General features: G+C 43.1%; 46 protein-coding genes, 1 tRNA gene, 2 pseudogenes and 1 CRISPR repeat array (1 of these 50 cut by a window edge). Of the genes and pseudogenes, 28 read left to right on the top strand and 21 right to left on the bottom strand.

Annotation, left to right across the window (positions count from 1 at the left end; translation table 11 throughout):
* The 3 genes from JOC37_RS04875 to JOC37_RS04865 all read right to left on the bottom strand — a co-directional run.
* A partial coding sequence (locus JOC37_RS04875) for a hypothetical protein (RefSeq protein ID WP_204616710.1) occupies nt 1–392 on the bottom strand: 392 nt, incomplete at its 3' end.
* Nucleotides 393–602: 210 nt separating this feature from the next.
* Nucleotides 603–2,000, bottom strand: a complete 1,398-nt coding sequence (locus JOC37_RS04870) for a sensor histidine kinase (protein ID WP_338017339.1) — start codon at nt 1,998–2,000, stop codon at nt 603–605.
* 26 nt (nt 2,001–2,026) lie between these two features.
* Nucleotides 2,027–2,725: a response regulator transcription factor gene (locus JOC37_RS04865; RefSeq protein ID WP_238480758.1), complete on the bottom strand. Its 699-nt coding sequence runs from the start codon at nt 2,723–2,725 to the stop codon at nt 2,027–2,029.
* A gap of 275 nt (nt 2,726–3,000) precedes the next feature.
* On the opposite strand from JOC37_RS04865, the gene JOC37_RS04860 reads away from it, so the two are divergent.
* From JOC37_RS04860 to JOC37_RS04840, 5 genes are all read left to right on the top strand, one after another.
* A complete protein-coding gene (locus JOC37_RS04860) occupies nt 3,001–3,390 on the top strand; it encodes a hypothetical protein (RefSeq protein WP_204616709.1) in 390 nt (129 codons plus the stop codon).
* Between the two features lie 145 nt (nt 3,391–3,535).
* Nucleotides 3,536–4,303: an RNA polymerase sigma-I factor gene (sigI, locus tag JOC37_RS04855; protein ID WP_338017338.1), complete on the top strand. Its 768-nt coding sequence runs from the start codon at nt 3,536–3,538 to the stop codon at nt 4,301–4,303.
* Nucleotides 4,278–4,460 carry a hypothetical protein gene (locus tag JOC37_RS04850; protein WP_204616707.1) on the top strand — a complete coding sequence of 61 codons (183 nt, stop codon included), beginning with the start codon at nt 4,278–4,280 and terminating at the stop codon, nt 4,458–4,460. Before sigI ends, JOC37_RS04850 begins: the two co-directional genes overlap by 26 nt.
* A 184-nt stretch (nt 4,461–4,644) precedes the next feature.
* Nucleotides 4,645–7,005: a heavy metal translocating P-type ATPase gene (locus JOC37_RS04845; protein ID WP_204616705.1), complete on the top strand. Its 2,361-nt coding sequence runs from the start codon at nt 4,645–4,647 to the stop codon at nt 7,003–7,005.
* Between the two features lie 184 nt (nt 7,006–7,189).
* A complete protein-coding gene (locus tag JOC37_RS04840; protein ID WP_204616704.1) occupies nt 7,190–7,567 on the top strand; it encodes an ArsR/SmtB family transcription factor in 378 nt (125 codons plus the stop codon).
* 177 nt (nt 7,568–7,744) lie between these two features.
* Here the strand turns inward: JOC37_RS04840 and JOC37_RS04835 are convergent, their stop codons facing one another.
* A complete protein-coding gene (locus tag JOC37_RS04835) occupies nt 7,745–8,488 on the bottom strand; it encodes a DDE-type integrase/transposase/recombinase (protein ID WP_238480756.1) in 744 nt (247 codons plus the stop codon).
* 19 nt (nt 8,489–8,507) lie between these two features.
* Nucleotides 8,508–8,594, bottom strand: a pseudogene (locus tag JOC37_RS13675) (IS1 family transposase); the annotation flags it as partial.
* 134 nt (nt 8,595–8,728) lie between these two features.
* On the opposite strand from JOC37_RS13675, the gene JOC37_RS04825 reads away from it, so the two are divergent.
* The 4 genes and pseudogenes from JOC37_RS04825 (at nt 8,729) to JOC37_RS04815 (ending at nt 10,810) form a co-directional block, all read left to right on the top strand.
* Nucleotides 8,729–8,944 (top strand): putative zinc-binding protein, encoded by a 216-nt coding sequence (locus tag JOC37_RS04825; protein ID WP_204616698.1) that lies wholly within the window; start codon nt 8,729–8,731, stop codon nt 8,942–8,944.
* Nucleotides 8,945–9,183: 239 nt separating this feature from the next.
* Nucleotides 9,184–9,390, top strand: coding sequence for a permease (locus JOC37_RS13165; protein ID WP_238480755.1), 207 nt, complete (start codon nt 9,184–9,186; stop codon nt 9,388–9,390).
* Nucleotides 9,363–10,226, top strand: a pseudogene (locus JOC37_RS04820) (permease). The gene JOC37_RS13165 and the pseudogene JOC37_RS04820 overlap by 28 nt, the downstream one beginning before the upstream one ends.
* 218 nt (nt 10,227–10,444) lie before the next feature.
* Nucleotides 10,445–10,810: a hypothetical protein gene (locus JOC37_RS04815; protein WP_204616696.1), complete on the top strand. Its 366-nt coding sequence runs from the start codon at nt 10,445–10,447 to the stop codon at nt 10,808–10,810.
* 84 nt (nt 10,811–10,894) lie between these two features.
* Here JOC37_RS04815 and JOC37_RS04810 read toward each other — a convergent pair whose 3' ends face one another.
* Nucleotides 10,895–12,079 (bottom strand): dicarboxylate/amino acid:cation symporter, encoded by a 1,185-nt coding sequence (locus JOC37_RS04810; RefSeq protein WP_204616694.1) that lies wholly within the window; start codon nt 12,077–12,079, stop codon nt 10,895–10,897.
* A gap of 492 nt (nt 12,080–12,571) precedes the next feature.
* Here JOC37_RS04810 and bioB point away from each other — a divergent pair, with 492 nt between their 5' ends.
* Nucleotides 12,572–13,540 carry a biotin synthase BioB gene (gene bioB / locus JOC37_RS04805; protein WP_204616692.1) on the top strand — a complete coding sequence of 323 codons (969 nt, stop codon included), beginning with the start codon at nt 12,572–12,574 and terminating at the stop codon, nt 13,538–13,540.
* Between the two features lie 37 nt (nt 13,541–13,577).
* On the opposite strand, the gene JOC37_RS04800 is transcribed toward bioB, so the two are convergent.
* Together JOC37_RS04800 and JOC37_RS04795 are read right to left on the bottom strand one after the other, a co-directional pair.
* A complete protein-coding gene (locus JOC37_RS04800; protein ID WP_204616690.1) occupies nt 13,578–16,034 on the bottom strand; it encodes an HD domain-containing phosphohydrolase in 2,457 nt (818 codons plus the stop codon).
* A 160-nt stretch (nt 16,035–16,194) separates the two neighbouring features.
* The gene (locus JOC37_RS04795) at nt 16,195–17,568 is read right to left on the bottom strand and encodes a sodium-dependent transporter (protein ID WP_204616688.1); all 1,374 of its coding nucleotides are present in this window, start codon (nt 17,566–17,568) and stop codon (nt 16,195–16,197) included.
* Between the two features lie 114 nt (nt 17,569–17,682).
* Between JOC37_RS04795 and JOC37_RS04790 the strand changes: the two genes are divergently transcribed.
* The 3 genes from JOC37_RS04790 to JOC37_RS04780 are packed head-to-tail and all read left to right on the top strand — an operon-like array spanning nt 17,683 to nt 20,522.
* Nucleotides 17,683–18,285 carry a glutamine amidotransferase-related protein gene (locus JOC37_RS04790; protein WP_204616686.1) on the top strand — a complete coding sequence of 201 codons (603 nt, stop codon included), beginning with the start codon at nt 17,683–17,685 and terminating at the stop codon, nt 18,283–18,285.
* Nucleotides 18,260–19,675 (top strand): aminodeoxychorismate synthase component I, encoded by a 1,416-nt coding sequence (pabB, locus tag JOC37_RS04785; RefSeq protein ID WP_204616685.1) that lies wholly within the window; start codon nt 18,260–18,262, stop codon nt 19,673–19,675. Before JOC37_RS04790 ends, pabB begins: the two co-directional genes overlap by 26 nt.
* 4 nt (nt 19,676–19,679) lie before the next feature.
* Nucleotides 19,680–20,522: an aminotransferase class IV gene (locus JOC37_RS04780; protein WP_204616683.1), complete on the top strand. Its 843-nt coding sequence runs from the start codon at nt 19,680–19,682 to the stop codon at nt 20,520–20,522.
* A gap of 3 nt (nt 20,523–20,525) precedes the next feature.
* Here the strand turns inward: JOC37_RS04780 and JOC37_RS04775 are convergent, their stop codons facing one another.
* Nucleotides 20,526–21,188 carry a class I SAM-dependent methyltransferase gene (locus JOC37_RS04775; RefSeq protein WP_204616681.1) on the bottom strand — a complete coding sequence of 221 codons (663 nt, stop codon included), beginning with the start codon at nt 21,186–21,188 and terminating at the stop codon, nt 20,526–20,528.
* Nucleotides 21,189–21,326: 138 nt separating this feature from the next.
* Between JOC37_RS04775 and JOC37_RS04770 the strand changes: the two genes are divergently transcribed.
* Both JOC37_RS04770 and JOC37_RS04765 read left to right on the top strand, forming a co-directional pair.
* A complete protein-coding gene (locus JOC37_RS04770; RefSeq protein WP_204616679.1) occupies nt 21,327–21,899 on the top strand; it encodes a DUF2062 domain-containing protein in 573 nt (190 codons plus the stop codon).
* Nucleotides 21,900–21,993: 94 nt separating this feature from the next.
* Nucleotides 21,994–22,665 carry a TerC family protein gene (locus tag JOC37_RS04765; RefSeq protein WP_204616677.1) on the top strand — a complete coding sequence of 224 codons (672 nt, stop codon included), beginning with the start codon at nt 21,994–21,996 and terminating at the stop codon, nt 22,663–22,665.
* Between the two features lie 124 nt (nt 22,666–22,789).
* Here JOC37_RS04765 and JOC37_RS04760 read toward each other — a convergent pair whose 3' ends face one another.
* Nucleotides 22,790–23,074 (bottom strand): metal-sensitive transcriptional regulator, encoded by a 285-nt coding sequence (locus JOC37_RS04760; RefSeq protein ID WP_204616675.1) that lies wholly within the window; start codon nt 23,072–23,074, stop codon nt 22,790–22,792.
* A gap of 168 nt (nt 23,075–23,242) precedes the next feature.
* Between JOC37_RS04760 and JOC37_RS04755 the strand changes: the two genes are divergently transcribed.
* Genes JOC37_RS04755 through JOC37_RS04745 form a run of 3 tightly spaced genes read left to right on the top strand, consistent with a single transcriptional unit; the run spans nt 23,243 to nt 25,131 of the window.
* The gene (locus JOC37_RS04755; RefSeq protein ID WP_204616672.1) at nt 23,243–24,250 is read left to right on the top strand and encodes a 4Fe-4S dicluster domain-containing protein; all 1,008 of its coding nucleotides are present in this window, start codon (nt 23,243–23,245) and stop codon (nt 24,248–24,250) included.
* A gap of 4 nt (nt 24,251–24,254) precedes the next feature.
* Nucleotides 24,255–24,929, top strand: coding sequence for a formate dehydrogenase subunit gamma (locus tag JOC37_RS04750; RefSeq protein WP_204616671.1), 675 nt, complete (start codon nt 24,255–24,257; stop codon nt 24,927–24,929).
* Nucleotides 24,930–24,954: 25 nt separating this feature from the next.
* A complete protein-coding gene (locus tag JOC37_RS04745; protein ID WP_204616669.1) occupies nt 24,955–25,131 on the top strand; it encodes a hypothetical protein in 177 nt (58 codons plus the stop codon).
* A 155-nt stretch (nt 25,132–25,286) separates the two neighbouring features.
* Here the strand turns inward: JOC37_RS04745 and JOC37_RS04740 are convergent.
* Both JOC37_RS04740 and JOC37_RS04735 read right to left on the bottom strand, forming a co-directional pair.
* Nucleotides 25,287–25,383, bottom strand: a tRNA-OTHER gene (locus tag JOC37_RS04740).
* Between the two features lie 224 nt (nt 25,384–25,607).
* Complete coding sequence (locus JOC37_RS04735) at nt 25,608–25,853, bottom strand: hypothetical protein (RefSeq protein ID WP_204616667.1); 246 nt, start codon at nt 25,851–25,853, stop codon at nt 25,608–25,610.
* A gap of 185 nt (nt 25,854–26,038) precedes the next feature.
* Between JOC37_RS04735 and JOC37_RS04730 the strand changes: the two genes are divergently transcribed.
* The 3 genes from JOC37_RS04730 (at nt 26,039) to spoIIR (ending at nt 27,420) form a co-directional block, all read left to right on the top strand.
* On the top strand, nt 26,039–26,347 hold the full coding sequence (locus JOC37_RS04730; protein WP_204616665.1) for a hypothetical protein: 309 nt from the start codon (nt 26,039–26,041) through the stop codon (nt 26,345–26,347).
* A 131-nt stretch (nt 26,348–26,478) separates the two neighbouring features.
* Nucleotides 26,479–26,787 carry a hypothetical protein gene (locus tag JOC37_RS04725; protein ID WP_204616664.1) on the top strand — a complete coding sequence of 103 codons (309 nt, stop codon included), beginning with the start codon at nt 26,479–26,481 and terminating at the stop codon, nt 26,785–26,787.
* Nucleotides 26,788–26,853: 66 nt separating this feature from the next.
* The gene (gene spoIIR, locus JOC37_RS04720) at nt 26,854–27,420 is read left to right on the top strand and encodes a stage II sporulation protein R (protein WP_204616662.1); all 567 of its coding nucleotides are present in this window, start codon (nt 26,854–26,856) and stop codon (nt 27,418–27,420) included.
* 70 nt (nt 27,421–27,490) lie between these two features.
* On the opposite strand, the gene JOC37_RS04715 is transcribed toward spoIIR, so the two are convergent.
* Nucleotides 27,491–27,916, bottom strand: coding sequence for an ATP synthase subunit B family protein (locus tag JOC37_RS04715; RefSeq protein WP_204616656.1), 426 nt, complete (start codon nt 27,914–27,916; stop codon nt 27,491–27,493).
* Nucleotides 27,917–28,208: 292 nt separating this feature from the next.
* Between JOC37_RS04715 and JOC37_RS04710 the strand changes: the two genes are divergently transcribed.
* The 3 genes from JOC37_RS04710 to JOC37_RS04700 are packed head-to-tail and all read left to right on the top strand — an operon-like array spanning nt 28,209 to nt 31,377.
* The gene (locus tag JOC37_RS04710) at nt 28,209–29,480 is read left to right on the top strand and encodes an efflux RND transporter periplasmic adaptor subunit (RefSeq protein WP_204616654.1); all 1,272 of its coding nucleotides are present in this window, start codon (nt 28,209–28,211) and stop codon (nt 29,478–29,480) included.
* Entirely contained in the window at nt 29,477–30,190 is a 714-nt protein-coding gene (locus JOC37_RS04705) for an ABC transporter ATP-binding protein (protein ID WP_204616652.1), read from the top strand. Before JOC37_RS04710 ends, JOC37_RS04705 begins: the two co-directional genes overlap by 4 nt.
* Nucleotides 30,187–31,377: an ABC transporter permease gene (locus JOC37_RS04700; RefSeq protein WP_204616650.1), complete on the top strand. Its 1,191-nt coding sequence runs from the start codon at nt 30,187–30,189 to the stop codon at nt 31,375–31,377. Before JOC37_RS04705 ends, JOC37_RS04700 begins: the two co-directional genes overlap by 4 nt.
* An 85-nt stretch (nt 31,378–31,462) precedes the next feature.
* Here the strand turns inward: JOC37_RS04700 and JOC37_RS04695 are convergent, their stop codons facing one another.
* The 8 genes from JOC37_RS04695 to JOC37_RS04660 form a co-directional block, all read right to left on the bottom strand.
* Nucleotides 31,463–32,038 carry a class I SAM-dependent methyltransferase gene (locus JOC37_RS04695; RefSeq protein WP_204616648.1) on the bottom strand — a complete coding sequence of 192 codons (576 nt, stop codon included), beginning with the start codon at nt 32,036–32,038 and terminating at the stop codon, nt 31,463–31,465.
* Between the two features lie 284 nt (nt 32,039–32,322).
* A CRISPR array of direct repeats spans nt 32,323–33,947; the repeat unit is 30 nt; unit sequence GTTTCAATTCCTCATAGGTAGGCTACAAAC.
* A 169-nt stretch (nt 33,948–34,116) separates the two neighbouring features.
* Nucleotides 34,117–34,380: a CRISPR-associated endonuclease Cas2 gene (gene cas2 / locus JOC37_RS04690; RefSeq protein WP_204616646.1), complete on the bottom strand. Its 264-nt coding sequence runs from the start codon at nt 34,378–34,380 to the stop codon at nt 34,117–34,119.
* A gap of 23 nt (nt 34,381–34,403) precedes the next feature.
* Nucleotides 34,404–35,396: a type I-B CRISPR-associated endonuclease Cas1b gene (gene cas1b / locus JOC37_RS04685; RefSeq protein WP_204616639.1), complete on the bottom strand. Its 993-nt coding sequence runs from the start codon at nt 35,394–35,396 to the stop codon at nt 34,404–34,406.
* 13 nt (nt 35,397–35,409) lie between these two features.
* Nucleotides 35,410–35,919, bottom strand: coding sequence for a CRISPR-associated protein Cas4 (gene cas4 / locus JOC37_RS04680; protein WP_204616637.1), 510 nt, complete (start codon nt 35,917–35,919; stop codon nt 35,410–35,412).
* A 72-nt stretch (nt 35,920–35,991) separates the two neighbouring features.
* Nucleotides 35,992–38,496, bottom strand: a complete 2,505-nt coding sequence (gene cas3 / locus JOC37_RS04675) for a CRISPR-associated helicase Cas3' (protein WP_204616634.1) — start codon at nt 38,494–38,496, stop codon at nt 35,992–35,994.
* A gap of 68 nt (nt 38,497–38,564) precedes the next feature.
* A complete protein-coding gene (gene cas5, locus JOC37_RS04670; RefSeq protein WP_204616633.1) occupies nt 38,565–39,326 on the bottom strand; it encodes a CRISPR-associated protein Cas5 in 762 nt (253 codons plus the stop codon).
* Nucleotides 39,327–39,340: 14 nt separating this feature from the next.
* On the bottom strand, nt 39,341–40,384 hold the full coding sequence (locus JOC37_RS04665) for a CRISPR-associated protein (protein ID WP_204616632.1): 1,044 nt from the start codon (nt 40,382–40,384) through the stop codon (nt 39,341–39,343).
* 30 nt (nt 40,385–40,414) lie between these two features.
* The gene (locus JOC37_RS04660) at nt 40,415–42,472 is read right to left on the bottom strand and encodes a TM1802 family CRISPR-associated protein (protein ID WP_204616631.1); all 2,058 of its coding nucleotides are present in this window, start codon (nt 42,470–42,472) and stop codon (nt 40,415–40,417) included.
* A gap of 232 nt (nt 42,473–42,704) precedes the next feature.
* Between JOC37_RS04660 and JOC37_RS04655 the strand changes: the two genes are divergently transcribed.
* From JOC37_RS04655 to htpG, 4 genes are all read left to right on the top strand, one after another.
* Nucleotides 42,705–43,901 carry an MFS transporter gene (locus JOC37_RS04655; RefSeq protein ID WP_204616630.1) on the top strand — a complete coding sequence of 399 codons (1,197 nt, stop codon included), beginning with the start codon at nt 42,705–42,707 and terminating at the stop codon, nt 43,899–43,901.
* A gap of 201 nt (nt 43,902–44,102) precedes the next feature.
* Nucleotides 44,103–45,362, top strand: a complete 1,260-nt coding sequence (locus tag JOC37_RS04650) for an FAD-dependent oxidoreductase (protein ID WP_204616629.1) — start codon at nt 44,103–44,105, stop codon at nt 45,360–45,362.
* Nucleotides 45,363–45,515: 153 nt separating this feature from the next.
* The gene (gene fliY / locus JOC37_RS04645) at nt 45,516–46,544 is read left to right on the top strand and encodes a flagellar motor switch phosphatase FliY (RefSeq protein WP_204616628.1); all 1,029 of its coding nucleotides are present in this window, start codon (nt 45,516–45,518) and stop codon (nt 46,542–46,544) included.
* Nucleotides 46,545–46,693: 149 nt separating this feature from the next.
* Nucleotides 46,694–46,869, top strand: the 5' portion of a protein-coding gene (gene htpG, locus JOC37_RS04640) for a molecular chaperone HtpG (protein ID WP_204616626.1). 1,672 nt of this gene lie beyond the right edge of the window; 176 of the gene's 1,848 nt are visible here — the first part of the coding sequence; it begins with the start codon at nt 46,694–46,696; the stop codon falls past the right edge of the window.

Here is a 46,869-nt window from a genome sequence, read left to right as displayed (position 1 = left end):
TGTTCGGGTGTCAAGTTTGACATCATATTATAGTTCTGGTTTGTGCTGCTGTTCATGTTCATCGGCATGGGATTGGGATCATTTTTCATCCAACTAGTTATTTTCTGTTGGTAGTTCTTTTGGCCGGCGGGGGCCTTTTGTTTCAGGGGTTTTTTTTCCATCCAGGCTTTATCCAATTCCAGCATTTGTTCGGGTGTCAAGTTTGACATCATATTATAGTTCTGGTTTGTGCTGCTGTTCATGTTCATCGGCATGGGATTGGGATCATTTTTCATCCAACTGGTCATTTTCTGTTGATAATTTTCAGGTGCGGCGGCGTATGTTGTACCAAGTGAACCGACGCTTAGAAGTAATGTTAGTGTAATCGGTAGAATTTTTTTTCTGAAATTCATATGTGTATTAACCTCCTGAATAATTGGTATGGAGCGCTCCCTTAAGGGCTTATTCGTATTAAGGTGGAATTTTTAAGTGGGTTAAAAGTAAAACCATTGAATGAAAAATTTTTACATTTTAAAGTATAAGCAGCTGTAGTTTTGTTTTTGCTTAATTTAAAATGGGGACAGGTCTTTACACTGTCTTCATTTTTAGGTGAGCGGTGGGATTTAAATATTATTGGCGATGGGAAGGATTACAGTGAAAACCGACCCTTCACCCAATGTGCTTTCCACCGTGATGGTTCCACCGTGCAGCTCAACAATTCGCTTAGCAATGGCTAAGCCCAGTCCTGAGCCTCCTGCCCCCCTGGTTCTGGATTTATCTACTTTATAGAACCGCTCCCAGATATGTTCTATTTCATTCGGCGGAATACCCGGGCCATTATCAGCTACACTGATTAATACCCGGTCATCTTTTTGTTCTTCCTGAATTTTTACCTGGCTCCCCGGTTGGGTATGCGCAATGGCGTTGCCGATCAGGTTGGTCATTACCTGTTTAAGACGGTCGATATTGCCGTAAACAGTAATCCTGTTATCTTTAGTAATAACCTTTAAGTTTATATTTTTTTTCCGGGCCAAGCTCATAAAATTCCCCGCTGTGACCGTGACCAGCTTAGAAATCAATACATATTCCATCTTGGTTGGGATATTCCCGGCATCTAAGGCTTTTAAGTCCAACAGGTCGTCCACCAGGCGTTTCAGCCGTTTGGATTCTTCCAAAATGTTTTTCAGGTAAAAAAATTTCTCCTTTTCTTCTTTAACCAGCCCGTCCAAAATTGCTTCTGAAAAACTTTGAATGACGGTCAGCGGTGTGCGCAGTTCATGGGAAACATTGGAAACGAATTCCTGTCTGGTTTTATCTAGCTGTTCAATCGCCTCAATTTTCTCCTTTAATTGTAAAGACATATTGTTGAGTGAAGCGGCCAGTTTTCCCACCTCGTCGTTGGTAACCACAGGTACCTGTTTGCCGAATTCGCCATTAGCGATGGCGTGGGCCACTGCTTCCATTTTTAAAAGAGGCTTGATCATGTTTTTTAATATAAACACGCTGAGGATGGTGGCCAGCCCCATGCCAAGCAGAGCGCCCCATAAGGAAATTTGCCTGATACTCTTTATTTGTTGCTTTAGGGGTGCCAGAGGGCTGTAGATAACCACGGCCTTAGTGATTTTGTTATTTTCTTTAACCGGTACGGCAACCAAAAAAACATCAGTGGGGTAGTTATTCACCCTGCCGGTATGAAGAATGTTTTTTCCCTGCCATACTTCAGCTAAAAATTCTTTATCCAAAATAGCGTGGTTATGTCCTTCGTGTTGTGTTTTTTGGGCCGTGGTTAAATCACCGTTTCGGTTATAGATTAAAATGGTGGCATTTAAAAACTGGGCTAGAATGCGTATTCGTTCATTAACGACTGCTGCTGATGATTCGTTTTTTAAAATGGAAGATACTTCTTCGGCTTCATAAATAAAAAACTGAGCCTGTTGGTTATAAATTAAAGACTTGATTTGATTGGATTGAATGAGAATTGAAACGGCCAGAACGATTGATATAAGAACAACAATGAGCACCCAGAACTTAACTGCAATGCTGTTTTTTATTGACCATCTGCCGGTAGAAATTTATAACCCACCCCCCGGACGGTTTGGATAAAGCTGCTATTACCGCCCTGTTCTTCGATTTTGTATCTTAACCTGTTGATATGTGTGTCCACAGTACGGGTATCTCCGCAGTAATCAAACCCCCATACTTGTTCCAGCAGTTCATCACGGCTGTAAACCCTGCCGGGGGACTGAATCAATAAATGCAGTAAATCAAATTCTTTTAGAGTGAGTTTGATTTTTTTGTTATTAACCGTTACCTGCCGCGTCACTGCGTTTATCACCAGCCCCGGGAACTTGTAAATATAAGTATCGGATTTAGATTGCTTGCTTTCTGAGCGGCGCAGCACTGCTTTGACCCTGGCCACCAGTTCACGCGGACTGAACGGTTTAACTATATAATCGTCAGCCCCCAACTCCAGCCCTAAGATACGGTCGTTTTCTTCACCTTTAGCGGTAAGCATAATTACCGGCACTTCGGTATTTTTGCGGATATATTTACAGGTTGTCCAGCCGTCAATAACGGGCATCATTAAATCCAGAATAATTAAATCTACTTTGGTTTTGCTGAGCTGTTCTATTGTTGCTTTACCGTTTTCTACCTCAATAACCTTAAAATCCTCGGCTTCCAGGTATAGCCGTACTACGCTTCTAATGCGCGGGTCATCATCCGCTATCATCACCGTATGGGACAAAGTATTCTCACCACCTAAAAAATATCATCTTATCATTATAGATCGGTTTTGTTACAGCAGCTTATCGGTAGTTTAACATTTTTATTATAATTGAATTTTTAATGTTACAAAAATTTTAAGTTTAGATAACGTTCTAGACAAGTTAGGTAATTATACTAAAAACAATTAAAGGTGTTTAACCGGTTTCCTTTAAGTAATTTTTCCCTTACTCTGGGTACGGCGGAAAGAGTACATACGCTTTTTTGACCGGGTTAATAAATAAAGGAGGCGCCGTTATGAACAAAGCAACAGGGGTTATTTTATTAATTGGTCTTTTAATCGTGGGGATTGCCCTTTACGGCATGAGAACGGTTTCGGCTAGTCAAATCAGCCCAAATCTAGAGGTATACCGCTATACTGATGTGCTGCCGATCCAGCACGATGTGACTTCTGCCGAATGGAGTAATTCGGATAAACAGAAAAAATTAAAAACTGACCAAGGGCAGAAAGCAGTTAATGTACCCCCCAACTCTGCTGTACCTCTGTATCCTTCATATATGGCTCGCCCGGGAGCAGCGGGTAAAGAGTCTGCCAATTCCGGTGCCGGTAAAACTAAACAGCAGATAACCGTCAACAGTGCTTCTCCACCGTATTACGGTTATTGGGATCAGGACGGCTGCTGGTAATTGTTAAACTTGTCCGATTTGTTTGGCTGGAAGTTATTAAGCTTGTGTCACTTGCCGGAAACATTGAAATGCATATTGATTTGAACCTTTTTTCAATTTACCCACCTAAATATGTGTTTGGTTTCGAACATTCTTGCAAAGCGGAGTGATAGTCTTGAATGATAGCACCGCCTTAAACCTGATTAACCTGGCTCAAAAAGGTGACTGCCGGGCCCGGGAAAAATTAATCAAGCTGTACAAGCCGTTTATTCAGAAAACCAGCTTTAATGTTTGCCGCAGATATCTAAGCTGGGAAAACGATGACGAGTTAAGTATTGCGTTAATTGCTTTTAATGAGGCCATAAGCTCTTATAATCACGTCAAAGGGGCCAGCTTTTTTACCTTTGCCTACGGGCTAATCAGTCAAAGATTGATTGATTATTTTAGAAGCGAGGTTAAACATAAACACCGCCCCCTATCCAGTTTTAACGCCGGTGAGGAAATGGAGTTAAGCCTCGTGGAGTGTGCTCAGGCTTGGGAAAACTACCGGCTGCAAATCGAACGGGAAGAACTGGTTCAAACGATACTGGAATTGGATCAGCGGTTGAGTGAGTATGGCACCTCATTGGATGAGTTGGCCGATATTTGCCCCAAACACCGAGATGCCCGGGAAAAATTGGTGCGAGTGGCCAAGGTATTATGCAGCAATGTAAAATTACTACATACCCTGCGTAAAAATAAACGCCTACCGGCCAAAGAACTGGCCCGAGTGGCTAAAGTCAGCAAAAGGGTATTGGAGAACGGGCGTAAATATATAATTGCTTTGGTAGTGATTATGTCCGAGGAAAGGTTTTCGGTGCTTAAAGATTTTACCGGGCTGGGTGAACAGCGGAAAAGAGGTTGTTGCCATGCCGGTCAAAGCCATAGTGGCTAAAGTTGATCAACAAAATGGAGTAATGGTAATTATTACAGCCGATAGACAATTCAGGTGTCTTCCTTTACCCGATGCCGTACCGTCTATAGGTACAACCATAGAATTGCATCTGCAGGCAGAAAAAATGACTGTTAGGGGTCTGTTAAATACCAAGTGACTCCCGGCCTTAGATATGACCAAGGCCGGGATTTTTTATGTGTATGCTTCGGTGTTAGGGCAATTCTTGGGCATTGGGCCGGAATAAATATACTCTGTTAGGAAAAACTAAAATTAACTTATTGGGCCAATCCGGCCTGTTAATGGTTTTAGGATGGTCAGCCTAATTTATGGGAGTGTTTACTATGGCCAACGCTAAAAAAGAATTAACCTTGAAAGGCCTATCCTGTGCCGCCTGTGCAGCTAAAATGGAAGTGCAACTGAATAAGATTTCAGGAGTAACCGGGGTAGCGGTAAACTTTGCTGCCCAAAAGTTGTATTTGGAAACGAACCGGGCACTGGATATGGATCGAGTAATTGAAGAAGTTAAGGCCGTGATTAAAGAACTGGAACCGGATGTTGTCGTACAGGAGAAAAAAATCGATTTCACTACTCGTAAAGCTTTTCTGCTGATGGGATTGGATTGTGCCCGGTGTGCTTCTAAAATTGAAGAGCGGGTGAGCAAAATTGATGGAGTGAAGAGCGTCACCCTTAACTTGCCGGCAAAAAAACTGGTGGTGGAAGTGGAAAAGGAGGGTGGTTTTGAACACTTTTTTGATAGAGTTAAGCAAACTGTTCAGAGCATTGAGCCCGGTGTTGAAGTGAAAGAATTGGCTGTGCCAGGCCAAGGGCTTTCTCGTGCTGAAGAAAAGGCAGGGGAAAAGAAAGAAATGGTACGCTTGGCCGTTGGGACGGTCTTTTTTGCTACTGGCTTGATTTTTAAGTTTCCTTTTGCGGTAGAGGTATTGTTATACGGTATCAGCTATCTGCTGGTGGGTGGGGAAATACTGCTTAAAAGTGTCCGGAACATTTCCCGGGGACAGTTTTTTGATGAAAACTTCTTGATGAGTGTGGCTACTCTTGGGGCTTTTGCCATCCGGCAGTTTTCCGAAGCGGTGGCGGTAATGTTGTTTTACCAGGTGGGAGAACTGTTTCAGGATATGGCGGTAAACCGGTCGCGCAGATCAATTGCCGCTCTGATGGATATCCGCCCGGATTATGCAAACCTTAAATCCGGGAATGAAATAAAGCAGGTAAATCCGGAGGACGTAAGCATTGGGGATGTGATTGTTGTTAAGCCTGGCGAGAAGGTGCCCCTGGATGGTAAAGTAATAGAAGGAAAAGCGATGATGGATACTTCTGCCCTAACTGGTGAGCCGGTTCCCAGGGAAGCGGTTCCGGGAACCGAAGTACTGGCTGGTTTTATAAACAAAAGTGGAATTTTAACCGTTGAAGTAAGCAAGGGGTTTGGGGAGTCTACAGTGGCTAAGATTTTAGACCTGGTGGAGAATGCCGCCGGCAAAAAGGCACCTACGGAAAGTTTTATCACTAGGTTTGCTAGGTATTATACCCCGGTGGTGGTGTTCGGGGCGCTGGCCATAGCGGTGCTACCACCCCTTTTTATAGCAGGGGCCACCTTTAGCCGGTGGATTTACCGTGCCCTGGTGGTGCTGGTTATTTCCTGTCCCTGTGCGCTGGTAGTATCCATTCCGCTGGGTTTTTTCGGCGGCATCGGCGGGGCTTCTAGGAACGGGGTGCTGGTCAAAGGGGGAAATTACCTAGAAACGATGAATAACGTAAAATTAGCAGTATTTGATAAAACGGGCACTCTGACTAAAGGAGTTTTTAAGGTTACCGATGTTGTTCCCGGGGCAGGCTTTGAGCGAGATGAGCTGCTGGAATACGCTGCTTACGCCGAAACGTACTCTAATCACCCCATTGCCCGGTCAGTGCAAGAAGCCTACAACAAAGAAGTTGATACTAAAAAGATTGCTTCCTTTGAAGAAATCACCGGCCACGGTATTAAAGTACAGGTGAGGGGAAAAACAATCCTAGCCGGCAACGCTAAGCTGATGGCCAGGGAGGGAATCAGCCATTCTGAAACCGATATTGCCGGCACGGTGGTGCACCTGGCGGTTGATGGCAAATACGCCGGTTACATAGTCATTTCCGATGCAATTAAGGAGGATTCCATCCGGGCTATGCGTGGTTTAAAGGAAGCCGGGGTTAGGAAACTGGTAATGCTGACAGGTGATAACCGGGTGGTGGGAGAGGAAGTAGGTCGCCGCCTAGAGATGGACGAAGTACACGCCCAGCTGCTGCCTGAGCAAAAAGTGGAGCAGGTGGAGCGGCTGAACCGGGCAAAAGGCCCCGGGGAAAAACTGATTTTTGTGGGAGATGGTATCAACGATGCTCCGGTGCTGGCACGGGCTGACGTTGGTGTGGCTATGGGTGGTCTAGGCTCCGATGCTGCTATTGAGGCTGCCGACGTGGTGCTGATGACCGACGAGCCTTCTAAACTGGTGACGGCAATTAAGATTGCTAGGCGTACCAGGGGTATTGTGTGGCAGAACATCATTTTATCGCTGGTTGTCAAAGCAGTTTTTCTGGTGTTGGGAGCGGGCGGCATTGCTACCATGTGGGAAGCGGTCTTTGCGGATGTTGGGGTGGCTTTGTTGGCGATTCTTAATTCGATGCGGGTTATTAATTATAGGCCTTTAAATTAAGCAATACCATGAAGTATCATAATCGGTACTGCGTATAGGGGGTAATTGGATAGCCCCCGCCATATTTCCGGTAGACCCCCGGTGATAGAATTAATCCATCGCCGGGGGTCTATTGACAATAATATATAAGGTTATCATTTAATAAGCAAATAATTATATAAATAAATATTAATGGGGGTTAAGGATGAACTTATATGATTATGTAAAAATCTTTAAGGCTTTGGGCGAACCCACCAGATTAAAAATACTAAAATTATTATCTGTTCGACCAATGTTCGTTTGTGAGTTGAAATCAGTGCTGCACATGAGCCAGCCGAGAATATCACAGCATCTGCAGATCATGAAGGGGGCGGGAGTGGTTACTGAAAAAAAGGATGCCCAGCGCACCTTTTACAGCCTGCAAATTGATTATCTGGATAAAACTTTTAACAATTTAATTCAATTTTTTCATCATGATCTGGCGAACCTGCCGCAATTTAAAGAGGAATGTTTAAGGTTAGAACGGCTGGACAGTGACACGGATGTATATCTTTGTAAGAAGGGGGAAAACCGCACCCGTTAAGTTAATTTAAAACTAGAAGCCCAAACTATTACGGTATAAAAATTATTCAGTATTACGGAAACATAAAATATTACATTAGGTACTGTTAACTTAATATGATGAAAAAGCTCACGCAATCATAGAAATCCAGCGATTATGTTTGAATTTTGGTGTAAAACTAGCTACTTCAGCCGGAGATCAGTTATTTAAACCCGAATGTGGTCGTGCGAAGTTATAACAGGTTACCCAAAAAGAGATTAAAGCTACAGCACTATTGTAGGATTTAAATCCGCGAAGTTTCTTGTACCAGTCTTTAAAAGTGCCCATAAAACGTTCAAGAGTGTTGTTAGAGACGAGGTCTTTGATAGCAGCACGAAGGAGTCGTATAGCTTGGACCGTATCTCGATAAGGGGATAAGTGCCGGGCTAAAACGACTCGAGTTTCACTGCATAAAGCAACCCAGAGGTAATATTTTTTACCGGCCACTTTAACAACAGTTTCGTCCAGGTGCCATTCGTCAGAGACATTCAAAGTACGGTGGGCGGCTATGGAAGAAAAGAGGTAAGAGAACTTCACGGTCCATTTGTAAATGGTCACATGTGACACTCTAATGGCGTACTCCTCAGCTAAATCAGCAGCGATTTGCCTTGTGGACATTTTTCGTAAGAAATACAAGCGTAAAGCCTTGATAATGAGTTGCTGAGGATAGCGCATACGCTTGAAATCGGTCTTACCATTAGTTACAGCAGAGACAGTATTTAGAACTTCATCAGGTATGTTATAGATATTAATTTTTACAGCGACAAGTTTTCTGTTTTTTGTAATGAATAGAGGAGCAGCGATAACGAGTATAAAGCTTACGGCGCTTGTACACTTCCATAGCGCAGCCACACCAAGGGCATTTAATTTTAAGTTGTTTACGTTGGTTGACTTCAGGTACAAATTGAGTACGGCATTGCTTGCAGCAATATTTTTGACGACCTTTATAATCGCGGCCGTACTTCCATAAAGATTTACTTGAACACTTAGGGCAAGATAAGTTAACCATTTTTGTAGAACCTCCTTTGTTTATGTCTGGGGGGTGAAGCTGGTAACTTACACCAACAGCATAAACACTGAGGTTCTACGATTACAAATATGATTTAAGTTAACAGAACGAGAAATGTAAGGGGGGTATAAAAAATGGTCGAAAACTGTACATGCAGCTGCAGCTGTTCGGCTGATAATTCCGCAATACTTATTTTAGCCTGTTCGGGGGCGTCCAACGTGGGACAGATTGCCAACCGGGCAGCGGTGGAATTAACCAAAGCAGACGATTTTTTCTTTATTAGAGTGGAGTTTAGCTTTTGGCTGGCTCCATTTTTTATTTATAAGAAAGTTTACATCTTCGGTGGTTAACCAAAATTTACTCAAATACATTGACATTAATTAATAATTATTTATATTATTATATAAATATATCGTTATATAAAATAAAAGATGAACACCCTAAGATTTTAACAGAACAAGTTAAGGAACCTTTGGGTAGGGTAAAAAAGGAGGAGTTGATATGGTTTAACGACCAAGACAAACTAGCAGCCGGTTAATTAATTAAATCAACTGAAAATACATTAAATATTTTTGGGGAGATGAACAGTATGACCTTTATGGCAGTATTACAAAGCGGTATTAACGAACTTTTGGAATACCTGTCGGCGCACGTGCTTACCTGTTTGGTGCCGGCCTTCTTCATTGCCGGCGGAATTGCGGTGGTGGTGTCCACTGGGGCAGTGTTAAAATATTTCGGTCCCCGGCTCCTAAGCACCTGGCTTACGGTGTGGCTTCGGTTTCCGGCGCTATCCTAGCTGTGTGTTCCTGCACCGTACTGCCCCTGTTTGCGGGTATCTACAAGAAGGGCGCGGGGCTCGGTCCGGCGGTTACCTTTCTTTTTTCAGGCCCGGCCATAAATATCCTGGCCATAACACTGACCACCCGGAAAATGGGCTGGGAGCTGGGCCTGGCCCGGGCCATAGGTGCGGTGGTGTTTTCTATTGTAATCGGCCTTTTGATGGCCTTTATCTTTAGGAAAGAAGAAGCCGCAAACAACGATGACGACGGTATGTTTGCCGGTGAAGAAGGCAGGCCGGTGGGCCACCTGTTGGCTTTCTTCGGCACCCTGGTAGCTATTCTGCTGTTTGGCACAGCGGCCATTCCTTTTTGGAGCAAGATTGCCATTATCTTTGCGCTGTTGAGTTTTCTGGCCGTGGTGCTTACCCGGTGGTACGACGGCGATGAGGTTAAGGAGTGGCTGGTGGAGACCTGGAGATTCGTCAAGCTGATCTTTCCCGTTCTGCTGGTGGGTGTGTTTGTGGCCGGTGTGCTCAAAGCCGTAATTCCCCAGCACTGGATTGAAACTTCTGTGGGCGGCAACTAGCTGAGTGCCAACCTGCTGGCCTCGGTGTTTGGCGCGCTGATGTACTTCTCTACCCTAACCGAGGTGCCCATCGTCAAGGCGCTTTTGGATATGGGTATGGGTAAAGGCCCGGCCTTGGCGCTGCTGCTGGCCGGCCCGTCGCTCAGTCTGCCCAACATGCTGGTGGTTCGTAGCGTCATGGGTACCAAAAGAACCGTTGTATATGTACTGATTGTAATCGTACTGGCTGTAGTTACAGGTATGGCGTTTGGAAGCATTGCGGGTTAGCAGTATCATAACCGTTAAAAGTTTGCTGCAGTTAAATTATCATGATGTACCCGCTCCTGGCAGGATTCATTACAGCACTAAGAAAAGGCAATTTTTCAACAAGATTTTAGGTTGTGGTTGGTTGAGAAGCGCTGTTTAAGGTTTTCTGGGAGCTTGAAAAAGTGGTTCGGTTTATGGCAGAATAAATTTACAATATAAGGAAGGGAGGCATGGTTTCTATGGATGAAATGTGGAAAGTGATGCGGGAAATAGAAGCATCGATGGAGAAACTTCATAGAAGTATGTTCTCTAGTATTAACCGTTCCTTAAACAGTATTTTTGATGAGCAGGAGATGCTGCCGTTAGAGAAAAATTTCTTTAGAAATGATGCTCCTGCGAGAACGTTTCGGTTTTATGCCCGGCGGGAAACTGACAGCACCGGTAGAGATGTCCGGGAAGTATACATGGAAATGGACGGGGAGAAACGGTATTGGAAGAAAGACGGCGACAAAGAACTTTTAATTGAGCCTAATAAATACAGGCCGGGGAAGAATTATTTTGAAAGGATGAAGAGAAAATTACTGCCCGGAAGCAGTGCTGATTAACGCTGGGGGCCGGAAACCCTGCCTTTTATTTATAAAAAAAGCCGTAAGTTTACTGCGACGCACTTACGGCTTTTAATTATTTGTTTAAGCTGCTGATTGACTGGAGCCTTTAGCAAACCTGTCAACAATTAATGCTATGGCACCGTCACCGGTAACGTTGCATGCAGTACCAAAGCTGTCTTGGGTAAGGTACAGGGCGATCATTAATCCCAATTGTGCTTCGCTGAAGCCCAGCATGGACTGCAGCAGGCCTAAAGCTGCCATTACCGCACCGCCGGGAACGCCGGGAGCGGCCACCATGGTAACACCCAACATTAATACAAAGGGAATAATTTCATTAAATACCGGGCTTACACCGCTCATCAGCATAACGGACATGGCACACATTGTCAGGGTAATGGTACTTCCTGACAGGTGGATGGTGGCACACAGAGGAATAACAAAGTCAGCTACACCATTGGATACACCGTTGTTTTTGGCAGAACGCAGGGTAACCGGAATGGTAGCTGCGGAAGACTGTGTACCAATAGCGGTAAAATATGCCGGTATCATATTTTTAAGGGCTTTGATGGGATTTTTCTTGGCCACAGTACCGGCAATCGTATACTGCGTTAGTATTATTACAATGTGGCTGATAATGATAATGGCGAAAACGATACCGAAAATCTTCATTATTCTGGCAACTTCACCGCCGTAAGTCATATTGGCAAAAATACCGGCGATGTGAAAAGGTAATAAAGGAATGATAACTGACTGAATTACTTTTTCAATTATTTTTTGAAAATCCTTTGATACTTCGTACAGAGCTTTACTGTTAATAACCGCCATACCCAAGCCGAGCAGGAAGGCGGTAATTAAGGCCGTCATAACACCCATAATGGGAGGCATGTCCACCTGGAAAAATCCTTTTAGCAGTGCTTCTTCCGGGTTAGAAGCATGTCCGCCGGCAGCGTTAATGATCTTGGGCAGTAAGGCGGAACCCACAAAAAAAGCAAATGTTCCTGCTACTATTGTAGAGCCATATGCTAAGAGGGTGGTCAGACCTAAAAGACGTCCGGCCCCTCTACCGAGCTCTGCAATACCGGGAGCCACAAAGGCGATAATAATCAAAGGAATAGCGTAATTTAAGAAGTTGCCAAAGATACCGTTGAAGGTGGCCAAAAATTTAACAAAAAAATCAAATTGAAAAACTTCTTTAGATAAATAACCAATTAGTATACCGCTGATAAGACCAATAATCAGCCTGGTAAGAAGTCCGGGTTTTTTCATGGTTTATTTTCTCCCCCCGTTAATATTAGTTTATTGATAGCTCAGTTAAATAGGACCCCCCCCGGTACACAATATACAGTATTTTTCTGCAAATTACAATAAAAAAATAATAGAAAATATAGGAACAATAAAAATACAACATTTTTCAACAATTAGAAAATACCGAAAATTAATGATTGTTTGGCAGGTTTTTATAATTTTGTGATAGAATTAAAATAAAAAGGGGAGGTGAATAAAATAATGGATGCCGGATTGCTGTGGGTGATTTTCATTCTTAGTTTACCGTTTATTATTTTTGGTGTGATGAAGTTTGATAACTAACCGGTATGCAACGGTACGGGGAGATAGTTAAAGCGGTCTTTGATGGGCGGGTCAAAGATCGCTTTTTTCAATATTTACTTTTTAATGACAGCTGATATATAATATGTTAACCGGTATTTAAATAATGGTTAACTAATATGTTAAATGGTATATAAGAAGGGAAGGTAGCAGTTGTCCGTTATTGAGGAATTGAGCACTAAGGTTCTGCGTGGGGAGTTATTGTGCTTTGAGGAAGCAAAAGAGCTGCTGGCTGTTGAAGGTGATGATATTTACGAATTATTGGTGGCGGCGAACAGAATTAGAAAAAAATTTACCGGTAATAAGGTTGAGTTGTGTTCCATTGCTGCAGGTAAAGTTGGCGGGTGTTCTGAAGACTGTGCCTTTTGCGCCCAGTCGGTTCACCACAAAGCGGTGATTAAAGAAAACAGCTCTTTAAATCGGGCTGAAATTGTGGCCAAAGCTGTTGAAATGGAAAATAAAGGGGCACACCGGTTTTCGCTGGTTAACAGTGGTTATGGTCCCAGCGCAGAGGAGTTTGCTGAAATATTAAATATTTTTGCCGAGATACGATCAAAAACAAAAATTAAATTATGTGCCTCGCTGGGGGTAATTAATCAGCAAATGGCCCGGCGGTTGGCCGGTGTGGGGGTGACAATGTATCACCATAATGTTGAAACCAGCCGCAGTTTTTTTCCTAAAATTTGCACCACCCATTCTTATGAAGACAGATTGAGGACAATTGAGGCGGTAAAAAAAGCGGGAATGAAAGTCTGCTGCGGCGGTGTTATTTCTATGGGAGAAACCGCCGAACAGCGCCTGGAAATGGCTTTTGAAATCAGGAGCCTGGATGTGCATTCTGTGCCGGTGAACATATTAAATCCCATCCGGGGAACCCCGCTGGCGAACCAAGTAGTTTTGTCTCCCTTGGAAATTTTAAAAACAATAGCCATTTTTCGCTTTGTGATGCCTGCTAAATTAATACGCTTTGCCGGGGGGAGAATACCCGGTTTAAGGGATTTGCAGGCTATGGGATTCATGGCCGGAATTAATGCTTCTATAATAGGTGATTACCTGACAACTTATGGAAGATCTATAACCCAGGATTTGCGAATGATAAAGGATATGGGGCTGGAATATTAAGTAAAAGGTGGTTCGGCAGAAAAACCACCTTTTTTATTTAAGAAGTGGATTTCATTTTTAATGTACCTTCTTTATTTAAGTAATATTCTACGTTGGTTAAGCTGTTTGTTTCGTTTATAATTATGGCCTGTTTGCCAATTTTAATTGTGGTACCCGGGTAGGCGGTACCTATTCTTATTCTTTTACCTGCCGGAACGCTGATAACGGTTTTGGTTCCCATTTTTGAACCGGCTTCACCTATCTGTACATCGTTTTTGGCATCAATATACCCTCCTCTAAAAACGCCGTCTATTTCTACCCCGCCGCCGCAGGTGATTTCGGTGTTAAAACATCCGGGGCCTTTTACGTAAACACTGCCGGAACACTTTATACAGCAGTTAAGTGAGCATGTAAGGTTGATTGAGCTTGGTACTTTTTCCACTGCCGAAATATATTCCGTAACCGATTTAAGGTTGTCCATCACAGATTTAAATTCTTCCAGTTTGTTAAACTGGTTCAAATTAGCGCCCAGCAGTTTGTTGATACTGCCGGACAATGTGTTTTCAAGGGTGCCCAGCAGTTTTAAATCGTATTTTTTCATTGCTTTATAAACGGTGTTTACATAGGCAAAGTTTTTCTTTAAATTTTTCTCTTTAAGTAAAGATAGTATATTTCCCAACCGTACTGATTTGGTACGGGGAATGTGTTTGTAAATATCTTTTGCCGTGCTGTATATCTGATCCAGGTAGCGGTGCAGTTGAAGTAAAAGCGGCTGCAGATCTTTAGCTATAACTTCAAATCCTCCGGCCACCAGATTGCTGTTAACTACATTACCCTTAATGACAATGTTGGAACCGGCGGTTATACTGCTGCCGGTGACCAAATTGTTAACCAGTATATCACCGCTGGCACTTACACTCATGTCGCTGTCCACGCTGCCGACAATCTGTACACTTCCTTGAAAGCGTATATTGCCGGTACTCATATTTACGTCGCCCGGGTGCAGCAGCATGGAATCAACGGTAACAGTCCAGGTTTTGCCTGACTTTAATACTTTCGGCATGCCTTCTATTACCGCGATGGCTTTGGTGCCGTCTTCAACAATTTGGGTTCCTTTACCTGCCAAAAGGTTATATTCCACCGGCTCTCTGGGCATGATGAGCTCGCCGTCAACGGCTTTGCCCGGGTTCCCGTATTTCGGAAGCTGGTTTAAAGCCAGCGGTTCTCCAACATCTACGGTGGGTATTTTGTTAATTTCCTTAAAGTCGATGTTGTTTTTATCGTCTGCAGCGTGGCTGTTAAAACCGGTTTCTTCAAAGAACAGCTTTATTCGGCCGTCTTGGGGTGGGGTGGGGGCCTGTCCTCTGGCTACCTTTACCGAGCCGTTGTGGGGAAAATCAACCACCTTCCTGATGATGTTGTAATCAATGCCGTATTTAATGTTGTTTTGTTCCAACAGCTTTACAATATCGTTGAAGGAAGCGGGTGACATTAGGGTCTCTTTTGGCTGCACCTTGATTTTTAGGTTGTTGGTTGGCTCTGTATCCAGCAGCTGATATGTGGTTATGCTGGCTGCTTTGATATCCAAGTATGCAGTAAGTTTATCTTTGGAAGTGCGGATTTTTACCTGGCCCGGTTCATTTTTTTCAACGGCCCGTATTTCTATACCGTCTGCGGCGCTTACTTTAAACGGGGCATTGATTTCTTTTCCGTTTACAAATATTTGTATTTCGGCACGGGGGTAAATGGTGGCTTTGGGGTAACCTTCTTCGGGGTCTTTTACGTAAACGGTGCCGGATTTAACCCAGGCCAACCCCTGTTTAACCCGGGATATGTCTTGTTCCCCCGCGGCAGCGTTGGTGGTGATGACTTTTTCCGCCATCTTTTCTGCGCCCAGCAGTTTCTGATTATCTAACCAGTTAATAAAAGCGTTAACAATTGAAGGATCAAACTGGGAAAAACTCAAGTTTTTTAGTTCTAAAACGGCGTTATCCAGGGTGAGTGATTTTTTATAGCAGCGCTTGGCAGTCATGGCGTCAAAGGCGTCGGCAACGGTGATTATGCGGGAAAACAGGGGAATGTCTTCACCTTTTAAGCCATGGGGATAGCCGCTGCCGTCAAAACGTTCGTGATGGCACTCGATGATGTAGGCCAATTCTTCATCGGAGGTAATGTTTCTGACTATGTCGGCGCTTCTTAAGGAGTGGATTTTAACTGATTCCATTTCTTCAGCAGTGAGTTTGCCCGGTTTAAAAAGTATTTCTTCAGCAACACCGAATTTACCCACATCATGAAACAGGCCGGCGATATAAAGGGTTTTTATGTCGTCATTTTTTAGTTCTAAAACGGAGCCGATGGCTACGGAGTAAAGAGCCACAGCACGGCAGTGCTGGCCTGTGGTTTTATCCCGCATGTCCAGGGTTGTCAGCAGCATTTCAGCCATTTTTTGAATGTTTTCTTCTATCTCCGGTAGATTTATTTTACTCTTTATTAAAGAAAATACAGAATGGCACATGCTTGTCCCTCCAGAAGTTCAACCAATACATGTTTTATCAGGTGACGGCGGTAAAGCCTCTTGTTATTTTCTACAAATATTCTCAATTTTCCTTTTTTGTATATTATTTGCACTTTCTTTATGAATACTAAACCCCCGCCACACCTGTGGCGGGGGGATTTTAAAGTTTTATAATTCCCAAACCGCTTAACAATACAATTATGATGGCCAGGGGAGCTATAAAACGTACTATGAACAAGTAGATGCTGACAAAGAACCGGTTAGCCAGCCTGCCCCTGTTGGTGGCTTCATCGTAAACAACCCGGGGCCCCAGTTTATAACCGGCAAAAAGGGCGATGAAAATACCCGCTGCGGGCATCAATATGTTAGAGGACATAAAATCCATCAGGTCAAACATGCTTTTATCAAAGAGCTTAAAATCCGCCAGCACGCTGGAGGATAAAGTTGCTGTACTGCCTAAAGCAGCAATAACCAGGGCGCTGGCTGCGGTGGCGGTTTTCCTGTTCCAATTTTTTTCTTCGTGCAGGTATGATACCGGCACCTCCAGCAGTGAAAGCATGGCCCCGATGGTGGCGATGGAAGTTAAAATAAAGAATAACGCTAAAAAAACCTGTCCCAAAGGCATGGCGTTAAAAACCATGGGGATGGTGAAAAATAACAGCGGGGGACCGGATTCCGGTTCAAGGCCAAAGGAAAATACCGCCGGGAATATGGCTATGCCGGCTAAGATGGAAACAATGATGTCAGAAAACATCACCTTGACAGCGGTGCCGGGCAGGCTTTCATTTTTACCGATGTAGCTGCCGTAGGTGGTCATGGTGCCAACCCCCACCGAAAGTTTAAAGAAGGATAAGCCCAGCGCCATTAAAACAGTAACCCCGGTTATTTTACTGAAATCCGGTTGGAAAAGGAATTTCAGGCCTTCGCTGGCACCGGACAGTGTTAAGGCTCTAATATCACAAACCAGCAACAGCACGAACAAAATGGGCAGCAGCGTTTTGGTTATTCTTTCGATACCGCCGCGCACCCCGCCGATAATGATGGTGCTGGCCAGTGCCAACACCAGCCACTGCCAAATGAGGGGTGTCCATACGCTGCCGGCCAGGCTGTTAAAGGCCTGTTTGGCGCTTTCCGCGTCGGTAACATTTAAACTGCCGGTGATGGCCTTAAAAGCATAGGCAAATACCCAACCGGCCACGGTGGTGTAAAAAGCCATAATTAAAATGGCTGAAACCATGCCGGCAATACCGGTGAAATACCAGGGCCTGCCCGGTGCCAGCTTTTTGAATGATCCCACCGCTGCCCGGTTGGCCCGGCGGCCGATGATAAATTCCGAAATCATTACCGGTAAACCCACAAGAAACGTACTTATTAAATAAACAAAAATAAATGCTGCCCCGCCGTTTTCACCGGTCATGTAGGGAAATTTCCATATGTTGCCCAACCCCACCGCCGATCCCAGGGTGGCGGCGATAACTCCCAGGCTGGTTCCAAATCCCTCTCTTTTTACTTCCTGCTTTTGCAATGATATCACTCTTTCTTGGAAATGTTTTTTAATATTAGTAAAATTATTGACAAAAGCCTGACCTTTTAAGTATAAAGGGGAAGGGATTAATGGTCAAGTGAGATATGTAAGTAGGTGAAAACGGTGTTAATTATTATTGATAATTATGATTCGTTTGTATACAACATTTATCAATATGCGGCGGAATTTATTAAAACGGTGAAGATTTTCCGGAATGATTGTATAACATGCGCGGAAATAGAACTGCTTAACCCCAGTCACATAATTATATCCCCGGGGCCCGGCAGGCCCGGTGAGGCCGGCATATCGATAGAGGTAATTAAAAGATTTGCCGGGAAAATTCCGGTGCTGGGAGTATGCCTTGGCCACCAATCCATTGGACAGGCCTTTGGAGGCAGGGTGGTGAGATCCGGTAATGTGATGCACGGGAAGGAATCTAATATCCTTCATGATGGCAAAACCATATATACAGGGCTGCCTAATCCTTTTACCGCCGGCAGGTATCATTCTTTATGTATTCAGCGGGAAACGCTGCCGGAGGAACTTATAGTTTCGGCCTGGACAAAGGAAGATGAAATTATGGGTGTTCGTCACCGGGTTTTTACTGTGGAAGGAGTTCAGTTTCACCCGGAATCAATTTTAACCCCGGAAGGGAAAAGACTGGTGGGAAATTTTTTAAAAATTAAGGGTGGTTTGTGGAATGAGCAAAATACCGTTGGTAATTGAACTTAATAACAGCGGCCGCCCGCGGGAAATGTTTTCAGCGATTAAGGAGATGCCCTACAGCTTTATATTGGATACAAGCCTTTACGTAAAAGGACTGGGGAAATATACATACCTGGGGGCAGATCCGTTTATTGTGATAACATCAAAAAACGGCATTACTAAAATCAGGTACTGCCATATTAATGAAGAGATTGAAGTGGTAAATGAGCACCCGCTGCAGGTGCTGAAAGACGTTATGCGGCGTTATAAACAAGATTTTTTATGCCGGGAGATACCTTTTACAGGCGGGGCGGTGGGTTATTTCAGCTACGATTTCGGCAGACAATTGGAAAAAATACCTTCTTTAGCGGAAGATGACCTGCAAACCCCTGATTTTGCCTTTGGTTTATACGATGTTGTTGCAGCTGTTGATAACACCGGTAACCGGGCCGTTTTGATTTCAACCGGTCTGCCGTACGAACAAAACCAGGCGGCCAGGGCTGAAGAAAGGGCGAGCTGGTTTAGCAGTATTTTGAAACCGGGGTATATTTCAGATCAAAGCTGTAGGGAATATGAAGTTGGCGGTTTGAAATCTAATTTTACTAAAGGAGAATACCGGCAGGCGGTGGCCAGGGCGGTGGAACATATTCTCTGCGGCGATATATTTCAGGTTAACCTGTCCCAGCGCTTTGAGCTTACATCTGGGGCTGACGGTTATGAAATATTTAAAAGGCTCAGCGATATCAGTCCGGCCCCTTTTTCCGCCTACTTGAACTTTGATCAAATGCAGGTTATCTGTTCTTCTATGGAAAGATTTTTAAAGCTGGACCGGAACGGGGAAGTTCAAACCTGCCCGATTAAAGGAACAAGACCCAGGGGGAAAAATAAAGTTGAGGATTTAAAAAACTACACCGCCCTTAAAAACAGCCTTAAAGATAAAGCGGAATTGACAATGATTGTAGATTTAGAAAGGAACGACCTGGGCAGGGTATGTGCAGTTGGCTCAATAAGGACAGAGGACTGCTTCAGGATTGAACCCTACTCTACGGTATATCACCTGGTATCAACAATTAAGGGCCGGCTGAGAAAGGATAAGGATATTTTTGACTTGATTAAAGCCGCTTTTCCCGGCGGGTCTATCACTGGGGCGCCTAAAATAAAAGCGATGGAAATTATAGAAAGGTTAGAGCCTGTGCGCAGGGGAGTATACACGGGTTCCCTGGGGTATATTGGGTTTGACGGCCGGGCGGATCTAAATATAGTTATCAGAACAATTATTAAAAAGAACGGCAAGTTTTACTTTCAAGTGGGAGGCGGAATAACTGCTGATTCCCACCCGGAAGCGGAATATGAGGAAACGCTGGATAAAGCCAGAGCCTTGATGAAGGCCTTGGGCTTTAAGAGGAGTTAAAAAAATGGCCAAAGTATCTGTTAATGGACAGATAATAAACGACAGTGAAGTAAAAATATCACCCCTGTCATGGGGAGTTTCTTATGGTTATGGTTTGTTTGAAACCATACTGATTGCCGGTGGTATGCCCGTGTTTTTTGATGAGCACATACAGAGAATGCACAGGTCAGCGGAATTTTTTAACCTATCTGTTCCGCCGGCGGGAATAATTGGTGAATGGTTGTCAAACCTTTTAAAAGCTAATAACCTAAGAGAAGGCCGGGCGCGCATTCAATTAACAGCCCTTAATGAAACCAGCGGTACGGGTAAGTTAACCACCGGGCTGATTATCTCCGCCCGGGAGGGAGTTCCTTACCATAAAGAGCTGTATGAAAAGGGTGTAAATATTGGCATTTTGAGCGGCAGGAAAAACCATCACAGCCCGGTGGTTAAGCACAAAACCATGAACTATCTTGAAAACATACTGGGACAGCGGGAAGCAGCCCAAAAGGGCTGGGCAGAGGGGCTGTTTTTAAACCATGATGGTTACTTGGCCGAAGGGACAAAAAGCAATATTTTTTTAGTTAAGGATAAGCAGCTGTATACGCCGGATACTGATTCGGGCATACTGCCGGGAATAACCAGGGAAAAAATAATTTATACAGCCGGCAGGCAGGGAATTAAAGTTAAAGAGAAAAAAATAACGGTTGAGGAGTTACTTAATGCCGATGAGTGCTTTATATGTAATTCCTTAATGTCCGTCATGCCGGTTGCATCTGTGGACAAAAGGCCGGTGGGCAGCGGAGGAGTGGGTGATATAACCGGTGTTTTAATGGATGCCTATAATCAATACCTGCACAGCGGTTAAAGTTTAAACAGCATCCTGGGGGTGCTGCCTAATATTTTGCATAACGCAGATGTTTTTGCTGTTGATATATTTGATGTCAAAGGAGAAGTGCTCCGCAATCCAGTTAAAAGTAGTGGGACTGTAAAAACAGATATGGGTTGGATCCAGCCTGTACCACCATTTTTTAAAGTTATAACTGCTGTGGAACAGCGTCATTATTGATAAAATGCCCCGGTGGGTCAAATGCTCTTTAAAAAACTGCATTACCTTATCCGGGTGTCTCACGTGTTCCAGCACTTCCGTGGCTGTGATTAAATGATATTTTTTACCCGTAAAATCAATATGATTGTAAAAATAAGGGTCATAGTAATCCATTTTAATACCCATTGCGGAAAGGAGATCGCTTAAAACCGGGCCGGGTCCGCAGCCGAAATCCAACCCGGTTTTTAAATTTTCCCGGTATGGTTTGACGGCTGTTTCAATGAAACGGCTGAGAAACTGCACATATCCTTTATTTTCATGGGTATTTTCGTGCAGCAAATATCTTTCTTTTTCTTCTTTATCGTTTAAAATATAATTGTCGTCTATAAAAATTAAGTCGCACACCGGGCAGTGATAATATACCGGTTTATCAACCGCGGTAATTCTATTAGACCGGCCGTGGCATAACCAGCACCAGCGCGTCATTATTTTTCCCCCTCTTACCTTACCATTATTAACACAATATCTTATAAGTTACAACATTTTTTGCAAAGAATAATTTTTTTTAATTTATTATTCTGCTATACTTTAATAATGTGGACTTAATTACATGACAGTAAAGTGGTGATCAAAATAACAGCTTTAAAAAAAATGAAGGCGATAATAAATAAAATTTTAAACATCAGAGATGATCCCCATAAACTGGCTAAAAGTGTGTCCCTGGGATTTGGACTGGCTTTTTTACCCTTACCGGGCATCAATATTCCCTTGAGTATGGTGCTGGCCAAATTTTTAAGATTAAATGTGCTGGCGGCAACCATGCCGGGGGTACTGCTGGCATATGTTTCGCCCTTTTTATACCTGTTAAATTATAAAACGGGAGAAATTTTAATAAAGCCGGAGGGAACGTCACCCCAGCACTACACTCTTAATTATGATTTGTCATTTTTCGATCAAGTGATGGACTTTTTTGCCCAGTTAGGGACATCATATCTTGTTGGCAGTGCCATAAATTCCACGCTGGTTGTGGTACTGGCGTATTTTGTATTTTTAGCTGCTTTCAAGAATACCAATCGGTTGATAAAAAGAAAAAAAGTAAAATTAAGAGAGAAAAAAACTGTTCGCTCAAAGGATAATGTTCGCAGGCAGATTAAAAAATATAAAATTAAAGGGGATATTAACAGGTTTAGAAAGTGACTAGCGGTAAAACCGGTTTTAGATGTCAATATTTTGGGGTACAGCCTGCTATAATGGTGGGCCGTATGTAAATACTAATGCAGGGGTGTTATTTTTGGAACTGTTTTCAGCTGATTTTTGGGTATCATTATTACTGATAATCGGTATAGACCTGGTACTGGCCGGGGATAATGCCATTGTCATCGGAATGGCCGTGCGTAATTTGCCTTTGCAGCACCAGAATAAGGCAATCATATACGGGACCCTTGGTGCGGTGGTAATTAGGGTTATTGCCACGCTGCTGGTGGTGGAACTGCTGAAAATTCCTTACCTGCTGCTGGCGGGAGGTTTAGTATTAATTTGGATTGCCTATCAATTGCTGGCTGAAGATGAACATCACGATGTAGAGGCGGCCAAGTCCCTGGCGGGTGCCATTAAAACCATTATTATTGCTGACGCCGCCATGGGGTTGGACAATGTACTGGCGGTGGCAGGTGCTGCCCACGGGTCATTTTTGCTGGTGATTTTAGGGCTGCTGATAAGTATTCCCATTGTAATTTGGGGCAGTACCGTTATTTCCAGGTTGATGAATAAGTATCCCGTTATCATCTATTTTGGTGCCGGGATACTGGCCTTAACCGCCGGGAAAATGATTACCGGTGAACCGGTGTACAGGGAGATATTTAAAACTTACCCGTTGTTGAAATGGGGATTAATAGCCATTATTGTCACCGGCGTACTGGTTATGGGCAGAAAGGCAAAGAAGAGAAGCTGCGGGCGGCGGTAAAAAAAGAGAGATTTTGGCAAAATTTCCATGACGCGATGGCGCCGTATACCAGGCCCGTACGTACGGTTCTGTGAGTAGGGTAAGGCCGCAGCAAATTACTGCGGCCTTACCCTACTGGATTTATTTAAGAAAATTTTTTTAATACCTGCATAAATTCGTCCATATACTGAGCTACATCTTCACCTTTTTCCAACCCTTCTTTTATACCGCCGGCCAGGTGACAGGCCAGTACTGTAAAACCAACTCGGTTAACTGCTGCTTTAATTGCTCCCAGCTGAATCACTATCTCGCCGCAGGGCCGGTTTTCCGCGATCATTTTCTGTACCCCGCGCACCTGCCCCTCAATTCTCTTTAACCTGGACTGCAGATCTGTTTTCATTTGTTCATAGTTATCCGGTGTATAACCCATGTTTGTCCCCCCCAGTATACCCCGTACGGTATTTAAAGTTTAAAATATCCTTTTGTTGTTGTCAAATAATGCTTTGATAAAAGGGATTGACGGTTATTTTTCCCTGTGGTAACATGGGATTTAAAGAACATACCCCTAGGGGTATAGGTATACTGGGAGGGGTGAGTGATGTCTAAGATAACCAGAAGGGATTTTTTAAAACGATCGGCAGCTTCCGGCTTGGCGGCGGGGGTAATATTGTCCGGTTTGGAAAAACCTGCCCGTGCTTACTCCGGTACCGTTCAGTATGGAACGTTAATAGACCTTACCAGATGTGACGGCTGTGCTCACTTGGATGTACCGGCCTGTGTCAGTGCCTGCAGGGAAGAAAATAAATCCAAGTTTCCCCATCCGGTGCCGTCGGAGCAGATTAATAATTACTGGCCCCAGAAGAAAAAAGAAGACTGGTCTGATAAAAAGGAGATAATTAACCGGTTAACACCTTATAATTGGATTACCGTACAAAAAGTATCGGTGGAGCACGATGGACGGGTGGTGGAAGTGAATATTCCCAGGAGGTGCATGCACTGCGACAACCCGCCCTGTTCTAACATCTGTCCCTTTGGAGCCCAGGCCAAAACACCTGAAGGCCCGGTGCTGATTAATCATGAGCTCTGTTTTGGTGGGGCCAAGTGCCGCAGTGTTTGTCCCTGGGGTATTCCCGCCCGCCAGGCCGGGGTGGGGCTGTACATGAAAATTGCCCCCCAGTACCTGGGCGGTGGGGTAATGTATAAGTGCGATTTGTGTTATCACCGGGTTACAAAAGGCCAACAGCCGGCCTGTGTGGAAAGCTGTCCCCGGGGGGCGATACAATTTGCGGCAAAGGATGAAATTAAGCAAAGGGCTGAAGAACGTGCCAAGGAAATAAATGGTTTTGTTTACGGCGATAAAGAAAACGGCGGAACTTCCACCTTTTATGTATCTCAAGTGCCCTTTGAAAAGATACACCAGCAGCTGGTTCGGCAGAAGTCTAATCAGCCCAACCCGGAGGCGCCGGGCTACCCGCTGATGCCGGTAAATGTGGGCAATTACCTGGACACGGTTAATGGATTAATAGCCGGCATGTTGGCGGCACCGCTGGCCGGGGCGGCGGTGGCGGGGTACACCGCTTATAAAAAAATGAAGGATGGTGAGTAGCAGCATGGGCAAGATTAAAAGACATGGTTTATCGGTGCGTTTTGTACACTGGGCTGTGGCTATCTCTACCATTGCTTTAATTTTTAGCGGTTTCGGTCAGATGCCGGTTTATAAGCGTTATATGATCGATCAGCTTCCCGGTTTGGCCTGGACGTCTGATTTTTCTATAAACCTGCTGATACACTATACTGCCGCTGGGGTGCTCATTTTTGCTGTGGCCTATCACATTGTTTATCATATTATAAGAAAGGAATTTGACATTTGGCCCCGGAAGGGTGATTTTAAGGAATCTTATTTAATTATTAAAGCCATGCTTACCAAGGGAGAGGAACCGGAAAGCGACAAGTACCTGGCAGAGCAGCGGCTGGCTTATGCCTATATAGGGGTTATGCTCATTGTGATTATCATTTCCGGTATTATTAAGGTGTTAAAAAACCTGCCATCCATCAGCTTGGAAATGGATACTTTAATTTGGGTTAGCACGGTGCACAATGCTGCTACCATTTTACTCATTTTAGGCATTGTGGGTCACCTGGCGGCCTTTGTTTTCAAAGCTAACCGCCCGCTGCTGCCCGGCATGTTTACCGGCTGGGTGGATGAAGATTATGCCCGGCGCCGTCACGGCGTCTGGTACCGGAAAATACAGGAGGATAAAAAGACTAACCTGCAGCACAAATGAAAATAACATCAAAGGGGGATGCAGTATGCCGAAAGTTAAATATGTGTGCAGCAATTGTAATAAGGAGTTTAGCGTTAAATATCTTTTGATGAAACCCAAGGATGTTCAATGCCCTTATTGCGATAACAAAAATGTTAAAGAAAAGAAAGCACCGTCGGCCTGCGGCTGCGGTGTAAATTATAAGGGGATTAAGTTTACCTGAGGGTAAAGAACGGGAAGCAGGCTGCTTCTGTTTAGCTGTATATTTTTAAATTAAAGCCGGCAGGGTTTTAAATAACCCTGCCGGCTTTTTTAAAGGTTGGGCAGCCGATTGTCCTGCTCCCCAAAAGGCAGCTCCCAATGCCCCTTTGATAAACCTGGAGGGAAGGTGTGAGAGTCGAACTCGACCCCGGCTTGCTCTACAAGCCGGCCAGCGGGTTTGCAGCCCGTGGGGAACACCGGTTCCAACCTTCCCTTGTCATTATGAAGTTCAAAAATAATTATAATCGTTTCGGTGCTTGTTGTAAACACAATGGAATATTAATTATAACTTATAGTTATAAAAAGTGGTTATGGAAATACGGCATGTGTTTTCTAATAACAAATTTTAAAGTTAACTGTTTTAGAAAAATAAAAAAGGGCATATGTTTAGCCCTTTTTTGAGAACATTTTAATTTAACCCTTATGCAGCACTGCAGTTTATACTTGATTGTTTAAAGAATCAATGATTTTTTCAAACTGTGTGCTTATCAGCTTGTTTATCGGCTCGTTGGTTTCCTTAGCCCGTCTTTCAATTACGTGAAGCTGGTTTTGTAAGAATTCCGTTAATACGTACTCGATAACTTCTTCCTGTGATTTTTTGGTTTTTTGAGCATATTCTTCTATTAATTCAGCTGCTTTATCAGTGATTTCCAGCTCGAAGGATTGATTATTGTTTTCAGTCATTTAATAAAACACCTCACCATGTTATTTTTATATACTTTTGCCATTATAAACCCAAAAATTTTAAAATGCAACAATTTAGGATGTGTAAAATGTAAATGCTGATTAATTGAACTGCTTGTAATTTTATTTTTTTGCCGGGTGTCGTATAATAATAGGTAGTTTTTTTATAAAAAGGGGGGGGAGACTTGGAGCAGAGGCAGGAGGTCTTTCAAAGGGTAAGAAAGCACTTTACTTTAATGCTGGCCATTAAATGCTTGGGCAGCATGTTGGGACAAATAGGTCTTTGGAAAACGGGAGAAAGCACGCTGGTTCTTGTTGTTGGGTTACCTTTATTTATTTTCCTGGTGGGCAATTATTTGATTAAAATCAAATTAACGGAGGAAAGAGCGGTAAAGTTATCAAAATATATTCCCTTGTTATACTGCTTCCTGGTGTTGGCCGTGGTTGGCAATATTATGTCATTTTTGGTTAAAATTGGTTTCTTTAAAGTATAAAATAACTCATAACACCCCAGTTTAGGATGTGTAAAATGTAGATGCTGATTAATTGAACTGCTTGTAATTTTATTTTTTGCCGGGTGTCGTATAATGATAGGTAGGTTTTTTTATAAGAAGGGGGGGGAGACTTGGAGCAGAGGCAGGAGGTCTTTCAAAGGGTAAGAAAGCACTTTACTTTAATGCTGGCCATTGAATGCTTGGGCAGTATGTTGGGACAAATAGGTTTTTGGAAAGCGGGAGAAAGCACGCTGGTTCTTGTTGTTGGGTTACCTTTATTTATTTTCCTGGTGGGCAATCATTTGATTAAAACCAAATTAACGGAGGAAAGAGCGGTAAAGTTATCAAAATATATTCCCTTGTTATACTGCTTCCTGGTGTTGGTCGTGGTTGGTAATATTATGTCATTTTTGGTTAAAATTGGTTTCTTTAAAGTATAAAATAACTCATAACACCCCATACTATTACTGATTAGTTAGTATTAGCAAATGGGGTGTTTTTTATTTATGCGGTATATAAAATGGATTGTAACAGGTATTATATTAACATTGTCTTTGGCGGTTGTATCATATAATTATTATGTACAGCAGGAGTATGCTAAAGAGCTGATTAGATTTCATATTATAGCAAACAGTAATACCATTGAAGATCAAATTTTAAAGCTGCGTGTTAGGGATGCCGTGGTAACAGAAATGAAAGAAAGGTTTGCAGACATTGATAATAAAGAAGAGGCCCTTATTGTTACCAGGGAGAGCTTTGATGATATAAAAAAAATAGCTCAAGAGCAGGTGACCAAAGCGGGTAAAGACTATAAAGTGGAAGTAATGCTGGGCGATTATTTATTCCCCACCAAAACATACGGGGATATTACACTGCCGGCAGGCAGATACCGGGCGCTGCGGGTGGTGATCGGTGAAGGCAGGGGGCACAACTGGTGGTGTGTACTGTTTCCCCCGCTGTGTTTTGTTAACGGTGTAGACAAGCTGCCAGACGGTCAGCAGCCCAAGGGAGTGAAAGTGTTTGAGAAAGACGACGTCCAGTTCCGCCTGCGCTCCTTGGAAATATTTAATTAAAACTATTTAATAGCAGGGCTTAAAAATAAGAGGTTGTTGACAGCAAGTATCAACAACCTTTTTTAAATGATTAGTTATTTCTTATATTATCCTTCAACTTTTCCTTTTCCTGTTTTAAATCTTCTTGAATTTTTTTGCGAATTTGTTTTTTCAGTTCCTTAATTATTTCATCTTTCTCGGCATTTAATTGGGATTTGGAATTGGCAGCGATGTTTTGCAGTTCCTGCTTTGCCTGTTCTATTTGTTCCTGCTCGTAGGCATCCAGTTGGGTTTTAATTTCTGCTTCCAGGCTGTTCATGTACTGCTGCAGATCATTTTCTACTGCCTGGCCGGTTCCTGTTAGTGCGGATTCCTTATTAATATACTGGTTGGCTATGGATAATAACCGGTTCTTCAAAGTTTGGTAAATGTCGCCCTGGGCAAAGGCCACCGCACCAAAAGCAAGAACAAAAATGAGAGTAAATGCGATAATTTTAAATTTCAGCTTGTCCTTCAAACTTTCACCTCCTCCTCCTTTGATTGTAATAACAGGGGGTATACAGGTAAAGCTGTATATTATGGGGCTGCTGCCATAGCGGTGGAACCGGTGCCATAAAATGTTAAATAACTGGCAGATAAGGTATGTCAAGCAGGAATAAACAAAAGATATGTAGTAGATAAACGAAATAAATTGCCTTGCACCCGGCTGTTTTTCAGCCGGGTGTAAATATGGGGAAAAAATAATGTAACATTTTCCTTATTGGCAGTGTCTAATTAATGTATAGTAAAAATATTGTGGAGGGTGGCAGATGGAAGTAAAATGTCAGCAAGAGGATGGGAAATTTTCACGTTTAAGGCAGCGAGTTAAAAGGCTGCCTAGATGGTTGAAATGGACTTCGGCAGTTTTAATAGCGGTATTAGCTGTCGGTGCCATCATGTCTTCAAACGACGGCGGCACCGGTGTAATGGTAACCACGGGCAAAGTAACCAAGCGATCGATAAAACAAACCGTTATTACCAATGGCCGCCTGGAATCAGCAAGCAAACAGGAGTTTTTCACCCCGGTGGACAGCACCTTGATGGAGCTAAATGTGGAAGTGGGGGATAAGGTGAAAAAAGGAGAGGTGCTGGGGCGGTTAGACACCATGGAGTTGGGCCGCCAGTACGAGGAGGCCAAGGCTAAATTAGCTTTTAAAGAGGCCGAACTGGCCGATGCCATGGCAGAAGATGACCGGTTAAATTTGGCTGCTGCCGAGGCGGAATATGAGAAAGAAAAAAATAACCTGGAAAGAATACAGTACCTTTATCAGCAGGGAGCGGTTACCGAAGAAGAATTAGAAACGGCCAGGATGACATATGCCCGGGCTGAGGCCGCCTACCGGGAAACTAAAATAAAAGCGGAGCAAAATGCTGCGGAAAAAAGAAAGGCCTCTTTAATGGCCCAGGTGGATTTTGCCAGGCAGGAAGTAGCCCAGGCTGAAGAAAGGTTAGATTTAGCCACCTTTGTGGCCGAGGAGGACGGGGTGGTTCTTTTCGTGGGTGCCGAGAAAGGCAACCGTGTATTGGAAGGCAAGCGTATACTGGTGGTTGGCAGTGATAAAAAACTGGAAGTAACTGCCAGGGTAAACGAAATGGACGCGGGAAATTTGGCAGTGGGTCAACCGGTGGAAATAACCTGCAGTGCTCTGCCGGGTAAGAAGTTTAAAGGGGAAGTGACCCGGGTTGCCGCCGTAGCTGTATCCGGTGATAATAACGGCAGTATAAGTGTACCGGTAACCGTTAGATTACAGGGCAGCGTTGAGGGCTTAAAGCCCGGCTATACCGTGGACATGAACATTATTACCATGGAAGCAAAAGACCTGTTAACGGTGCCCTTTGAAGCGCTGGTAACTAAAAATGGTGAGCAGGTAGCCTATGTGGTTGAAAACGGTGTGGCTAAAGAGCGGAAGGTAAAGACCCAAAAGGGCAATGAATTATATGACATTGTGCTGTCGGGTTTAAAAGAAAACGATGAGGTAATTTTAAATCCACCCCCGGACTTGACTGACGGCCAAAAAGTGATGATAGGTGAGCAGTTATGATTGAGGTAAACAACTTAAGGAAGGTTTATAATACCGGTGCCGCTGCTGTGGAAGCGTTAAAGGGCATTACTTTATCTATTAAGCAGGGTGAGTTTGTGGCCATAATGGGACCGTCCGGTTCGGGCAAATCAACCCTGATGAATGTACTGGGGCTGTTAGATACCCCTACTGCCGGTTCATATCGGCTGGATAACGAAGAAGTATCCGGTCTTAGTAAAGACCGGCTGGCGGTGCTGCGGAATAAAAAACTGGGTTTTGTATTCCAAGCCTTTAACTTAATTCCCGGCCTAACTGCGGTTAAAAACGTAGAACTGCCCATGCTTTATGCCGGGCTTAAGCCGGATGAGCGCCGCAGGAAAGCAGTTGCCGCTTTAGAAAGGGTGGGCCTTGGAGAGCGTCTTAATCACCGGCCCAATGAGCTGTCCGGCGGTCAGAATCAAAGGGTGGCCATTGCCAGGGCCATAGTCAACAATCCTGCCGTAATTATGGCTGATGAGCCCACAGGTGCCCTTGATACCCGCACGGGAGAAGAAATTATGGCTATTTTTCAGCAGCTGCACCGGGAAGGAGCCACCATAGTTCTGGTGACCCACGAACCGGAAATTGCCCGGCACGCCCAGCGCATTTTGCGTTTTAAAGACGGCTTGTTGATAAGTGATGAAACGGTAGAAAATCCCATTAGTGTTGCCGGGAAAGAGGTGGTTGGGTGAATCTAAAGGAATTTATACTGGTGGCTTTAGAAGGTGTTCGCAATAATAAGCTGCGTTCATTTTTAACCACCCTGGGTATTGTTATTGGTATCGCGGCGGTGATAGCGGTCATTGCCATCGGTCAAGGTGGTCAAGCAATGATAATAAGTGAACTGGAGGCCTTTGGTTCCAATATTTTTCAGATTTACCCGGATTATAAAGAGGGAGAGTATACCAATCCCCGGGATTTTACCAAGGAAGATATCACTATAATAAAAAAACTGTCACCGGAGGTAAAATACCTGGCTCCAATGAAATTTACCCGGGGAGAAATACGCAGTGCGGTGGGTAAAAAGAATGCCCGCATAATTGCCACCACTGCAGACTACGAGCAGATAAGAAATGTGGAAATATTACGGGGAAGATTTTTTAACGCCGAAGATGATGCGGTGGGCCGGCGGGTAATTGTACTGGATGAAGAACTGGCCAATGAAATATTTGGTTCTGAAAATCCGGTGGGTCAGCGGGTGATGATTGAAGGCCGGGATCCCGCCCTGGTTATTGGAGTAATTAAAAAAAGGGAATCCCAGCTGCCCGGGATGCAGCCGGACAGGAGGGCGTATATTCCCATATCCTTCCTGGAAGGAGGCAATCAATGGCAGTATGTTCATGTACTGATCGGAAGTGCAGCCGGTAAGGATGTAGTTTATAAAGCCATGGAGCGCACTAAACTGATACTGGAACGGCGGCACAACGCCCCAGGCCACTATGCCAGTTACAGCATGGAACAGGAGATGGAAGCGGTCAATAAAGTTACCGGTATCATGAGATTGATAATAAGCTGTATTGCCGGTATTTCACTTTTAGTAGGCGGCATTGGGGTGATGAACATTATGCTGGTGTCTGTGACGGAACGCACCAGGGAAATAGGTATTCGCATGGCCTTAGGGGCCAAAAGAAAGGATATATTAATGCAGTTTTTAATAGAGGCGGTGGTGCTGTGTTCCATAGGCGGTATTACCGGCATACTGCTTGGCTATGGTGGGGCCATGATAGTATCGCATTTCTTAAAACTGCCGCCCCTGGTATCGTGGTGGACGGCCCTGGGAGCCTTTTTGTTCTCCGCGGTAATAGGAGTTTTCTTTGGTATTTACCCTGCCAACAAGGCATCAAAACTGGATCCCATAGTGGCTTTAAGAAGAGAATAAACGAGCTGGCTTTTAAACATAATCAGAGAGAAGTTTTTCTTCTCTCTGATTCCACTGCCAGGCGCCCGTACCGGCACTCTTACTTTTAACGTTCTTCAACTGCTTGAAAAACATTAAAGCTCTGCTGCGGCAAAAAACAATACCTGTCCACCAAATCGTATCCGGCATTCTTCATGGTTTCCTGAATAAACGCCTCTTCAACATGGTGTCTCATCAAGGCAATTAAATTTAGTGCCGTGCCCTTTTTATAATCGATGATGATGACCCTACCTCCCGGCTTCAAGAAACGTTTCAGAGCCTTAAAATAACGTTCCGGTGAATTTAAATGATGAAAAACATTTCTCAAGAAAATCAGGCTGCAGCTCTGTTCCGGCAGGTTCAAACCGCTTTCTCCAACCAGTACGGTTTCTACATTTGTCATTCGATTTTCTTTAGCATAATTTTCAATATAAGCTAAGAGCTTTGCATTGACATCTACAGCGTATACTTTGCCTTCCGGTCCTACCGCTTCAGCAAAGCGCATGGTGAAGTAGCCGCCGCCGGATCCGATATCCGCAATCACTGCCCCTTTTTGAAGATTAAGAGCCCCGATAATCTCATCCGCTTTAAATTTTGGATGACGAGCTCTACGATTCAGCATTTCTGCTCTATTAAACAGCATCCCAATCCCTTTTCCCTTGTTTACATTAAATCATAACGCTGCCGCCTGGATTTCCAGACAGCCGGTTAACTTACTGCTCACTGAATTTTCGCCCCGCTTTCATCCAGGGTGTAACAGGAAAGGTCACGTTTAATTTTCACCAGCGGCAGATTAAGACTTGCCGGGTTATAATCCAGCAAAAGCGGAGCAGATTCTTTCCGGCATTTTAATACTGTTTTTGTAGTAAGAGCCAATATTAACACATGGATACGGAGGTAGTCATTAACAATGACTGAACTGGGTTTGTTTCAATTCCTCATGGGTAGGCTACAAACCTGAGGTAATGAGGGTGACTGTGGCTGAAAGAAATAGTTTCAATTCCTCATAGGTAGGCTACAAACGCTCTGCAATGTCCTCACGGCTTCGCTTTACCTTTTTTGTAAGTTTCAATTCCTCATAGGTAGGCTACAAACCGACTTTTGGTTCATTGAAGCAGATAGCAGATTAAGGTTTCAATTCCTCATAGGTAGGCTACAAACGACCGGAAACGCTGAGCCTGGTGATGTTTTAAGCGGGTTTCAATTCCTCATAGGTAGGCTACAAACTTTCCACAACATGGTCTATTTCAGGCGGGAACCAGCGTTTCAATTCCTCATAGGTAGGCTACAAACAAAGAATACAGGAAGTCACTGAGATTGCTACGTACTGCGTTTCAATTCCTCATAGGTAGGCTACAAACGGCATCAACTGCACCTTCAACTGCAACATATCCCAGTTTCAATTCCTCATAGGTAGGCTACAAACTTTCCGCCCCTCAATTACCCGCAGTTTGGGCTGGTGTTTCAATTCCTCATAGGTAGGCTACAAACTGAGTACCGGGAACAACAAAAACGTGCTGAAAATGAGTAGTTTCAATTCCTCATAGGTAGGCTACAAACCTGAAAGAAAGACGGAGTGCGCTGCAATCGGTGCTGTTTCAATTCCTCATAGGTAGGCTACAAACTAAGTGCAAGCAATGTGGTGATGAACCTAAAGGAGAAGGGTTTCAATTCCTCATAGGTAGGCTACAAACGATTTATCCAGCCCGTTGCATGGCAATTGGAGTATGTTTCAATTCCTCATAGGTAGGCTACAAACTATATGACTAAAAAAGAATTTAAGTCATATCAAAGGTTTCAATTCCTCATAGGTAGGCTACAAACCTCCTTGTTACCATTATATTATCGTCATTTTTTTAGTTTCAATTCCTCATAGGTAGGCTACAAACAAAATATGCTCCTGATTTTTTAAATACTAAATTAAAAGTTTCAATTCCTCATAGGTAGGCTACAAACATTGACAAACTGAATATACAACAATACAATATAATGTTTCAATTCCTCATAGGTAGGCTACAAACATGGTAGTGTGGAAATGACAACAAAAGGCGTCCAGCGTTTCAATTCCTCATAGGTAGGCTACAAACTGAGTCTTTTTGCAATATCCACATAGATCACCGTTTAGTGTTTCAATTCCTCATAGGTAGGCTACAAACGAGCGTGTAGAAAGCGGCGATATTAAACGCCTTATGAGTTTCAATTCCTCATAGGTAGGCTACAAACTGCCCACCCCACGCTGATGAGGCAGGGCAAAATAAGTTTCAATTCCTCATAGGTAGGCTACAAACATATTGAGTAGTATCAATGGAATTCAAAAGCTGCAGTTTCAATTCCTCATAGGTAGGCTACAAACGAAGCATACCACTGCTTAAATTATACCGCTGCTGTGTGGGTTTCAATTCCTCATAGGTAGGCTACAAACCGGCAATCACCTAATCTTTTTTTATCCATTACTGTGTTTCAATTCCTCATAGGTAGGCTACAAACGATGACAAATACTGTTCAGTTAAAAGAGAAATTGAGTTTCAATTCCTCATAGGTAGGCTACAAACCCATTAAAAAGCGCTTGATACCTGTATTTTAGTTTACACGACATTAATTCCAAAAACAAGCATTTCATCTTAAATTTTTTAAAAAAACCAGTAAAATCAATACATTAGAGCTGCTGAAAAATGTCGTCGATCCCCCGGGAAAATTACACTACCGGGGGTCGACGACATTTTATAGTATATTTTCTTCTCCACCTTTTTGAACTCCAAGAACTTCACGCGAGTTGTATTTAGGACTTCTAAAAGTATAAATAACTACCGAATCTTCCTTGGTGTTAATTATCTTACTTAATTCAGCTTTTAACTTGACGAAATTTGCCTCAGAAATATTTCCTTCCAGCACTGAATTTTGCACCCAATGCAGGTAAGTTCTGCATTTTTTAAGCACCTTATTTACCCTTTTCACACCTACGTCATAAACTAAAATTATAAACATTATAGACCCCACTTTATATTATTTTACCAGTTAGCCACGAAAGGCTCATACACTTTTTCACCAATTAAATGCTTGGCCAGTTTATACAATTCTAATCTGATTAGCCTGCGGTAAGAAACCTGCCGGCCTATCTCCCGGTGTTTTATCGTTGCCTTTAATTTTTCATCCAGCTGCTGAACGAAGATTTGCTTACCTTTATCCTTCAACATTATTCCTTCCGTATTCTTATCAAAATGCTTCTTGGTAATCATTTTTTTTCGAATTAAACTAAAAATCAGCCTGTCAATTATGATGGGTTTAAATATTTCTGCTACATCCAGATTTAATGTAAAACGGCGGAAATTTGTTGCATGTAAAAAACCAATCCTTGGATCCAGGTGAGTCTTATAAATTTCACTTAATACCATGGTATACATTAAGGCATTGCCGAAACTTATCAGTGTATTCATATAGTTCCGGGGTGGGCGGCGGCTGCGTTCTTCAAACACAAAATCAGGATTCTGACATATATTGTCAAAACATTTGTAATACTGCTCCCGCATATTTCCTTCCAGCGCCATTAGCCGGCTGATGTCCTGCACTGCAGGAATGGAAGAAGCCAATTCTTCGACCCGACTCAAACCGTTCCTTAAATCGCAGCCCCGGTTGTTATAATACTTCAATACCTGCCTGATATTTTTTCCTGCCCCGGTTACAAACCGGCGTGCCAGTTCTATCCTCTTCTGCTCGTCCATATAATGTTCAGCCTGCTTTAAGATCATGTAACCGGAATTGAGGTGTTCCCTGGGATAAAAGGAACCCATATAATAGCCGTCATAATTAAAGTAATGTAAAATAATTTCTTTTACAGATATAAACTCCAGAAATTTTTTATTAAAACCAACCTCACCGAAAATCATTATTTCACCAACATTTTCAACGGGGATGTACCTCTTATTTTCTTCCGTTTCAAAATAAAGTGTGTTGCCCTTACGCTTTAGTTCCCCGCTGGAAAAGATATATATGGTTTTTTTCATTTTTTCACCCCACCTAGGCCCAGCATAACTCAGCGTAGGCACAATTTTTACAGAGATTTTTCTTTTCTGCCGGAGGAGGAACAGGAAGATATATAATTCGCAGGATATCCCGTTTAGCCTTTTCCAAATCCTCCCGCAGCCGGTCGTCCAAAATTATTTTTTCCTTGCGTTTTTCTTTGGGGAAAAGCAGTTCCCCGTAGGCCTTTATTCCGAGTGCTTCCAGTTCGCTGAGATAAAAAGCAAGCTGCATGCGGGCACTGTCTTTGTATTTGGATGATTTTTTAATTTCTGCTATTACCAGGTGGCCGTCTTGTTTTCTCACGATGTCGAACTTGCTGCTGCCCACAGTAATTTCTTTTTTGGTTTCCCGGCAATAGGCGTTTTCCCCGATAAACCTGCCCAGTTCTACATTTGGATTGTCCTGGTCCGGGACTATCTGCCGCCCCATAAACCAAACTTCCCGGTGGCAGATGTAGTAATACCATATTAATGTGCCGTTAACATGGATTTCATTTTTTTGCACTTAAATTACCTCACATTATTAAAAATAAATATAAATTAATATAAACGGTCATACGACGGTTTTAGAGATTTTTTAGAAAATAAATGCTTCTCCGGTTTCGCTGACGAATCCGGTTTCCTCATCGTAATATTCATCAATTTGTTCCGGCGGAATCCAGTACATGAAAGAATCTGCTTCACCACGATTTTTAAATTCGATAAGTTTGTTTCCCTTTAACCTTGACACCCTGACCTGAACGATATAATCGTTCATTTTTGCCTGTATCAAACGAATTAAAGCTTTGATTTCAAAAATGCTTAATCTGCTGCCGCTTTTAATAACTGGGTATTCTAAAATTTTTGATAAATGATCAGCCAGATTATGGTCAAGAGGTTCTTTTTTTAATAACTTTTCATAAGCATCGGCCAGGACAGCAGCATTGAAATCCTTTTCCACAAACACGTCGGCTGTTTCTCCGGCGTTTTCAATTAATTGAAATTCCTTTAACATTTCAAAATTAAGTTTTAGGATTCCTTCTTCCCAAAGCTCCTTTGATTGATCCGAAACACCTCTTTTTAATGCTGATGAATAATACTCATCTGCCAGGCACCCATATTGGGACTCTTCAATTGTTTCCGATTTTGTCAGCAGTTCCAATGTAGTTTTGCGGTGGGTTAATTCATAAACATAATGGTTATCCGACTCTAGCTGAACGATATAAACCGGAAGGTTTTCTCCCTTTTTTCCTTCCCTGTTAACCCGTCCGGCTGTTTGAATTAAAGAATCCAGGGGTGCCAAATCTCGAAAAGCCATATCAAAGTCCAAATCCACGCCGGCCTCAATGGTTTGGGTTGAAACAAGAATTACCGGTTTTTTCTTATCAAGCTTATCCTTTACATTTCTAATAACTTCCCTTCTCTTTAAAGGAATAATGTTTGTGGAAAGATAGTATACAGGAATGCTGCAGCTGCTAATTTCTAACAGCTCTTTTATTTTGCGATATAGTTCAATGCTGCGTTTTATTGTATTAACTACAATCAATACAGATTTTTTTCCATCCCATTTATCCTGAAATAAGGAGAGAAATTCTTCATTGTCCAATCTTTTTTCCAGCAGCGGTATAAATTTAGTTCTCTTAAGGTTGACAAAATATTTTTTGTAATCCGGAAGTAAAGGGACCTCTTTGCTTTTTATAGAGCCGGTTTCCAGCAGCAAATTACCAAATTCTAAAATTTTTGGCTGTGTTGCTGTCATTAAAATAAAGCGGGTGCCCCAAAATTCACTGATTTTTTGTAATACCGCTCCAATTAAAGGCATGTACTTTTCTGGAATTGCCTGGGCTTCATCAAGGATGACAATGCTTCCTGCCAGCTTATTAATTTTTTTCAGCAGCCGGTTATTACCGGTAAAGATAGACTGAAATAACTGAACAAAAGTGGTTAATATAACATCTCCTTCCCAGGACTCTACTTCTAAAAGAGCTTTATCAATGGGTATTTCTTCTCGGAAGGAGGCGCGTTTTGAAAAATCCCCCAGACGGTGGTGGACAACCAGCTGCAGCTTATTTTCAAAAACATGTTCGTATTCTTTTTTATTTTGCTCTATGATGTTAATAAAGGGTATGGCAGTAATTATACGGGGGGTATAATTTTCCACCTTTTTAATTCTTTCCTGCAGGCGAAGTGCACACTGTAAAGAAGAAAGGGTTTTTCCTATACCGGTGGGGGCTGTTAGTGTAAAGAAACGGGTATTTTTTATTTCTTCATCTGTTAAGTTTTCTATAACCCCCAGCATGGTGGTGCGGGCTTGTTCCCGTCGGTTCAATAATGCTGTACCGGCGTTACTTACCCGCTCGGTTCGTTTTTTACTGAGATACTTACTCACTTGTGTGGGTGAAATATTTTTCACCTTGGTAGGTTTCAACCCGCCGGAGTCCAGTTTATCTGTGTCTATCAATAGGGAAAAAAGATATATTAACAAAAAGAACCATTGTTCATCTTGTATGCGGCCGCTGTTAAGGTACTGGGGCATAAATTTAAAGTGTTTTTTATCCTTCCGTAACAAGTCTATCTTAAAATACTTTTTAAATTCATCCACTGATATTTCTTCGGATAATCCGGTATCCCGCAAAATTTTCTGCCCCTTGTCAGCAAGGTTTTTGGCAGTAAATTGTAATGATTTCCACATTTCTTCTTCCTGCGTGATTTTGAATAATCCCTCCAGACTGAGAGAACCGTGGTGCCTGCGCACACATAGGTAAATGATAAAAGCCAGCACTTTTTTATGCATGCTGCCGGGCAAATCAAGCACCCGATCCAGCAGAAAAGAATACAGGCAGCAGGCTGAAATATGGGCATGGTTTTTATATGGTGAATTTTTATTTTCGGTCAAGTATTTTTGAAAATAATCGGTATATTTACCCAGATCATGAAAATAACCCATCCAGTAAACTATTTTTTTTATGGTTGGCAGGGGAATATCTTTAAACTTGACATTTGGCGTCACCCGGTCCCTGGCCTCACCGGCCACAGAACGCAAATGTTCTTGAAGTTCCTGCTTGGTTCCTTTTTCTTTATCAAAGTGAGCCCAGTACGGCATATTGATTCCTCCCAAAAAAGGCACCGCGGTTACTTTTTTGCCCAAGTAACCACGATGCCGTAAAAACTTTACTCCATCCACATAATAAAGCTCCCGGTCTCCAGCTGTGTATATGATTTTACTTTGACAGGTACGGGATCACCATTTAAATTGATTATCATATTTCCCAGGCCCCTTTCCGTGAGCTGTCTTTGAGAATCAAATTCCAGGGGAATTTCTTCCTTAACCAGCCTGTATTCAGCAGCACCCATTTGCTCAGTTTGAATTTCAATTATTTTTTCTACGGGTATAACTGACTCTGCCGGTATATTCCCACCTTCTTTTTTATCTTCCCCCTCAGTAATTCCTCCGTTTTCCAGCCAGCCCAGGTTAAAGGCTGTGCCCAGCCCCACAGAAATACCCAGGCTTCTATAACCGGGAATACCGGAGGTGATTACCTGCTCCAGCTGCTCCATTATTTTTTTATCCCTATGGTGCACCCATATTTTATAGTCAATTATGCCGGTGCGGATATTCTGTGGGATAATAAACTCCGTAGCTGTCTGGGTGTGATGTTCGGCAGAGCCGTTTAAATCACCGGCCTTTTTTACCATCAGCAGGTTTAACTTCTGCATGCACTTTTTTACCGGGCAGCGGGAAGCCACGGCTATCCTGCACAGGTCAAGAGAAAATTTGTCATAGTAGCTGTCCCGCTCCCAACCCAAAAGACCGGCTATAATTCCCACCAGGGTGGTCCTGGGGGGGATGGAATAGGAAAGGGCAGACGAGTTTGAATAATATCTCCTGAAGTGGGCCATTTTTCCCCGGAGGTGAAAAGAGATAATTTTCATCCCTATTCCCCCGTTTAAACCGGAGCCCATAAATCCAGGGCTTCATATTCAGGCATATTAATCAGGTGTTCGGCCCGGCAGAAGGGGTGCCGCCAGCCCAGTACCTTTTCCACATATCCTTTTTTCTTCATATTTTTTAGTACAGAAGTCAACTGGTTGAAATCAACGGTTATGTCTTCTAATTTTCTAATGGGCTCAGTATATTCAACTTTCAAAAACCGCCTCAAATCTCCCAGGTAGCCGTCAAATTCCGGGCTGTAGACAACCTCTAAATAAAACAGCGGATCCTGTCCCTGTTTGCTGTCTGTCTGGTTGCTCATTAATCCCTGCACCAGGGATTTGCGGAATAAATCCCGGTCTTCCTCGGTCATCCCGGTTAATCTGGCACTGTACTTATTCATTGTTCCGTAATGGGCAACCAGGGCATAATACAGCTTGTGCTTTTTGCCGAAGGTGGAGTTGTCATCATTCATAATAGAGGTTATGGTATTGGACTTCACCAATTCAACGGGATGCAGGGAGTAGCCCCATGAAATTTGCACCGGACCGGTAAAAGTACGGCTTACCCCTTCAACAGCCATGGCGCTGCCGAAAAGACGAATATCAATTAGTGAACGTTTAATAATTTCGGTTAAAAATAGATTGTTGAATTCTATAAAATCCTTGTTCTTTTTTAATTTTTTTGATTTTTCCAGGTAAATATCTTTAAAATTACCTTCGTTTTTTGCAAACAGCGCCTGCCATTTTTCTGCCAAGTGCGGATTTTCAGAGAACAAAAGCTGCATTTTTTCGCTGTCTTTCAACCAGGAATCCCTGACGTGTTCAAACATTTTTTCCATCGGAACCTTTTTATCAGCCAGGGTATCTACAAAAATAGAAAAACCCTTATTTTTCAGAAAATCCCGCACATCCCTTTTCCTTCTTCCGTCGCTGACCAGCACCGTAGATGTTTCGTAATCCATACGGGGTTTGTTTTCCTGGTCGGGATCCCCGTTGCAGTTGGTCATAGCGGCCTGAAAACCAAAAAGAAAGTCGCTGTTTTGCTTTATTATTGGCAAATTAATCACCCTCCCTAAAATAAGTATTATTTATTCTGATTTTGAATCATCAACACTGTCTGCCAGAACCATTTCTTCATCCGCTGTGATATCCGGTGTTTTATTTCCCACCTGGTAAGCGTAACCGGACATTATATAGAACACGTTTTCCCTTTCGCTAAGCGGCCAGGGGGCCTGCAGGCTGCCATAATAATTATGGAAACGATTGATTACAGCTTCGGTAAATAAAGTAAATTTGTTGTACTGCCGCAGCTTTTCCAGCACATCCTGGTATAACCAATATACCTCTTTGTCCTTCATTCCTTGAAACTGTATTTTTTTTAAGATGGGTTTAGTCTTATGTTCTTTTTGATACTGGGCGATGGCTACACGATTTATCAAAACACCTAAATAGAATAAAGCCCTTGCCGCATTACTGAATTCTTGATCATTCAGAAACTTTTCCATTTCTTCTACAGATGTATTAATCTTTTCAGAAACGGTATCAATTTTCCGCAACTTTTTCTCCCCCTTTCTCATGCTGCGGCAGCCCGGATGTTCAAGAATATTCAGCTGCCGTATGGTCCGGAACAGAACCAGGTAGCTCATGATTATTTTTTTGATAAAGAAGTCTTCTCTGCCGCCGGCGTATGACAGCAGCCCCATGTTCGTGTAATTATCCGGCTTGGCTTTGCTTAACTGGCGCATCCCCTTGTCTAAGGCTTCAGCGGCATAGTTGAATAAAGTCTGGCTGTTTACCCGCTCACCTGCTAAAATTGCTTTGTACAGGGACAGAACCCGGCCGATATCCAGCTGCTGCCCCTTTTTGTTGGTTTGTACCGGTATAATACCGTAAATACGGCCCAAAGAAAGTTCTTTTAAATGGGGTTTTAATGCAGAAACATTAGCGGCCAGCATTTTTATAATTTTTTCGAAACGAAGCACGGGAACATCTTCAATGGTTTCTAATACCGTTATTGAATTCCCGTCTGTGCGGTAAACGATAAAATTTAAGGTATAAAACTTTACATCATCGAATTCAACGGCACTTTTGATACCCTCCAGCCATTCCTCCGCACTGCTGCTTTTAAAAGCCAGGTCAACATTTTGTTTTAACTTATACATAAAGTTATAATCAAAGGTGTTAAACAGGCCTTCGGGAATAATGAAAACATCTTCGCCCGCCATTTTCCCCCGGAATCGTTCCGAAATAACCTTTTCTCCGTTTAATAGTTTTTGATAGCAATCACTGCACATGGAATAAACATTGTCATAATTATAATTTTGTAAATACGGTGAAGTATTGATGGTGGTGGTAGTAAAAATCTTGTTAATTCCTGTCCGGCTGAATTTAACGGAATAATTACTGGAAACACGTTCCTTTTTATTGCCGCAAACGTAGCAAACTCGCTTCATATTCTTTTTTTCATTTTTTTCTCCTTCACCCAGGTTATTTGCCTGTTTGACCAGTTCTAAATACTCAGGGTGAGTAGAAAGAATTATTTCCCGCCCGTCTTCCATGTGCACCACAGGTATGATTAACACATAGCGGTTCTTTTTATTGTTATCCTGCAGAAAAAGGCGGATAAATGCCTCATAATTACATTTGCTCCCGTCTACCTTAAGTTCCTTTTTATCCAATTCCACTGTGGTTACAGCTTTTTCTTTTAGGATGGATAATTTTTCTAAGTTAACCTTTCCCTCGCCTTTTTTGGAGCCCAGAGAAATTAAATTACATGCTTCCATTTTTTCTAATATTGCCGCCAGTTCTCCGCCCTGCAGATTATATTTACCCAATGTTAACGCTAGGTCGTTCCAGACGGAAGACAATAGATAATGCAGCGATTTGGTTTCCCGGACAAGATAATATTGGGAAGAAGCTGCTGAATTGTTGCCCAAATAATAGTAGCGTTCGGCAGAACCTTCTGTAAGCGGCTGGTACAGATTAAAATCGATTTCCCTATTCCTTAAATCAAAGATCATAGAGATGATGTAGGCAGTTTCTGTTTCCTTTACCTTACTTATTTTTTTAATCAGTGAACTGAATAAATTATGATTTTTAGTTTTAACAGAACCGCCTATAAAGGAAGTCAGCTGGGGTAAGTTCACTAAAACACCTCCTATCTCAATATCTTTTAGCTCTTTGTAAAATTAAACTTTTAAGAAATATCGAAGCAGGAACATCAGTTTTTGCTTACATTAAATTTTTGAATAATTGCTAAAAATCCTTCCGAAATTTTTAAAAAATACGCAAAATTTCCCGGTAGAAGAAAATATGTTATTATTTATTAATGTGAGTTAGAGCAGAAAATAATGGTAGTAAATATTGGGGGTAGCAATTTTGTCTGCAGAAAAAACGTTACATTCGTCTACTATGCGCACCAAGGTATTGGTTCTTCTTTCCGCCGGTCACCTGGTAACTGATCTGGCGGCGGGGGCGCTGCCTGTGCTGCTGCCGGTAATACAGGCGGCCTTGAATTTGTCTTATGGTGCTGCCGGTGCGGTATCCCTTATTTTTAACGTCAGCTCTTCGGTTCTCCAGCCGCTGCTGGGACACTGGAGCGACAAGGTAAAAAGCCGCTGGCTGCTTCCCACCGGCTGCATTTTATCTATGACCGGGTTGGCCTTAGCAGGTATCGTTTCTTCTTACTGGTTTATACTGGCAGTGGTTTTTATGAGCGGTTTGGGATCAGCAGCCTATCACCCGGAAGCATCTAAAGTAAGCCGGTTGGCCAGCGGCCGGCGCCGTACCACCGGAATGTCGATTTTCATAGTGGGAGGGGCGCTGGGTGCAGCTTTAGGTTCAATGGGCATGGCGCAGCTGCTGTTAAAATTTGACCGCTTTGCCAGCATATATTTTCTTGTACCCGGTTTGATTATGGCGGTACTGTTTTTTATTTTTAACCGCAGGTTACCTGATGAGCCCCGGGCGGCGGTACGTAATAATGCTGAAGCGGCAGTTAAGGTGCCGCAGAGGGTTTTAATACCTTTAACGGTATTGATAGCGGTAATTATAATGCGTTCCTGGGTTCAAGCGGGGCTGACATACTTTATGCCCCTGTACTGGGTTAATTATTTGGGTAAAAGCCCTGATTATGTCAGTTTTCTGGTGGTTTCGTTTATGCTGGCCGGTGCCGTGGGTACTGTAATCGGTGGGCCGCTGGCAGATCGTTTTGGCAGAAAAAGCACCCTGGTGGCATCCACCGCTTTGCTTGTGCCGCTGCTGCTGCTGTTAAAGTTTAGTTCCGGGATATGGTCGATGATTATATTGTTTATTACCGGGATGGTTATAGTTTCTACCATGCCCATCACGGTGGTTATGGGACAGGAACTGCTGCCGCACAGGATTGGTGTAGCTTCCGGCCTGATGACTGGTTTTGCCATCGGCATGGGCGGTATTGGTGTAACACTGCTGGGAACCATTGCCGATCATTTTGGTGCGCCCAGCGCCTTGTGGGTGATGACTTTACTGCCGATAGCAGCGTTTTTATTGAGCTTGTTTTTGCCCCAAGATAACCCTGTAAAAAACCCGTGGTGATAATTTTTAAATCCGCTTGTCGTGCAGGAGACATTTTTTCGAGCTGTCACATGTTACAATTATCACATACCGTAGAAGAAGAAAATGTAAAACCCGGGATGCCTATTGCTTTGGGAATGAATGCTTAAATTGATATACATGCTCTAAAATTTTTAATGCTGCGTTTGTACGGGCAGCTTTTTAGCTGGGGAGGTGAAGACAGTGGCGGAAAATAATATTGTGATATTGGGAGCGGGTTACGGGGGAATTCGTGTTGCCAAACAGCTTTCTACCATTTTAAGTGAAGGTGAAGACTATAAAATTATATTAGTCGATAAGCACGATTACCATACATTAATGACCCAACTGTACGAACCTGCCGCCGGTGCCACTGAGTTAAATGATGCCATGGTGCCGTTAAGAGAGATAATTGACGGGCTTAATGTTAAATTTATCAAGGGAACGGTTGAGAATATTGACTTAAGAAATAAAGTGGTAGCATTAAACAGCGGCGATATAAAGATTCCTTTTAAATATTTAGTCAATGCCCTGGGCAGCGAACCGGAATACTTTAATATTGAGGGATTAAAAGAAAACAGCATCAGTTTGAGCAGTTTGAAAAATGCTGCCAAAATTAGGTGCCGGGTGGAAAAAATATTGGAGCAGGCAGCCTGCCTGCCGCCGGAAGAACGTGAAATTACCTTTGTAGTGGGCGGGGGCGGTTTAACCGGGGTGGAATTTGCCGGCGAACTGGCTTTTCAATTACAGAGGGAAAGAGATAGATATCAAATTGAGAAACACCATTATAAAATTATACTGGTGGAAGGAAGTAAAAATTTACTTCCGGGGATGTCCCCGGCGGTTTACCGGTATGCTCAGAAGACCCTGGAAGACCTGGGAGTAGAAGTAATAACAGGGGATTTAATTCAAAAAGCCACCCCGGAAACAATTTACCTGGCATCGGGACGGGAAATAAATTATACCGCCTTTATTTGGGCAGGCGGTATCAGGGGCAGCGGGGTTGCTTCTAAATCCGGGCTGAAAACGGACAGCCGGGGCCGGGTGCTGGTTAACCAGTTTCTGCAGTATGTAGATGATCCCTATGTATACGCGCTGGGGGACGGCGCCCTGGTCAAGGATCCTAAAACCGGTCAACCGGTAATAGCCACTGCCCAGGCAGCCATGCAGCAGGGAAATGTGGTGGCCCGCAATATTTATGCCGATATTATAGGGATAAAGAAAAAGGTATACCGTCCATCTTTAATATTTTTACTTATACACATCGGCCGTCACCAGGCGGTGGGTGAACCGGTGAATAAAATGAAAAAACTAAAATTAAAAGGTTTTTATGCGGCGTGGATCAAAAACCTCATTCCCTTAAAATACAGTCTTAGGCTGGGCGGGTTTAGAATGCTGTTTCGCAGGCTGTTTCCAAATAAAAATGTAAAATATGAGCTTTATAAGTGTAATAATTATAAATAACCGGTGGTGACTGACCCCGGTTATTCTTTTACCTGCCCGGTGGGATAAATTTTCTTTATTTTATGTGGTTTTAAAATAAAGGATATTGGCATTAATTACAGAATTATTCAGTAAATGACATTAAATAACAGACATTGAAGGTAGGTTTTAAAAATGACTGAAAAATTGCTCAGCCAGAAAGAAATAGACGAGCTGTTTGCCCGTTTTGACAAGCAGCCCATTCAGGAAGAAGCAACAGACCTTTTAACCATGCAGGAGCTGGATACCATCAGCGAAATTGGTAATATTTCCATGGGCAGTGCTGCCACCACCCTTTCCCAGCTGTTAAACCACCGGGTAAATATCGGTTATCCCAAAACAATTGTCTGTAATCAGGATGAGGTTTTTAAAAGCTTTCTAACCCCGTATTTGATTATAGAAGTGCGGTTTAAAAAGGGGCTTAACGGCTTTAATGTGCTGGTAATTAGTGAACAGGAAGTGGCGGCAATTGCGGATATTATGATGGGTGGAACAGGGGATGTAAAAAGCCCGGTTAAAATTGGCGAAATGGAGATGAGTGCCACCACAGAAGCTATGAACCAGATGATTGGTGCTTCTGCCACTGCCATGTCCGAACTATTTGGCATAGAAATAGATATTTCACCCCCCAAGGCCACCATGGTTAAAGACCTGGCTAATGCCAACCATAAGCCGTTACCCACAGACAAGCCGGTGGTGGTGGCACGTTTTGAAATTACCATCGGCAGCTTAATAAAAACAACCTTTATGCAGATTACTAACGTGGATGCTGCCCGGGAACAGGCCCATTTTTTGATGATGCAGGCAGGAATATTGGATGCGGTGGTAGATGATATTGACAATGATTCAGAACCTGCTGACAGGCCGGAATTACCCGCTTCGGCACCGGCATCTGCATCTCAGCTGCCGAACCTGGGAGGAGTTTTATCTGTGCCGGTGGAAATAGTTTATTCCCTTGGCAGCAGCCGGTCTACGGTGGAAGAACTGGCAAAACTTCAGGTGGGTGACCAGCTGGAACTGCCCTTTCCTTCAAGACAGGTGGAACTGCTGGTGGGTGGTATGCCGGTGGCTAAAGGGGAAGTGCAGGAAGACGGCAAAAATACGCGTATAAAAATAGTGCAGATTTATCAATCTGGGCTGCCAATATTAAACTCCGGCAGCTAAAGTATTAAAAAAGCGTTTGGCTGAAAAGCCGGGCGCTTTTAAATTGCGGTAATGCAAAATAAAAGGTGTTGCATTGCTAAAAAATTATAATTATATTATCTAATGGAAGAGCGGTAACAATTTTAATAAATTAACAGGGGGGTTGAAGAGTGAGCGGTACTAGCGGTGAAACCAAGGAATTTCAGGCGGAGGTTAAGCAGCTGCTGGATATTGTAATCAATTCCCTGTACACCGATCGGGAGATTTTTCTGCGGGAGTTAATATCCAATGCTGCCGATGCCCTGGAAAAAATACGCTATTTAAAGCTTGCCGGCAGTGAAGTTTG

The sequence above is a fragment of the Desulforadius tongensis genome (assembly GCF_016907915.1).
GTDB classification, from domain to species: Bacteria; Bacillota; Desulfotomaculia; order Desulfotomaculales; family Desulfohalotomaculaceae; genus Desulforadius; species Desulforadius tongensis.
Note: the sequence above shows the minus strand (reverse complement) of the source record. Positions and strands in the feature narration are given on the sequence as shown.

Excerpts from the sequence above, each read along its gene's own strand:
- JOC37_RS04860 (WP_204616709.1), top strand. The coding sequence starts at position 3,001 with ATGAACAAAGCAACAGGGGTTATTTTATTAATTGGTCTTTTAATCGTG.
- JOC37_RS04850 (WP_204616707.1), top strand. The coding sequence starts at position 4,278 with ATGCCGGTCAAAGCCATAGTGGCTAAAGTTGATCAACAAAATGGAGTA.
- JOC37_RS04845 (WP_204616705.1), top strand. The coding sequence starts at position 4,645 with ATGGCCAACGCTAAAAAAGAATTAACCTTGAAAGGCCTATCCTGTGCC.
- JOC37_RS04840 (WP_204616704.1), top strand. The coding sequence starts at position 7,190 with ATGAACTTATATGATTATGTAAAAATCTTTAAGGCTTTGGGCGAACCC.
- JOC37_RS04825 (WP_204616698.1), top strand. The coding sequence starts at position 8,729 with ATGGTCGAAAACTGTACATGCAGCTGCAGCTGTTCGGCTGATAATTCC.
- JOC37_RS13165 (WP_238480755.1), top strand. The coding sequence starts at position 9,184 with ATGACCTTTATGGCAGTATTACAAAGCGGTATTAACGAACTTTTGGAA.
- JOC37_RS04815 (WP_204616696.1), top strand. The coding sequence starts at position 10,445 with ATGGATGAAATGTGGAAAGTGATGCGGGAAATAGAAGCATCGATGGAG.
- JOC37_RS04810 (WP_204616694.1), bottom strand. The coding sequence starts at position 12,079 with ATGAAAAAACCCGGACTTCTTACCAGGCTGATTATTGGTCTTATCAGC.
- JOC37_RS04800 (WP_204616690.1), bottom strand. The coding sequence starts at position 16,034 with ATGTGCCATTCTGTATTTTCTTTAATAAAGAGTAAAATAAATCTACCG.
- pabB (WP_204616685.1), top strand. The coding sequence starts at position 18,260 with ATGAGCAAAATACCGTTGGTAATTGAACTTAATAACAGCGGCCGCCCG.
- JOC37_RS04780 (WP_204616683.1), top strand. The coding sequence starts at position 19,680 with ATGGCCAAAGTATCTGTTAATGGACAGATAATAAACGACAGTGAAGTA.
- JOC37_RS04775 (WP_204616681.1), bottom strand. The coding sequence starts at position 21,188 with ATGACGCGCTGGTGCTGGTTATGCCACGGCCGGTCTAATAGAATTACC.
- JOC37_RS04760 (WP_204616675.1), bottom strand. The coding sequence starts at position 23,074 with ATGGGTTATACACCGGATAACTATGAACAAATGAAAACAGATCTGCAG.
- JOC37_RS04755 (WP_204616672.1), top strand. The coding sequence starts at position 23,243 with ATGTCTAAGATAACCAGAAGGGATTTTTTAAAACGATCGGCAGCTTCC.
- JOC37_RS04750 (WP_204616671.1), top strand. The coding sequence starts at position 24,255 with ATGGGCAAGATTAAAAGACATGGTTTATCGGTGCGTTTTGTACACTGG.
- JOC37_RS04745 (WP_204616669.1), top strand. The coding sequence starts at position 24,955 with ATGCCGAAAGTTAAATATGTGTGCAGCAATTGTAATAAGGAGTTTAGC.
- JOC37_RS04735 (WP_204616667.1), bottom strand. The coding sequence starts at position 25,853 with ATGACTGAAAACAATAATCAATCCTTCGAGCTGGAAATCACTGATAAA.
- spoIIR (WP_204616662.1), top strand. The coding sequence starts at position 26,854 with ATGCGGTATATAAAATGGATTGTAACAGGTATTATATTAACATTGTCT.
- JOC37_RS04710 (WP_204616654.1), top strand. The coding sequence starts at position 28,209 with ATGGAAGTAAAATGTCAGCAAGAGGATGGGAAATTTTCACGTTTAAGG.
- JOC37_RS04705 (WP_204616652.1), top strand. The coding sequence starts at position 29,477 with ATGATTGAGGTAAACAACTTAAGGAAGGTTTATAATACCGGTGCCGCT.
- JOC37_RS04695 (WP_204616648.1), bottom strand. The coding sequence starts at position 32,038 with ATGCTGTTTAATAGAGCAGAAATGCTGAATCGTAGAGCTCGTCATCCA.
- cas2 (WP_204616646.1), bottom strand. The coding sequence starts at position 34,380 with ATGTTTATAATTTTAGTTTATGACGTAGGTGTGAAAAGGGTAAATAAG.
- cas1b (WP_204616639.1), bottom strand. The coding sequence starts at position 35,396 with ATGAAAAAAACCATATATATCTTTTCCAGCGGGGAACTAAAGCGTAAG.
- cas3 (WP_204616634.1), bottom strand. The coding sequence starts at position 38,496 with ATGCCGTACTGGGCTCACTTTGATAAAGAAAAAGGAACCAAGCAGGAA.
- cas5 (WP_204616633.1), bottom strand. The coding sequence starts at position 39,326 with ATGAAAATTATCTCTTTTCACCTCCGGGGAAAAATGGCCCACTTCAGG.
- fliY (WP_204616628.1), top strand. The coding sequence starts at position 45,516 with ATGACTGAAAAATTGCTCAGCCAGAAAGAAATAGACGAGCTGTTTGCC.